The organism is Rhodosalinus sp. (assembly GCF_046542825.1).
GTDB lineage: Bacteria > Pseudomonadota > Alphaproteobacteria > Rhodobacterales > Rhodobacteraceae > Rhodosalinus.
Genome location: NZ_JBKHAQ010000011.1, coordinates 1 through 41,768, shown reverse-complemented (window position 1 = coordinate 41,768; position 41,768 = coordinate 1). Strand labels below are relative to the sequence as shown.

Annotated in this window: 35 protein-coding genes and 1 pseudogene; 19 read left to right on the top strand and 17 right to left on the bottom strand. The window is 67.3% G+C overall.

Going from position 1 to position 41,768, the window contains the following annotated elements:
- Window positions 1–159: 159 nt before the first annotated feature.
- From ACLFOB_RS02980 to ACLFOB_RS02960, 5 genes are all read left to right on the top strand, one after another.
- Window positions 160–414 carry a hypothetical protein gene (locus ACLFOB_RS02980; RefSeq protein WP_410924804.1) on the top strand — a complete coding sequence of 85 codons (255 nt, stop codon included), beginning with the start codon at window positions 160–162 and terminating at the stop codon, window positions 412–414.
- A gap of 239 nt (window positions 415–653) precedes the next feature.
- Window positions 654–1,904: a sarcosine oxidase subunit beta family protein gene (locus ACLFOB_RS02975; protein ID WP_410924803.1), complete on the top strand. Its 1,251-nt coding sequence runs from the start codon at window positions 654–656 to the stop codon at window positions 1,902–1,904.
- Between the two features lie 12 nt (window positions 1,905–1,916).
- Window positions 1,917–2,204, top strand: coding sequence for a sarcosine oxidase subunit delta (locus ACLFOB_RS02970; RefSeq protein ID WP_410924801.1), 288 nt, complete (start codon window positions 1,917–1,919; stop codon window positions 2,202–2,204).
- 56 nt (window positions 2,205–2,260) lie between these two features.
- Window positions 2,261–5,233 (top strand): sarcosine oxidase subunit alpha family protein, encoded by a 2,973-nt coding sequence (locus ACLFOB_RS02965; protein ID WP_410924805.1) that lies wholly within the window; start codon window positions 2,261–2,263, stop codon window positions 5,231–5,233.
- Between the two features lie 58 nt (window positions 5,234–5,291).
- Window positions 5,292–5,786 carry a sarcosine oxidase subunit gamma gene (locus ACLFOB_RS02960; RefSeq protein ID WP_410924800.1) on the top strand — a complete coding sequence of 165 codons (495 nt, stop codon included), beginning with the start codon at window positions 5,292–5,294 and terminating at the stop codon, window positions 5,784–5,786.
- Here ACLFOB_RS02960 and ACLFOB_RS02955 read toward each other — a convergent pair whose 3' ends face one another.
- Window positions 5,787–6,776, bottom strand: coding sequence for a GlxA family transcriptional regulator (locus ACLFOB_RS02955; protein WP_410924799.1), 990 nt, complete (start codon window positions 6,774–6,776; stop codon window positions 5,787–5,789).
- Window positions 6,777–6,906: 130 nt separating this feature from the next.
- Between ACLFOB_RS02955 and ACLFOB_RS02950 the strand changes: the two genes are divergently transcribed.
- Entirely contained in the window at window positions 6,907–7,557 is a 651-nt protein-coding gene (locus tag ACLFOB_RS02950) for a helix-turn-helix domain-containing protein (RefSeq protein WP_410924797.1), read from the top strand.
- A gap of 34 nt (window positions 7,558–7,591) precedes the next feature.
- On the opposite strand, the gene ACLFOB_RS02945 is transcribed toward ACLFOB_RS02950, so the two are convergent.
- From ACLFOB_RS02945 to ACLFOB_RS02930, 4 genes are all read right to left on the bottom strand, one after another.
- Window positions 7,592–8,659, bottom strand: a complete 1,068-nt coding sequence (locus ACLFOB_RS02945; protein ID WP_410924796.1) for a heme-dependent oxidative N-demethylase family protein — start codon at window positions 8,657–8,659, stop codon at window positions 7,592–7,594.
- Window positions 8,660–8,670: 11 nt separating this feature from the next.
- Window positions 8,671–9,657, bottom strand: a complete 987-nt coding sequence (locus ACLFOB_RS02940; protein ID WP_410924794.1) for a PDR/VanB family oxidoreductase — start codon at window positions 9,655–9,657, stop codon at window positions 8,671–8,673.
- Window positions 9,654–10,262 carry a dimethylamine monooxygenase subunit DmmA gene (gene dmmA / locus ACLFOB_RS02935; protein ID WP_410924792.1) on the bottom strand — a complete coding sequence of 203 codons (609 nt, stop codon included), beginning with the start codon at window positions 10,260–10,262 and terminating at the stop codon, window positions 9,654–9,656. The genes ACLFOB_RS02940 and dmmA overlap by 4 nt, the downstream gene beginning before the upstream one ends.
- Before the next feature lie 71 nt (window positions 10,263–10,333).
- Window positions 10,334–11,479, bottom strand: coding sequence for an aminomethyltransferase family protein (locus ACLFOB_RS02930; protein WP_410924791.1), 1,146 nt, complete (start codon window positions 11,477–11,479; stop codon window positions 10,334–10,336).
- Between the two features lie 1,063 nt (window positions 11,480–12,542).
- Between ACLFOB_RS02930 and ACLFOB_RS02925 the strand changes: the two genes are divergently transcribed.
- The 4 genes from ACLFOB_RS02925 (at window position 12,543) to glnT (ending at window position 16,940) form a co-directional block, all read left to right on the top strand.
- Entirely contained in the window at window positions 12,543–13,472 is a 930-nt protein-coding gene (locus tag ACLFOB_RS02925; protein WP_410924790.1) for a class II glutamine amidotransferase, read from the top strand.
- Window positions 13,473–14,150 carry a protein GlxC gene (locus ACLFOB_RS02920; protein WP_410924788.1) on the top strand — a complete coding sequence of 226 codons (678 nt, stop codon included), beginning with the start codon at window positions 13,473–13,475 and terminating at the stop codon, window positions 14,148–14,150. It begins immediately after the preceding gene.
- Window positions 14,151–14,161: 11 nt separating this feature from the next.
- The gene (locus ACLFOB_RS02915) at window positions 14,162–15,508 is read left to right on the top strand and encodes an FMN-binding glutamate synthase family protein (protein WP_410924786.1); all 1,347 of its coding nucleotides are present in this window, start codon (window positions 14,162–14,164) and stop codon (window positions 15,506–15,508) included.
- A gap of 103 nt (window positions 15,509–15,611) precedes the next feature.
- Window positions 15,612–16,940, top strand: coding sequence for a type III glutamate--ammonia ligase (gene glnT, locus ACLFOB_RS02910; protein ID WP_410924785.1), 1,329 nt, complete (start codon window positions 15,612–15,614; stop codon window positions 16,938–16,940).
- 301 nt (window positions 16,941–17,241) lie between these two features.
- On the opposite strand, the gene ACLFOB_RS02905 is transcribed toward glnT, so the two are convergent.
- From ACLFOB_RS02905 to ACLFOB_RS02880, 6 genes are all read right to left on the bottom strand, one after another.
- Window positions 17,242–17,532 (bottom strand): hypothetical protein, encoded by a 291-nt coding sequence (locus ACLFOB_RS02905; protein ID WP_410924783.1) that lies wholly within the window; start codon window positions 17,530–17,532, stop codon window positions 17,242–17,244.
- Between the two features lie 44 nt (window positions 17,533–17,576).
- Window positions 17,577–19,946, bottom strand: coding sequence for a trimethylamine-oxide aldolase Tdm (gene tdm, locus ACLFOB_RS02900; RefSeq protein WP_410924781.1), 2,370 nt, complete (start codon window positions 19,944–19,946; stop codon window positions 17,577–17,579).
- 132 nt (window positions 19,947–20,078) lie between these two features.
- Entirely contained in the window at window positions 20,079–20,963 is an 885-nt protein-coding gene (locus tag ACLFOB_RS02895; RefSeq protein ID WP_410924779.1) for a bifunctional 5,10-methylenetetrahydrofolate dehydrogenase/5,10-methenyltetrahydrofolate cyclohydrolase, read from the bottom strand.
- Window positions 20,960–21,862 (bottom strand): bifunctional methylenetetrahydrofolate dehydrogenase/methenyltetrahydrofolate cyclohydrolase FolD, encoded by a 903-nt coding sequence (folD, locus tag ACLFOB_RS02890; protein WP_410924777.1) that lies wholly within the window; start codon window positions 21,860–21,862, stop codon window positions 20,960–20,962. The genes ACLFOB_RS02895 and folD overlap by 4 nt, the downstream gene beginning before the upstream one ends.
- Window positions 21,863–21,971: 109 nt before the next feature.
- Window positions 21,972–23,648: a formate--tetrahydrofolate ligase gene (locus tag ACLFOB_RS02885; RefSeq protein WP_410924775.1), complete on the bottom strand. Its 1,677-nt coding sequence runs from the start codon at window positions 23,646–23,648 to the stop codon at window positions 21,972–21,974.
- A gap of 39 nt (window positions 23,649–23,687) precedes the next feature.
- Window positions 23,688–23,840 carry a hypothetical protein gene (locus tag ACLFOB_RS02880; protein ID WP_410924773.1) on the bottom strand — a complete coding sequence of 51 codons (153 nt, stop codon included), beginning with the start codon at window positions 23,838–23,840 and terminating at the stop codon, window positions 23,688–23,690.
- A gap of 860 nt (window positions 23,841–24,700) precedes the next feature.
- Between ACLFOB_RS02880 and ACLFOB_RS02875 the strand changes: the two genes are divergently transcribed.
- Window positions 24,701–26,131: an ammonium transporter gene (locus ACLFOB_RS02875; protein ID WP_410924771.1), complete on the top strand. Its 1,431-nt coding sequence runs from the start codon at window positions 24,701–24,703 to the stop codon at window positions 26,129–26,131.
- Window positions 26,132–26,258: 127 nt separating this feature from the next.
- Window positions 26,259–26,978 (top strand): FadR/GntR family transcriptional regulator, encoded by a 720-nt coding sequence (locus tag ACLFOB_RS02870; RefSeq protein WP_410924770.1) that lies wholly within the window; start codon window positions 26,259–26,261, stop codon window positions 26,976–26,978.
- Between the two features lie 6 nt (window positions 26,979–26,984).
- On the opposite strand, the gene ACLFOB_RS02865 is transcribed toward ACLFOB_RS02870, so the two are convergent.
- Window positions 26,985–28,286 carry an ABC transporter substrate-binding protein gene (locus ACLFOB_RS02865; protein ID WP_410924768.1) on the bottom strand — a complete coding sequence of 434 codons (1,302 nt, stop codon included), beginning with the start codon at window positions 28,284–28,286 and terminating at the stop codon, window positions 26,985–26,987.
- Between the two features lie 164 nt (window positions 28,287–28,450).
- On the opposite strand from ACLFOB_RS02865, the gene ACLFOB_RS02860 reads away from it, so the two are divergent.
- On the top strand, window positions 28,451–29,827 hold the full coding sequence (locus tag ACLFOB_RS02860; RefSeq protein ID WP_410924766.1) for a flavin-containing monooxygenase: 1,377 nt from the start codon (window positions 28,451–28,453) through the stop codon (window positions 29,825–29,827).
- Between the two features lie 597 nt (window positions 29,828–30,424).
- Here the strand turns inward: ACLFOB_RS02860 and ACLFOB_RS02855 are convergent.
- Window positions 30,425–31,324, bottom strand: coding sequence for a LysR family transcriptional regulator (locus ACLFOB_RS02855; RefSeq protein WP_410924764.1), 900 nt, complete (start codon window positions 31,322–31,324; stop codon window positions 30,425–30,427).
- 117 nt (window positions 31,325–31,441) lie between these two features.
- On the opposite strand from ACLFOB_RS02855, the gene ACLFOB_RS02850 reads away from it, so the two are divergent.
- Window positions 31,442–32,671: an acyl-CoA dehydrogenase gene (locus ACLFOB_RS02850; protein ID WP_410924762.1), complete on the top strand. Its 1,230-nt coding sequence runs from the start codon at window positions 31,442–31,444 to the stop codon at window positions 32,669–32,671.
- A 317-nt stretch (window positions 32,672–32,988) separates the two neighbouring features.
- Window positions 32,989–33,195 (top strand): cold-shock protein, encoded by a 207-nt coding sequence (locus ACLFOB_RS02845; RefSeq protein WP_410924760.1) that lies wholly within the window; start codon window positions 32,989–32,991, stop codon window positions 33,193–33,195.
- 70 nt (window positions 33,196–33,265) lie between these two features.
- Here the strand turns inward: ACLFOB_RS02845 and ACLFOB_RS02840 are convergent, their stop codons facing one another.
- Window positions 33,266–33,943 carry an arylesterase gene (locus ACLFOB_RS02840; protein ID WP_410924758.1) on the bottom strand — a complete coding sequence of 226 codons (678 nt, stop codon included), beginning with the start codon at window positions 33,941–33,943 and terminating at the stop codon, window positions 33,266–33,268.
- 15 nt (window positions 33,944–33,958) lie between these two features.
- On the opposite strand from ACLFOB_RS02840, the gene ACLFOB_RS02835 reads away from it, so the two are divergent.
- The 3 genes from ACLFOB_RS02835 to ACLFOB_RS02825 are packed head-to-tail and all read left to right on the top strand — an operon-like array spanning window position 33,959 to window position 38,065.
- Window positions 33,959–34,651 (top strand): ABC transporter ATP-binding protein, encoded by a 693-nt coding sequence (locus tag ACLFOB_RS02835; RefSeq protein ID WP_410924756.1) that lies wholly within the window; start codon window positions 33,959–33,961, stop codon window positions 34,649–34,651.
- Entirely contained in the window at window positions 34,648–37,176 is a 2,529-nt protein-coding gene (locus tag ACLFOB_RS02830) for an ABC transporter permease (protein WP_410924754.1), read from the top strand. The genes ACLFOB_RS02835 and ACLFOB_RS02830 overlap by 4 nt, the downstream gene beginning before the upstream one ends.
- 55 nt (window positions 37,177–37,231) lie before the next feature.
- On the top strand, window positions 37,232–38,065 hold the full coding sequence (locus tag ACLFOB_RS02825) for an inositol monophosphatase family protein (protein WP_410924753.1): 834 nt from the start codon (window positions 37,232–37,234) through the stop codon (window positions 38,063–38,065).
- 39 nt (window positions 38,066–38,104) lie between these two features.
- Here the strand turns inward: ACLFOB_RS02825 and ACLFOB_RS02820 are convergent, their stop codons facing one another.
- Window positions 38,105–38,269 carry a hypothetical protein gene (locus ACLFOB_RS02820; protein ID WP_410924751.1) on the bottom strand — a complete coding sequence of 55 codons (165 nt, stop codon included), beginning with the start codon at window positions 38,267–38,269 and terminating at the stop codon, window positions 38,105–38,107.
- Between the two features lie 696 nt (window positions 38,270–38,965).
- On the opposite strand from ACLFOB_RS02820, the gene ACLFOB_RS02815 reads away from it, so the two are divergent.
- Window positions 38,966–39,778 carry a putative rhamnosyl transferase gene (locus ACLFOB_RS02815; RefSeq protein WP_410918078.1) on the top strand — a complete coding sequence of 271 codons (813 nt, stop codon included), beginning with the start codon at window positions 38,966–38,968 and terminating at the stop codon, window positions 39,776–39,778.
- A 60-nt stretch (window positions 39,779–39,838) separates the two neighbouring features.
- On the opposite strand, the gene ACLFOB_RS02810 is transcribed toward ACLFOB_RS02815, so the two are convergent.
- Together ACLFOB_RS02810 and ACLFOB_RS02805 are read right to left on the bottom strand one after the other, a co-directional pair.
- Window positions 39,839–41,071: a PQQ-dependent sugar dehydrogenase gene (locus ACLFOB_RS02810; RefSeq protein ID WP_410924749.1), complete on the bottom strand. Its 1,233-nt coding sequence runs from the start codon at window positions 41,069–41,071 to the stop codon at window positions 39,839–39,841.
- Between the two features lie 175 nt (window positions 41,072–41,246).
- Window positions 41,247–41,768: pseudogene (locus ACLFOB_RS02805) on the bottom strand (DNA-directed RNA polymerase subunit beta'); the annotation flags it as partial.

Sequence of the window (41,768 nt, the reverse complement as noted above, 5' to 3'; positions counted from 1 at the left end):
CAATCTGCCCCACTGGCTGCACCGAGAGTGAGACAGAGCCCCGAATGAACGCCGATTGACACCCCAAAGCCGAAGGCGCAATGCTAACGGGGCGGCGGGACTCTTCGACGCGCAAGACATATCGGCGGCCTCGCGCTCGCCAACTCCAGGCACGGCGTGGTGCACGGGCTGGCCTCGGTCATCGACGGGCGCGCATGGCGCCATCCGCGACTGTCTGCTGCCGGCGATTCTGACGGTAAACCGCAAGGCCGCTACAGCGGGAAAAACCGGTCACCCGAGCGGATCGACGCGGTGTCGCGCTGGCTGGCGCGGGGCCTCGGCACCGAAGGCGCAGGAAGCGATGCATTGGCCCGTCCGCTCTCGGCCCGGGCCAGTCCGATGCTCGAGGATCTGTCCGAGGCGCCGGCAGAGTAACCGGCGATTGCCGAACGCGCGCGTTTCGCCTCCTCGATCCGGGGCAACCCCGCGGCACTCGATGTGTCCGAGATCGAAACGCTGCGCCGCCTCGCTGGGTACGAACGGCAGGCCGTGTCGCCCCGAGCGAACTCCGGCCGAACCCGATGCCATGTCCGATCCGGACAAGAGCATGTCCGAACGGAACCGCGACTCGGTTCGATTTGCCTGCGACTCTGGCGCAAAGGGAGTCGGATTCGATGGGCTATTCAGGTTTCAGGATCATCAGGGAAGCTTTGACCGGGCATCGGGGCTGGGGCCCGGCCTGGCGCGACGCGGACCCCAGGGCGCAATATGACTACGTGATCATCGGCGGCGGCGGGCATGGGCTGGCCACGGCATATTACCTCGCCAAGGAGTTCCGGCAGGCGCGGATCGCGGTGCTGGAGAAGGGCTGGATCGGTGGCGGCAATGTTGGCCGCAACACGACCATCATCCGCTCCAACTACCTGCTGGACGGCAACGAGCCGTTCTACGAATTCTCGCTGAAATTATGGGAAGGGCTGGAGCAGGAGCTGAACTACAACGCGATGGTCAGCCAGCGCGGCATCCTGAACCTGTTCCACTCGGACTCGCAGCGGGACGCCTTCATCCGCCGCGGCAATGCCATGCTTCTGAACGGCGCCGATGCAGAGCTTCTGACGACCCGCCAGATCCGGGATCGCTACCCGTTCCTGAACGTCGACAATGCCCGCTTCCCGATCAAGGGGGGGCTGGCGCAGCATCGCGGCGGCACGGTGCGGCACGACGCCGTCGCCTGGGGCTATGCCCGTGCCGCCGATCGGCGCGGGGTCGACATCGTCCAGAATTGCGAGGTCACAGGCTTCCGGATCGAGAACGGCAGGTGCAGGGGCGTGGAAACAACGCGCGGCTTCATCGGCGCCGGCAAGGTCGCGGCCTGCGTCGCTGGCTCGTCGTCGCGGCTGATGGCGAAGGCGGGGATCCGCCTGCCGATCGAAAGCCATGTGCTCCAGGCCTTCGTGTCGGAGGCGCTGAAGCCGCTGCTGCCGGGGGTCATCACCTTCGGCGCGGGTCATTTCTATTGCAGCCAGTCCGACAAGGGCGGGCTCGTCTTCGGCGGCGATATCGATGGCTACAATTCCTATGCCCAGCGGGGGAACCTGCCGGTGGTGGAGGATGTCTGCGAGGGCGGCATGGCCATCTTCCCCAATCTCGGGCGCGCGAGGCTGCTGCGCAGCTGGGGCGGGATCATGGACATGTCGATGGACGGCTCGCCCATCATCGACCGCACCCATGTCGAGGGGCTCTATTTCAACGGCGGCTGGTGCTATGGCGGCTTCAAGGCGACGCCGGCCTCGGGCTTTGCCTATGCGCATCTGCTGGCCACCGACCGGCCGCACGAAACCGCGGCCGCCTACCGGTTCGACCGTTTCGCCGCGGGGCGGATGATCGACGAGAAGGGCATGGGCAACCAGCCCAACCTGCACTGAGAGGATCCCGACATGCTGATCGACCATCCCCTTCTCGGGCCGCGCGACGCCGCTGAATTCGTCTACAAGGGCGACGCCGCGCTCATCCACCGGCCCGATTGGCAGGCCGAGGGCGCGCTGGCGCAGTTCGTCGAGTACGGATATCTGCGCGACAACCCGGCCGGCCCGCACCGCGAGCTGTGGTTCCACGAACAGGGCGACCGCTCCTGGCTCGTGGTGACGCGCGACACCACCACGCACGAGATCACATCTGTCGAGCTGGCCCGCGACGTGGCCCGCCGGGAAGGACGTTCCAGATGACCGATACCCACATCCGGAACGGCGGCGCGGGCACGCTGCACTTCGACGCGCGGGGCATGTCGGGCGTGGCCGCCGGCCCGGCCGACACGCGGCTGCGCGGCGGTCTGATCGACCGCGGTCAGGTGTTGAAATTCCGCTTCGACGGGCGCAGCTACACGGGCTATGCCGGCGATACGCTGGCCTCTGCCCTGCTGGCCAACGGCGTGCGGCTGATGGGGCGCTCCTTCAAGTATCACCGCCCGCGCGGCCCGCTGAGCGCCGGGTCGGAAGAGCCCAATGCCATCGTCGAACTGCGCAGCGGGGCTCGGCAGGAGCCGAACACCCGCGCCACCACGACAGAACTCTTCGACGGGCTCACGGCGCAGTCGCAGAACCGCTGGCCGTCACTCGCGTTCGACGCGATGGCGATCAACGACCGGCTGTCCGGCTTTCTTGCCGCAGGCTTCTACTACAAGACCTTCATGTGGCCCGCAGCCTTCTGGGAAAAGGTCTACGAGCCGCTGATCCGCAAGGCGGCCGGCCTTGGCACGCTCAGCCATCGCCCGGACCCCGATGCCTACGACAAGGGCTTCCTGCATTGCGATCTGCTGGTCATCGGGGCGGGCCCGACCGGGCTGGCGGCGGCGCTGACCGCCGGGCGCTCCGGCGCTCGGGTGATCCTGGCGGACGAGGATTTCCTGCCCGGCGGGCGGCTCAATTCCGAAACCCTCGCGCTCGGCCATGACACGGGCGCGACCTGGGCCGCGCAGGCGGCGGCGGAGCTGCGGACCCTGCCGAATGTGCGGGTGATGACCCGCAGCACGGTGATCGGCGCCTATGACCACGGCATCTACGGCGTGGTCGAGCGGGTCAGCGACCACCTTGCCCAGCCCCTGCCCGGCAAGCCGCGCCAGATCCTGTGGCGGGTCTATTCAAAGCGCGCGATCCTCGCCGCCGGCGCGACCGAGCGGCCGATCGTCTTCCAGAACAACGACCGGCCGGGGATCATGCTGGCCGGCGCGCTGCGGGCCTATGCCAACCGCTGGGCCGTCTGCCCTGCGCAGCGCGTGGCGATCTTCACCAACAACGACGACGGGCACAGGACGGCGGCCGATCTCCACGCCCGCGGCGTGACGGTCGCCGCCGTGATCGACACCCGCCCAGGTCAGCCGGACAACCCCGATTACGAGGTGCTCTCGGGCGCCGTCGTCACCGACACCGCCGGGCGGCTGGGCCTGAAGCGGATCACTGTGCGCCTCGCCACGGGCGATTTTCGCCAAATCGAGTGCGGTGCCCTCGGTGTCTCGGGCGGGTGGAACCCGAACGTGCACCTGACCTGCCACCAGCGCGGCCGGCCGGTCTGGGACGAGGCCATCGCGGCCTTCGTGCCGGGGGGCACCCTGCCCCCGGGCCTGACCCCCGCGGGCGCGGCGCAGGGCGCGTTCAGCACGCATGCGGCGCTCACCTCCGGCGCGGAGACGGCACGGCAGGCGCTGTCCGATCTCGGCATGACCGCCGCGGCCGCCGACCTGCCGCAGGCAGAGGACGCGCCGGTGCGGATCACGGCCTTCTGGCATGTCGCCGGCGCGACGCGGGCCTGGGTCGACCAGCAGAACGACGTGACCGCCAAGGACGTGGTGCTCGCGCATCAGGAGAACTTTGTCTCGGTCGAGCATCTGAAACGATACACCACGCTGGGCATGGCCACCGACCAGGGCAAGACATCCAACATGGCCGGGCTGGCCATCATGGCCGAAGTCGCCGGCAAGTCGATCCCCGGCGTGGGCACCACCATGTTCCGCCCGCCCTACACGCCCACCGCCCTGGGCGTTCTGGCCGGCCGCTCGCGCGACGAGGATTTCCGCCCCGTCCGCAAGACGCCCAGCCACAAATGGGCCGAGGAACAGGGCGCGACCTTCGTCGAGGTGGGGCTCTGGCTGCGGGCGCAGTGGTTCCCGAAGCCCGGCGAGACGCATTGGCGTCAGAGCGTCGACCGCGAGGTGCTTCAGACCCGCAACTCGGTCGGCATCTGCGACGTGACCACGCTGGGCAAGGTGGATGTGCAGGGCACCGATGCGGCGGAGTTTCTGAACCGCATCTACTGCAACGGCTTCGCAAAGCTGGCCGTCGGCAGGACCCGCTACGGGCTGATGCTGCGCGAGGACGGCATCGCCATGGATGACGGCACCGCGGCGCGGCTGGCGGAAGACCACTTCGTGGTCACCACCACGACCGCCAACGCCGTGCCGGTCTACCGTCACATGGAGTTCGTGCGTCAGTGCCTCTTCCCGGACCTCGACGTGCAGCTCATCTCCACGACCGAGGCCTGGGCGCAATTCGCCGTGGCGGGTCCCAATTCCCGCAAGCTGCTGCAGAAGATCGTGGATCCGGAGTTCGACATCTCCAACGAGGGCTTCCCCTTCATGTCCTGCGGCGAGATCACGGTCTGCGGCGGCCTGCGCGCCCGGCTCTTCCGGATTTCGTTCTCGGGCGAACTCGCCTTCGAGATCGCCGTGCCGACGCGCTACGGCGACGCGCTGATCCGACGGATGATGCAGGCGGGCGAGGAGTTCGGCGTGGTGCCCTATGGCACCGAGGCGCTTGGCGTCATGCGCATCGAGAAGGGCCATGCCGCGGGCAACGAGCTGAACGGCACGACGACCGCGCTCAACCTCGGCATGGGGCGGATGGTGTCGAAGAAGAAGGACGCTATCGGCTCCACCCTGTCGGAGCGCGAAGGGCTCAACGAGGCGGACGCGCTGAAGCTCGTGGGCTTCCGGCCGGTCGATGCAACGCACAAGGTGCCGGCCGGTGCGCATCTGATGACGAAGGGCGCGCCGGTCGATGCGGCGCATGACCAGGGCTACGTCACCTCGGCCTGCTACTCGCCCAATCTGGGCTGCCATATCGGCATCGGTTTCCTGAAATCCGGCGACGCCCGGATCGGCGAGATCGTCCGCCTCGTCAGCCCGCTGACCGGGGAGGACCACGATGTCGAAGTGGTCAGCCCTCATTTCGTCGATCCAGAGGGGGAACGTCTCCGTGCATGACCTGTCACCGATAACGCCGCTCGGTCGGGCCGAGGCGGTCCGCGAAACCCATGGTCCGGTGACCCTGACCGAGGTAACCGATCGCGCTCTGGCCTCCGTCGCGGCACGGCTCGGACGGGAAAACGAGACGGCCGCGATGCTGACCGACCTTCTGGGCGAGCCGCCCCCTGCCCCGGCCCGGCATTGCGGAGGCGCCGTCTCGGCCTTCTGGATGGGGCCCGACCAGTGGATGATGGACGCGCCATATGACGCCGATCCGGATCTGGCCGCGCAGCTGGCCGGGCGCGCCAAGGGGGTCGCCAGTGTGACCGAACAGACCGACGCCTGGTGCCGGTTCGACCTCACAGGCGACGGTCTGGCCGAGGTTCTGGAGCGTCTCTGCCCCGCCGATATCCGCAGCTACGCCGGTGGCGAGGCGGTGCGCACATCCATCGACCACCTGGGCTGTTTCCTGATCTGCCGGACGCCCAAGCACCTCTCGATCCTGGGTCCGCGGTCGGCCGCGGGGTCGCTGCACCACGCGCTGATGACCGCCATGCGGTCGGCCCATTGATCACACGGAGGGCACCGGCAGGTTGCCTTCCGTCCGGTAGAGGTTGATCCGCTTGCGGTCCTCCTGCGGGGTCAGGCCGAACGCATCGCGATACTGTCTGACGAAGGGGCGGGTATTTGCATAGCCCACCGCCGCGGCCACGTCGGCGATGCTGTCATTGGTATACATGACGATCTGCCGCGCCGCCTGCATCCGCAGATGCCGGAAATAGGCGGTGGGGTTCTGCCCGGTCGCCTGCTTGAAGCTCCGCTCCAGGTGCCGCGGCGTGATGTTGAGCCGCTCCGCGACATCGGCCACGGTCGCGGGCGCGGCCAGATCCTCGGCAAAGATCCGGATGGCGCGCGCCACCAGCGGCGACAGCTCCTTTCCGGACTCCGCCGTCTGGCGCAGCGGCAAGGTCTGGCGCACGCCGGCCTTGCGCATCATCGGGTGCTGGAACCAGCACGCCACCTCGTCCGCCACCCCCGGTCCGAGCGCGGTGTCGATCAGCCTCAGCGCGACGTCGAAAGCAGCGGCCGCGCCGGATGCGGTGATGCGGCGTTCGGAAACCTCGATCACCTCGTCGCTTCGGCGAATTTCGGGAAATTCCGCCGCGAAAGCCGCCTCGTAGCACCAATGCACCGACAGCGTCTCGCCGCGCACCACTCCGCTGCGGACAAGCGGAAAAACCCCGCCGCTGATCGCGCCCACCGTCGTACCGTGCCGGTCGAGCATGCGCAGAAGCGCGGCGGAGCGCGGATTGACGAAACGAGAACCCGGCGCGGAGAGCAGCAGCAGATAGTCGAGGTCTTCCCCGTCGCCCAACGCCGCGTCGCTCTCGAAGGCAATGCCCGCGCTCGAGAAGACCCGCCTTTCCCCTTCCGCGATCAGGCGCCATTCAAAGGACCGCGTGCCGGAAATCTCGTTCGCCGCGCGCAGGGGCTCGATGACCGAGGTCAGGCAGGCCATCGGGAAACCGGGAAACAGGAGGAAGCCTATACGTGTCGTCATGTGCCCTTTTCCCGCGCGCTCCTTGGACGCCCTTCATTGACAAGAAAAAAAAATTTATTGACAGGAATGCTGGCTGGAGTCATCGCGTTGCCGACAGAGTGCCGACGTTTCAACAGTCCGAGGATCCAATATGACAGCATCCGATGCCCCTGCAACGACCAGGCTCCGGCAGGACCCGCACAGGACCAAGGAGGACCGCGAGAAGGTGCTCGAGGTGGCCATCGGGCGGGAGATCCGCGCCTTCCGCAAGCAGCAGGGCATCACGGTGGCCGAACTGTCGAAACTGACGGAGCTATCCATCGGCATGCTGTCCAAGATCGAGAACGGCAACACCTCGCCGTCTCTGACCACGCTGCAGACGCTGGCCAACGCGCTGTCGGTTCCCCTGACCGCGTTCTTCCGAGGCTACGAGGAGAACCGCGAGGCGATCCTGACCAAGGCCGGCCAGGGCGTGGAGATCGAACGCGAAGGCACGCGGGCCGGCCATCAATACAACCTGCTGGGCCATATCGGATCCAATTCCAGCGGCGTGATCGTGGAGCCCTACCTTCTGACTCTGACCAGCGAGTCCGACACTTTCAAGACCTTCCAGCATGGCGGGATCGAGATGATCTACATGCTGGAAGGCAAGGTCGACTACCTGCACGGCAAGACGATCTATCCGCTGGAACCGGGCGACACGCTGTTTTTCGACGCCGACGCCCCGCACGGGCCTGAGCGGTTGGTGGAACTGCCGATCCGGTACCTCTCGATCATCTGCTATCCGCAGCATAAGGCCTGATTGTGACGGACCGCGACCGGCGCGGTCCGATCCTTCATTTCTGCAGCGGCGGTTCGGTGTCGAGATCCGGCCACACACCAGGCGAGGTGGGCAGACCGTCGTCATGCCGGGCGAGATAGTCCAGCATCAACGGCCGGTTGGCGATGAACCCCTTGTAGGTCGCCAGTTCATCCGGCAGGTCGCGGATCACCCGATGCAGGCGGCGGCCCCATTTCGGCACCGTCACGATGTCTTGGAACGCGATCAGGTAGCAGCGGATCGGGAACAGCAGCGCGTTCGAGCGCGGCAGGCGGTAGAAGGTCTGCAATTCGACCCGCAGATGCTGCTTGGCGCCGATGTTCTCGGGCGTGAGCGTCGTCTTCTGGACGCCCCATTTGTGATAGTTCTCGGGGCTGGTGTCGAGCCGCGGGTTCACCGTCATCGTCCAGTTGAGCCGCCGCGCGGGCGCGCCCTGCTGGATGTTGAGCAGGAATTTCAGCGCACGCTTGAAGATGCCCATCTCGTGCGCCAGCGGCACGGGTGCGTGCCACTCGAAGAAATCCATCCCGATGTCGAAATCGAGGCTCCAGTCGGCCTGCGTCGTCACCATGCCCGCGTCCATGTAGAGCATGTCGCCCCGCTGATCGAGCACAACGTAATCGCCCTGCGCCTGCCGGGTGATGTATTCCAGCGGCCCGCAGGGCAGCGTGGTCTCGTCGAGGAAGGTGAAGCTGTGGTCGATGCCGAGCGGCTTGTTGATCCAGCGCCAGCGGTTGCCGTCGCGGTGCAGCTCGAACAGTTCCGGGTAATCCTCTGACTTGGACACCATGACGAGTTCCAGCGTGTCCCAGCCGGCCAGCGTCATGTGCGGCAGCGACTGACAGCGCAGCGGATCCTCCGCGAGCACGATGGCACGGTCCTCCATCTCCGAGACATAGTGTTCGTCCACGTCGAAGCGTTTCTCGTAGACCGACCCTTCGGGTCCGCCGCGATGCTGCTCCATGTTAACGGAATACATGTAGCTGTCTTCGTGGAACGGGAACGGGAAGCGTCTGATCGCCCAGTCCGAGTTGCGGAAGGAGTAATCGTCGCGGAACGTTTCCTTGTTGAATTGGATCGTCATGGCTTTCTCCCCTACCTGTCCAGAACGAGCGTCGGGCCGACGAAGCGGCTGACGCAGGGCATGATCTTCCGGCCGCTGGCGTGGTCTTCCTCGTCCAGCCAGTGGTCGCGATGATCGAAGCGTCCGTCGGCCTCGATCACGTCGGTCTCGCACTGCCCGCAGGCGCCGCCGCGGCAGAGGAAGGGCGCATCGACCCCGCAGCGCTCCATCGCCTCGAGAAGGCTCTCGTTTTCGCCGACCTTTATGACGATGTCGGACTTGCAGAGCCGGACCTCGAAGGGCTTGCCCGGCTGGGGCGCCAGAAACTCCTCCGAGTGCACGTTCTCGGCCGGCCAGCCATGCGCCTCCGCCGTCCGGTGCACCCATTCGATCATTCCCTTGGGTCCGCAGACATAGACATGCGTGCCGAGCGCCTGGCCATCCAGCAGATCCTCCAGCGCGATGGCCTGGCCCTCTTCGTCGTAATGGACATGCACGCGGTTGCGATGCCGGGCGACGAGATCATCCGCATAGCTGGCCAGTGCGCGGGAGCGGGCAGCATAATGCAGCTCCCACGTCCCGCCCATGTGTTCCAGCTGGGCGATCATCGCCATGAAGGGCGTGATCCCGATGCCCCCGGCGATGAAGACATGCTTGCGCGCGCGGAGATCCAGCGGGAAGAGGTTCACCGGGTAGCTCAATACCATACGGTCGCCGACCTTGACCTTGGTGTGGAGGAAAAGCGATCCTCCACGCCCTTGGTCGTCCCGGCGCACGGAAATCGCGTAACGCGACGTGTCGGCCGGATCGGACATCAGCGAATAGGGGTTCAGCCGTGTGCGGTCGCCGTCCTGCATCTCCACCACCGTATGGGCGCCTGCTGAGAAGGGCGGAAAGGGCTGGCCGTCGCTGCGCACGAATTCGAACCGGGTGACGAGTTCGTTCACGCGCACGATGGCATCGACAGTGACGTCGATCTTCTCGGCGCCGGCCTTGGCTTTCTGGGGCGCTGCGCTCATGAGTAAAGCTCCCTGGGTTCGGGGACGTTTCCGGGATCCTCGGCATCGACGCACACGCCCTGGAAGGCCGCCAGCCGGCGCGAGTAGTGATCCCGCACGAAAAGGTTGAGCCCGCAATGTGCGCAGGTGAAGGGATCGGTCGTCACATCCTCCGTGATGCCCTTGCAATGCACGCATTGCATCCGGCGCGCGACGGAGCCGCGATGCTCGGTCTGGATGGCGGTATGTGGGATGCCCGCGGCCATGGCCTCGTTCTGAGCCTGGCCGATCAGCCCCTCGGTGCCGGCAAGGTAGACCTGCAGGCCCATGTGCGCATCCGACAGCACGCGGCGGATCCGGGATACCGAGGCCGGATAGCTCGGCCCCACGTGCAGCTGTGCGGGCCGGGCGGCGCGGAGCTTGTCGGCATAGGTCTCGCCCGTCCCTTTCGGGATGTAGATGACATGCGCCTTCGCGAAGAGGGCGGCATCCTGCGCGTGCAGGTCGAGCAGCGCCTCGGCCCCTTCCGCGTCGGCGATCATCAGATGCGCCTTGCCGGGCCGGGGCGCGAGCGTGCCGTAGACGGGACGGCTGCGAATGCTCTCGGGGAACTGGAATCTGGACATCGTTGCGGTCCCTCCGTTGGGTCTGAGCCGGGGATGGGAGGCGCCGCCCGTGCGGGGCGGCGCCCGAAGCGTCAGCCTTTCGCGGTGCGGATGGACTTGTCCTTGTCGTAGAACGGCATTTCCTCCGCCACGCAGGGAATCTCCGTGCCGTCCTCGTTGCGCACGGTCAGCTTCGTGCCGGGCTTGGCGCAGTCCACCGGCATCCGTGCGATGCCGACATTGTGGTCGTTGAGCTCCGAATGCATGCCGAAGGTCACGACGCCGACCGGTTCGCCGTCCTTCAGCAGCTCGGCCCCCATATCCGCCGGCGTGGTGCCCTCCAGCTTGACGCCGTAGATCTTGAACCGCTCCTTGCCCTTCAGCGCGTAATGGTTCTCCGCCCCGCGGAAACCCGTCTTGCCGGGCGAGACGGTGAAGTCGAGACCCAGCTCCCACAGCGAATCCCCTGCCGGCTGGTCCGGAAAGGGATAGGTCTCCGAATTGTCGCCGGGATAGAACAGCAGGTAGCTTTCCGTCCGCAGCAGATCCAGCGTGGAGAACTGCACCGGCCGCACGCCCATGTCCTTGCCGTCCTCCAGGATCGCATCCCACAGGTCGATCGCGTGCCGGCCCTGGCAGAAGATCTCGTAGCCCCGCTCCCCGGTATACCCGGTGCGGGAGATCATCACCGGCTTTTCGAAGAGCTTCGTCTGCACTATGCCGAAATAGGCCAGATCCCGGATGCCCGGAACGTGCCTGGCCAGCAGGTCGACGGCGACCGGGCCCTGCAGCGACATGTCGTGCAGATCGTCGTCGAAGATCATCGAGACGTTCTTGCCGTAGGCCGCCATGGCAAGGCTTTCGTGCCCCGTGCCCGTGCCATGCACCAGCAGCCAGTCGTTGACCGAGATGCGGTAGATCACGCAGTCGTCGATGAAGAGCCCGCGGTCGTCAAGCATCGTGGCATAGACGGCCCGGCCCGGCATGATCTTGTCCACGTTGCGCGTCGTGGCGCGGTCGATCACCGCCGCAGCGTGCGGACCGGCGAGGTGGATCTTCTTGAGACCGGACACGTCCATGAGACCCGCCCTTGTTCGGACCGCCTCGTAATCCGCCTTCGCCCGCTCGTCGGAATGGTCGTAGAACCAAGCGGTTCCCATGCCGTTCCAGTCCTCGAGTTCTCCGCCGATCTCGGCATGCCGCGGCGCCAGCGCCGAGGTTCTGTAGATGATCGCCATGTATGACCTCCCTCTTCGTTCTATCGGACCATTTCAGAGCATTTGGTCCCATACAGACCCAACCTCGAACGCAAATCAACATTTTCGTTCATAATTTTTTCCTACAGGGAAATTATCGGGCCGCTGCCTCGACCGGCGCCTTTCAGACGTGCAGTCGCGGCGAGGAGGCAAGAATTTTCATCACCGTGCAGATGTCGCGCCGGGCGCCCTCGCCCCATGGCGCCGCACGCCGACGCAAGACCCCGGAGGGATTCGAGATCTGCCGGCAAATCCGGCAAACCGATGTCGATATTCGAGCGGCTCAGTCCTCTGGGTGCGGACGGCGTTGAAGCACTCGTCCAGTCTTTGGGGCCGCCTGCGGGAAGGCCGCGCTTGTTCGGCGGTTAAACTACTGCTTCTATTTGGCAATTCCATACACGCGCCACTTGCGAATTGCGTTCCGCGCGGCAGGATCGCCGGACGCCTCCTGCGCGTCCCGTCTTGCGCCGCCGGGACCGGAAGATGCGCGATGCGGCCCGGCGCCTGCCGCGAGACGGCTTTCGCGCTCGTCCTGGCGAATCGCCCGACCGACCGGGCGGCCAGCCGGCCCGGCGCAACCGCGGAGGGCTGTGCCAAGGTATCGGACGCAGCGATCGAACCGGTTCCATCTTCGGTGCGTCGGGCGCACGCGGTTTTTAATTGGTTCACTCCGGTCGACCGTCAGCGCCGCCCGGATCCGGCGCTGTCGCAGATGGATAGCCCGGGCTCTTCCGTCTCGATGCGGGCGGGCCGCGCGTGTTTCCCGTTGGCGCCGGAGGTTGCGCCTGCCTCGGTCTGAGGCCGGGGCCTCCGCCGGGCAAACCGGGCCCGGCGGGACGGAGCCGCGCTCCGCGCAGCCCCGGGCGCAGCGCACGGTCGCGCTCATGCCGTGTGCCACCGAAGCGCTCCGGCCACATCGCCCCGGAATGATTCATGGGCAACATTACCTAGGAGTAAAATTATTTTCTTGTGAGTTGATATGACGCATGTCGCGTGCTAGGTGGCGGAATGAGCCACGAGGCAGAATCGGAAAGGAGCGGACGGGATGTGCGGGATCGTTGGGTTGTTCCTGAAAGACAGAGCACTGCAGCCGCGGCTGGGGGCGTTGCTGGCGGAGATGCTGGTGACGATGACGGATCGCGGGCCCGACAGCGCGGGGATCGCGATCTACGGCGCCGAGGACGCGGCGCGGGCCAGGCTCGTGGTACAGTCCGACGCGCCCGACACGGCCTTCGAGGGGCTGGAGGCGCGGCTCGGCGCGGCGCTGGGCGGGCCCGTCGCGGTGACGCGGCGCGACAGCCACGCGGTGCTGCGGGTCGCGCGCGGGCAGGAGGAGGCGGCGCGCGCGGCCCTGGCCGCGCTCGACCCCGCGCTCCGGGTGATGTCGGTGGGCGACACGCTGGAGATCTACAAGGAGGTGGGCCTGCCCGCGGACGTGGCGACGCGCTTCGACATCGCCTCCATGGCCGGCAGCCACGGCATCGGGCACACCCGCATGGCCACCGAATCCGCCGTCACGACGCTGGGCGCGCACCCGTTCAACACCGGGCCCGACCAGTGCCTCGTGCATAACGGGTCGCTCTCCAACCCCAACACCCTGCGCCGCCGCCTGCAGCGCGAGGGGCTGCGCATCGAGACGATGAACGACAGCGAGGTGGCCGCCGCCTACCTGACCTGGCAGATGCGCCGCGGCGCCACGCTGGGCGCGGCGCTGGAGCGCGCGCTCGACGATCTCGACGGGTTCTTCACCTTCGTGGTGGGCACCAAGGACGGCTTCGGCGTGGTGCGCGACCCCATCGCCTGCAAGCCCGCGGTGATGGCCGAGACCGAGCGCTACGTCGCCTTCGGTTCGGAATACCGGGCGCTGGTGAACCTGCCCGGCATCGACGAGGCGAAAGTGTGGGAGCCCGAGCCCGCCACCGTCTATTTCTGGACGCACGAGACAACCGACAGCACCGACAAGAGGGCCGCGTGAATGCAGACCTATGATCTGGAAGCCGAGGGGCTGCGGGGTCTGAACGCCGCGCTGCATGCCCAGAGCGCCGAGACCAACCAGACCCGCTGGGAAGTGATCAACCCGCGCGGCAGCCACGCCATCGCGGTCGGGCTCGACGCGCCCATCGAAGTCGCGGTGAAGGGCTCGACGGGCTATTACTGCGCCGGCATGAACAAGCAGGCGACCGTGCGCGTGATGGGCTCCGCCGGCCCCGGCGTGGCGGAGAACATGATGTCCGGCACCGTGGTGATCGAGGGCGACGCGTCGCAATACGCCGGCGCCACCGGGCGCGGCGGCACGCTTGTCATCAAGGGCAACGCCGCCTCGCGCTGCGGGATCTCGATGAAGGGCATCGACATCGTCGTGCATGGCAACGTGGGCCACATGTCGGCCTTCATGGCGCAGTCGGGCAACCTCGTGGTCTGCGGCGACGCGGGCGAGGCGCTGGGCGATTCCATTTACGAGGCGCGGCTCTTCATCCGCGGCTCGGTCAGGTCTCTCGGCGCGGACTGCATCGAGAAGGAGATGCGGCCCGAGCACCTGAAGATCCTGGGCGATCTGCTGGAGCGTGGCGGCTGCAACGCCAGGCCCGAGGAGTTCCGCCGCTACGGCTCGGCCCGGCAGCTCTACACGTTCAAAGTCGACAACGCCTATTGAGGACCCAAGCGATGAAAGATCTCGAGGAGAACGGCCCCCCGCAGACGGTCCCGATCCAGTCGGCGACCTTCTCCAACCCGATCAATGCCGAGATCCGCCGCGCCGCGGCGACCGGCATCTACGACATTCGCGGCGGCGGCGCGAAGCGGCGTGTGCCGCATTTCGACGACCTGCTCTTTCTCGGCGCTTCGGTCTCGCGCTACCCGCTCGAGGGCTATCGCGAGCGCTGCAACACGAAGGTGACGCTCGGAACGCGCTTCGCGAAGAAGCCCATAGAGCTCGACATACCCATCACCATCGCCGGCATGTCCTTCGGCGCGCTCTCCGGACCCGCCAAGGAGGCGCTGGGCCGCGGCGCCTCGCTCGCCGGCACCTCCACCACCACCGGCGACGGCGGCATGACCCCCGAGGAGCGCGGCCATTCCACCAAGCTCGTCTACCAGTACCTGCCCTCGCGCTATGGCATGAACCCCGACGACCTGCGCCGCGCCGACGCCGTCGAGATCGTCGTGGGCCAGGGCGCCAAGCCCGGCGGCGGCGGCATGCTGCTGGGCCAGAAGATCTCCGACCGCGTCGCCGAGATGCGCACCCTGCCCAAGGGGATCGACCAGCGCTCCGCCTGCCGGCACCCGGACTGGACCGGGCCGGACGACCTGGAGATCAAGATCCTGGAGCTGCGCGAGATCACCGGCTGGGAGAAGCCGATCTACGTCAAGCTGGGCGGCACGCGGCCCTATTACGACGTGGCGCTGGCGGTGAAGGCGGGCGCCGACGTGGTCGTGCTCGACGGGATGCAGGGCGGTACCGCGGCGACGCAGGAGGTCTTCATCGAGCATGTGGGCCTGCCGACGCTCGCCTGCATCCGCCCCGCCGTGCAGGCGCTGCAGGATCTGGGGATGCACCGGGAGGTCCAGCTCATCGTCTCGGGCGGCATCCGCAGCGGCGCCGACGTGGCCAAGGCGCTGGCGCTCGGCGCCGACGCGGTGGCCATCGGCACCGCGGCGCTGGTGGCGCTCGGCGACAACGACCCGCGCTGGGAAGAGGAGTACCGCAAGCTCGGCACCACCGCCGGCGCCTATGACGACTGGCACGAGGGGCGGGATCCGGCGGGCATCACCACCCAGGACCCGGAACTCGCCGCGCGGCTCGACCCGGTCGATGCCGGCCGGCGGCTGCGCAACTATCTCAACGTGATGACGCTGGAGGCGCAGACCATCGCGCGGGCCTGCGGCCACAACGACCTGCGCAACCTCGAACCGGAGGATCTCTGCGCACTGACCATGGAGGCGGCGGCCATGGCGCAGGTGCCGCTCGCCGGCACCGACTGGTGGCCGGGCAAGACCGGCGCCGCGTTCTGACGGGCAAGCGGGGCGCGGCCGGGAGAGGTCCGCGCCCCTTCCGTTTGCGACACGACACAACAAGGGAACAGACATCATGCAGATGCACAACAGGGAACAGGACATGACGATCGACCTCGCGGAATTCGCCCGCGCGCGCGACGTGAAGTATTTCATGATCTCCTTCACCGACCTCTTCGGCGGCCAGCGCGCCAAGCTGGTCCCGGCCCAGGCCATTGCCGACATGCAAGCCGACGGCGCGGGCTTCGCCGGCTTCGCCACCTGGCTCGACATGACGCCCGCGCATCCCGACATGCTGGCGGTGCCCGACCCGGCCTCGGTCACCCAGCTGCCCTGGAAACCCGAGGTCGCCTGGGTCGCCGCCAATTGCGTCATGGAGGGTCGCGACGTCGAACAGGCCCCGCGCAACGTGCTGCGCCGCCTGATCGCCGAGGCCGCCGCCGAGGGGCTGCATGTCAAGACCGGGATCGAGGCGGAGTTCTTCCTGCTCACCCTCGAGGGCGACCGGATCTCCGATCCCTACGACACCGCCGCCAAGCCCTGCTACGACCAGCAGGCAGTGATGCGCCGCTACGACGTGGTCGCCGAGATCTGCGACTACATGCAGGAGATGGGCTGGAACCCCTATCAGACCGACCACGAGGACGCCAACGGCCAGTTCGAGATGAACTGGGATTTCGACGACGTGCTGCGCACCGCCGACAAGCATTCCTTCTTCAAGTTCATGGTCAAGTCGGTGGCCGAGAAGCACGGGCTGCGCGCCACCTTCATGCCCAAGCCCGTCGAGGGGCTGACCGGTAACGGCTGCCACGCCCACGTCTCGGTCTGGGACGCGCCGGGCACCGCCGCCACCACCAACGTCTTCGCCGGCGCGGGCGACGGCCCCACCGGCGAGGTCGGCCTCTCGGAACGCGGAAAGCATTTCCTCGGCGGCATCATGAAGCATGCCAGCGCGCTCGCCGCCATCACCAACCCCACCGTCAACAGCTACAAGCGTATCAACGCGCCGCGCACCCTGTCGGGCGCCACATGGGCCCCCAACTCCGTGACCTGGACGGGCAACAACCGCACCCACATGGTCCGCGTGCCGGGCCCCGGCCGGTTCGAGCTGCGCCTGCCCGACGGCGCCGCCAACCCCTATCTGCTGCAGGCCGTCATCATCGCCGCGGGCCTCTCCGGCATCCGCTCCAAGGCCGATCCCGGCAAGCGCCACGACATCGACATGTATGCCGAGGGCGACAAGGTCCGGGGCGCGCCGAAGCTGCCTCTCAACATGCTCGACGCGCTCCGTGAATACGACCGGGACAAGGCCCTCAAGGCGGTCATGGGCGAGGCGTTCTCTGCCTCCTACATCAAGATGAAGATGCAGGAATGGAACTCCTTCGTCACGCATTTCAGCCACTGGGAACGCGAACACACCCTCGACATCTGAACCGGACGCAGGGCCGTCAAGCGGCTTCGAAGCCGCTTGAGCCCGCCCGTGCGACCGGCGGCTATCCCGCCTCCCTGCTGGACCGCAATGAACGCAATGCGGCGCTGCGGCTTGCCGGCGACCCCTTCGGCACCGCCGCGACGGGCACCAAATGTCGCGGATATCCACGTCCCGCTGCCGGGCCAGGCGCCGCCTCACGGCGCCTGGCCCCGCATGTCATCGACCAGCATGAGGGCAGCGCGCCGCAAGATCGCGCGGACCTTGTCGACCGCGTCGCCCTGCAGGCCGCACGCGTCCACCGTCACGTCGAACGTGTCGAGCCGGAGCAGCGCGTCTGCCTCCCGAAACGGCGCATGGCCGTGGATTTCGTGCGGGTCATCTGGCCGGCGCGTTCCCGGTAATGGGCCCGCCCGCCAAGGAATCCGGACAGGAACTCGAACTGCGCCTGCCATGAGTGGTCCGGCCCATGGCCGCGGAAATGGAGCCGGTGCAGGGGACAGCCCTTCGGAGCGGTCTCTATCCGGTCATGGAAGGCATCGACAAGGTCGCGGAGCATGGCCTCGCCGCCGATGGCGGCCAGCGCGGATTGCATGCCCTAGGCTTTCCGGACCGGGTGGTGCGGGGCCTTGACGGGGATCAAGACCGCGGCCGCGTCTTCTGGGGGTCGTAATGCGACAGCGGCACGATGGTGGCCGGCAGTCGCTTCTGGTGGCCGTCGAGCTTGCCGATTTCCACCTGCGTACCGACCTCGTGATGGGCGACGTCCACCCGCGCCAACGCGATGTTCCTGCCGAGGATGGGCGAGCGCATGGAGGACGTCACCTCTCCGATCTGCGCGCGGCCGATATGCACGCAATCGCCGTGGCCCACCGCGACCTTGCTGTCGATATCCAGCCCCACCATCTTTCGCGCCGGATGCTCCTTGCGCCGGATCAGCGCCTCGCGACCGATGAAGTCGTCCATCTTCGATTTGAGCGGCACGGTGAAGCCGATGCCGGCCTCGAAAGGATCCGTCTGGTCGGAAAAATCGTAGCCCGCAAAGATCAGCCCCGCCTCGATCCGCACCATGTCGAGCGCCTCGAGCCCCATGGGGGTCAGCCCGTGATCCTTGCCGGCCTCCCATACGGCGTCGAAAACCTCGCCCGCGTGCTTGGGATGGCAGAAGATCTCGTAACCGAGTTCTCCGGTATAGCCGGTGCGGCTGACCACCACCGGAATGCCCTGATCGTCCCCGATCCGCGCAGGCGTGAAGCGGAACCAGACGAGGTCCTCGAAATTCGGCTGGTGCGGCGCGGTCCAGATGATCTTCTTCAGCAGGTCCCGGCTCTCCGGTCCCTGCACGGCAATGTTGTGCTGCATGTCGGTGGAGGAGCGCACGAGCACCTTGAGGCCCAGCTCCTCGGCCTTTTCCCGGATCCATTCGCCGCCGTAGTCGGAGCCGCCGATCCAGCGGAAATTGTCCTGACCGAGCCGGAAGACGGTTCCGTCGTCGATCATGCCGCCATGCGGATAGCACATCGCGGTATAGACCACGCCGCCGACCGGCAGCGTCTTCATGTTGCGGGTGAAGACGTACTGGCAGAGCGCCTCGCTGTCCGGGCCGGTGATCTCGAACTTGCGCAGCGCACTCAGGTCGAGCACGACGCATTTCTCGCGGCAGGCATGGTATTCCTGGATCGGCCCGGCCGTCGCCATGGAACCGGCCAGCCAGAAGCCGTTATACTCCACGAAATTCTCGGTGAACCGGGCGAACCGGTCGTGAAAGCCTGTTTCCTTGGTCATCTTCGCTTCCGCGTCGGGGGTGGGCCGGTATGCGACCGCCCGTGAAAACTTTTCCTGTCCGCTGTATGTGCGCACGTGAATGTCGGTGGGGTTCCAGCCATTGGCGGCCGTCGTGTCGTCCGGGCAGGCGGAACTGACGCAGACCAGATCGGTCAGCGCGCGCAGGAGGACGTAGTCTCCGGGCCGCGACCACGGTTCGTCGGAATACATCACGCCATGCTCGTCGAGCCCGGTGTTGAAGAAGAAGTTGATGGCCATCCAGCCCTTGCGCCCCGTAACCCCGTGCGGCGCCAGCGCGGCGTTGAAGTTGTCCGAGCAGTTCACGTGGCCGGGATAGCCGATATCGTCGTAATACTTCGCCGAACAGGCCAGGGCGAAGGCATCGTGCCGCCCGCAGGTATCCTGAATGACCTCGACCAGCGGCAGCATGTCCTGGTCGTAGTATTTCGCGTGCAGCCCCGGCATCGGGTAGGCGCGTTCCATGAGCGTGCGCGTGGTGGTCACGTCGAGCGCATGCTCGATCCCCTGGTCGAGCTTGCGCGCGGCGAAGCACTGGAAATCCGTGCATTGCCGGCCATCGACATCGAGGATCTGGATATAGTCGCCGGCCTTGACGAAATAGGCCTCCGCCGTTGCCGAATGCACCCGGATATCCGCCACCGGATCGGCCAGCGGATCGGGCAGCTCGAACCGCGCGACGTTCCGGATCGTCGCGCGGCGGACATGAACGGTCAGCGGTGTCGCGGTGTCCTGGGTCTCGAAATCCATGATCCCGCCGGGGGCGGCGATGATGGCGACACCCTCGCGCGTGACGGTGAAGCTTTCCGAGGTTCTGGCGGGGGTTTCGCGGCCGAAGAGATGCACCGCCCGGGCTTTCGACAGGTCCAGACCGCGTGCCTCGAGCCCCATGCGCAAGCTGCGCAGCGACCGGTCGTCCGAGGTCAGAAGCGCCTGAAGGCCGGTCGGCGCCCCCTGCTCCGTCGCACCGATCAGGCCGGGATCGAAGTGCCCGGCGGTATCGGCGCAGACGATCTCGCACGGCTGGCCGCCTTCGGTGTTCTCGACCTCAAGCCGGTCGCCTGCCTCCAGCCGGACAAGGATTGCGCCCGCGCCTTCGACGACATACCGCTCCGTTCCGGGCGGCAAGGAGAAGAGCCGCGGCTGCACGATCGTGCTCGGTTTCGGCGGACCCGGCACCACGTCCGGGTATCGTGTTTCCAGCATGCATCCCCTCCGGCATTTGAATTTCAGGAATTTTTATTTATTTTAAAGAATATCCCTGACCGATATCCCGCGCAAGATCGGTGTTGCACAGAAGGTGCCGGAACACGCGCGCTCTGCCGCCCTGCTCCGCCATCAGCCGATCCAGCCCGCCGCCTGCTGACGTTCATGGGCGCGCATGGCATTGCGGAAAAGGATCGCCACCGTGACAGGCCCGACCCCGCCCGGCACCGGCGTGATCCAGCCCGCGACCTCCCTGACGGCGTCGGTGTCGACATCTCCCACGATGTCGATCTTTCCATCCGCCGCGGTGACCTGGTTGATCCCGATATCGACCACCACCGCGCCCGGCTTGACCATGTCCGCGCCGATGAGATGCGGCTTGCCCACCGCCACGATCACCACGTCCGCGCGCCGCGAATGCATCGCGACCGAGCGCGTCATGTGATGGCAGACGGTCACGGTCGCGCCCTCGGCCATCAGCATGTTGGCGGCAGGTTTGCCCACGATCTCGGAATGCCCGACCATGACGACCTCCAGCCCCTGCATCGCGAGGCCGGTGGACCGGATCAGCTCGACCGCCGCCGCGGCCGTGCAGGGCGCCATGGCCACGTCGTTGTAGACGATATTGCCGATCGAGGCGGGATTCATGCCCTCCACGTCCTTGAGGGGATGGATGGCGGATTGCAGCGAGCGCACGTTGATATGCCCCGGCACAGGGCGCTGCAGGATGATGCCCAGGACGTCCGGATCGTCGTTCATCTCGTGGATCAGCGCCTTGCACGCGTCCTGCGTGATGTCCGGGCTCCAGAGTTGCTGGTCGAAGGGCAGCCCGACTGCGGCCGCAGCCCGCGCCTGGTTGCGTACATAGACCATGATCTCGGGCACGTTGCCGATCGAGATCGAAACCAGCCTGCCGATCCGTCCGGCCCGGTTCACATAGGCCGACACCTCGGACAGGATCCGCTCGCGGACCGGCTTGCCCAGAAGAAGGCGCGGATCGTGCAGCGCCACGTTCACGGGATCATCCCTTCGGGCTCGGGCAGGGCGTTTGCGCGGCAGCAGGCGGTGAGTGTGTTGGCAAGCAGACAGGCGATGGTCATCGGGCCGACGCCGCCCGGCACGGGCGTGATGGCGCCCGCGACCGCGGCGCAGCTCTCATAATGGCAATCGCCGACGAGCCGGGTCCTGCCCTCGCCCTTCTCGGGCGCCGCCACGCGGTTGATGCCCACGTCGATCACCGTGGCGCCCGGCTTGATCCAGTCGCCCGGAACCATCTCGGGCCGGCCCACCGCCGCCACCAGGATATCGGCGCGGCGCACCACCTCCGAAAGATCCCGCGTGCGCGAATGCGCGGTCGTCACGGTGCAACTCTCGCCCAGCAGCAGTTGCGCCATCGGCTTGCCGACGATGTTGGACCGTCCGATCACCACCGCCTCCTTCCCCGTCAGAGACCCGTGATGGTCCCGCAGCATCATCAGGCAGCCCAGCGGCGTGCAGGGCACCATGCCTTTCTGCCCCGTGCCCAGCAGCCCCACATTCGAGACGTGGAACCCGTCCACGTCCTTGGCCGGGTCGATCGCGTTGATCACCAGGTCCGGATCAAGATGTTCCGGCAGCGGCAGCTGCACGAGGATCCCATGCACCGCCGGATCCGCGTTCAGCCGGTCGATCAGCCCCAGCAACTCCTGCTCGGAGCTGTCCTCCGCCAGCCGGTGCTCGAAGGAGGCCATGCCGACCTCCAACGTCATCTTCCCCTTGGAGGTCACGTAGACCTGGCTCGCCGGGTCCTTGCCCACCAGAACGACCGCAAGGCCCGGGGTGATCCCCTTCTCCTCCGTCAGCCGCGCGACATGGGCCGCCACACTGTCCCGCACCCGGGCCGCGAAGGCCTTTCCGTCGAGGATCGTCGCTGTCATGTCCGTCTCCCTGCGCCTGCCCTGCACGGGCCGCGCCCGTCTTCGTTTTCCGTTGCCGCCCGGCGCGCGAACGCGGCTGGCCGCGTCCGCGCGCCGCGGCGAGACCACCCTAGAACAGGCCCTCGATCTGGCCTTCCGAGTTAAGGCGGATGTTCTGCGCCGCCGGCGCCTTCGGCAGTCCGGGCATGGTCATGATCTCGCCGCAGATCGCGACGACGAAGCCCGCACCCGCGGAGATCCGCACCTCCCGCACCGGGATGTCGAAGCCTTCCGGCGCGCCGCGCCGGTGCGGATCGGTGGTGAAGGAATACTGCGTCTTGGCCATGCAGACCGGCAGGCTGCCATAGCCCTGCGCCTCCCAGGCCTTCAGCTGCGCGCGAATCGGCGCCGGGATGGTCACCGTCTCGGCGCGGTAGATGCGTCTGGCGATGGTCTCGATCTTCTCGGCGAGCCCCATCTCGTCGGAATAGAGCGTCCGGAACTCAGCCTCGCCCTTCTCGGCCACCTCGACCACCTTGCGGGCCAGATCCGCCGAGCCTTCCGAGCCCAGCTCCCAGTGCCGCGACAGCACGGCCTCGGCGCCCTTCGATGCGACGAAATCCTTGATGGCCGCAACCTCAGCATCGGTATCGGTCACGAAATGGTTGATCGCCACCACGACCGGCACGCCGAAGCCCTTCACGTTCTCGATGTGGCGGCCGAGATTGGCGCAGCCCGCCTTCACCGCCTCTACGTTCTCCGCGCCCAGATCGGCCTTGGCCACGCCGCCGTTCATCTTCATCGCCCGCACGGTCGCCACCACAACCACCACAGACGGCGCGAGCCCCGCCTTGCGGCACTTGATGTTCATGAACTTCTCGGCACCAAGGTCGGCGCCGAAGCCCGCCTCCGTCACCACGTAGTCGCAGAGCTTGAGTGCCGTGGTCGTCGCGATGACCGAGTTGCAGCCATGCGCGATGTTGGCGAAGGGGCCGCCGTGCACGAAGGCGGGGTTGTTCTCCAGCGTCTGCACGAGGTTGGGCTGCATCGCGTCTTTCAGCAGCACCGTCATCGCGCCCTCGGCCCCGATATCGCGGCAATAGACCGGGGACTTGTCGCGCCGGTAGGCCACGATCATGGCGCCCAGCCGCTCCTCGAGATCCCTGAGGGTCTTCGCCAGGCACAGGATCGCCATGACCTCCGAGGCCACGGTGATGTCGAAGCCTCCCTCGCGCGGGAAGCCGTTGGCCACACCGCCCAGCGACAGCGTCACCTGCCGCAGCGCACGGTCGTTCATGTCCACGACGCGCCGCCAGGCCACGCGGCGGATGTCGATGTCGAGCTCGTTGCCCCAGTAGATGTGGTTGTCGATCATCGCCGCCAGCAGGCTGTGCGCGGCGGTTATGGCGTGGAAATCGCCGGTGAAATGCAGGTTCATGTCCTCCATCGGCACCACCTGCGCGCGCCCGCCTCCGGCCGCGCCGCCCTTCATCCCGAAATTGGGCCCCAGCGAGGCCTCGCGGATACAGACCATCGCGTTCTTGCCGATCGCGTTCAGCCCGTCGCCCAGACCCACCGTCGTCGTCGTCTTGCCCTCGCCCGCCGGCGTCGGGTTGATCGCCGTCACCAGCACCAGCCGGCCGTTGGGCCGGTCCTGCACACCGTCGATGAACGCCTGGCTCACCTTCGCCTTGTCATGCCCGTAGGGCAGCAGATGCTCTGCCGGGATCCCCAGACGGTTCCCGATCTCCTGGATCGGCTTCTTTTGCGCCTCCCGCGCTATCTCGATGTCGCTCTTGTAGGCCATCACTGTCTCTCCTGTCGTGTGTGTGTGTTTGTGTCGCGGTCATCCCGCGGGGGTCTGGTGGGCCGCCCTGACGCGGGCGGCGGAGTGTTTGAACCCGGGGATCTTTCCGAAAGGGCCGAGGTCGGGGTTGATGAGGATGTTGGCGGCGGCCTCGACATAGGCGAAGGGCAGGAAGACCGCACCGGCGGCCACCGCCGATCACGATGGCGGGGTCGGCATTCTCGATCTCGTTGAAGGTATCCCATGCGGGGCGTGCGCAGCACGCGGAACTTCGCGCGATCGTGACCGTTCTCCAGCGCCTTCAGCAGCGCCTCGGATCTGGCGCGTTCGCGGGAGAGCGATCCGCAGACCCGGTCCTTGGGATCGGGCGGCGACGCCTCGTCCCCGCGGACCGGATAGAAACCGGCGTAGAAGGTGGCAAGCGCCCGCAGATGCGCCGCCGGGATATGCCCCTTCGCGTCCTGGATCAGGTGCAGATACTCGATCAGCAGATCCCGCCGCCGCGGCCTGTCTGCCGGAAGCGCCCGAACCGCGGCTTGGACCCGCCTCCGCCAGCTGAGGTCCCTCCGGCGTCTTCCGGCCCTCCCCTTCAGACCGCCCCGCAGACCAGATGCCTGTATCGTCCAGTGACATGCGCGATTCCCCTTCCGACAAACGAGTTTGCCCGAAATCTATTCCCGATAATCAATTTTTATTCCTGTCAGTCAAGGCCAAAATCCTGCGCGACGCTGCCGGGCCAACTTCGCCCAACGAAGCGGCACGCTTGGTGCACCCTCAAAGCAAACCCCTTATTGTCAGACGCTTAGGATGACATCCTTGCCAAGGCGTAACCGCCTCGTCGTGGCGCATTTTCGCTCGAAAGACGTTCTGCTGCCTGAAATCTGAGAAACAAAGTTTCTCATGGGTAAAAAACTTGTTTCCACAGCACCAATTTTTCTCCAACATCATACCACGGTGCCGCAACAGGCCCGAAAAGGTCGGATTGGTCCGGGGAGGTCACGCGCCATGTCGGGCGGATCTGCAAGCAAAAAACGGAAACAAGGGAGAAGACCATGTCACCTGAAGAGACCGCCTTCTACGCGGAACAAGTCACGCTCAACTCACTGGTTCAGAACCTGCTCTATGGTTCAGGCACGGTGGGCGCCATCCTCGTGGTGGTCGGACTGCTGCTGATCGACGCCGGAACCGCACGGCGGAGGAATCTGTTCAACTCGACGATCGAGAAGACGCTCGGCTTCTTCCTCGGCTTCGCGACCTACTACGTGATCGGCTTCGGCCTCTGGGCGGCACAGTATTATGTCATGGTCGACGCGACGATCATGGATTCGGTGCGCGACTGGTGGCTGGGCGGCGGCATGACCAACGCGCTCGCGCAGGAGGTCGACCCGGCGGTCTTCCCCGGGCTGAACACCTTCCAGATCTTCGTGTTCTTCCTCGCGGTCTTCGCGGGCATCATCAACGTCCTTCTGCACTTCTCGGTCTCCGAGCGGATGACGGCGCCGGCCTATTACGTGACCTGCGTGGTGGCGACGGTCGTGTCCTCCTATCTCAGCTTCGCGACCTGGGGCTCGGTCGGGCCGCTGACGAATGCCGGCTTCCACGACTTCTTCGGCGTAGGCTTTGTCTATCTCTTCCCCGCCGGCATGGCGCTGGTCTTCACGCTGCGCCTCGGCGCGCGTCCGGGCATGATGTCGGCGCATCCGCGCGTGACGGCCTATCTCGCCCCCAGCATCGGCCTTTGCGCACCGGGCCTGCTGATGATCTTCGCGGGCCTGCCGATGGTCATCCTGTCCTGCCTGTTCTTCTTCGATCCCGAAGCGCTCGCGGTCAGCGTCACGATGGCGGATACCAGCGTCGGCGTCGCGATCAACAACTACGCGCTGACCTGGGCCGGCGGCGCGATCACCGGGCTGATCCTCGCCTACCGGTCGGGGAACCACGCCTATACGCTGCTGGGACCGCTCGCGGGCTATGTCGCCGGCGCCTCGGGCTTCGATGTCTGGATGCCCTGGCAGGCCTTCCTTCTCGGCCTTGCGGCGCCCTTTGCGGCCTTCCTCGTCTACGAGTTCACGCTCAAGCGCGGCATCGACGAGCACAAGCTCTTCCCGCTCTTCCTGGGCAGCGGCATCTTCGGGATGGTCGTTCTGGGCATCGTCAAGGCCGGCACACCGCGCGGCGGCTACCTTGGCGTCGAGGAAGGCGCCTATGCGTTTCAGCACGGCGCGATCTCGCTCGGCATGCAGCTTGTCGGCGTGGCGGCTTGCGTCGGCGCCGGTGTCGTGACCGCGGCGGTGCTGTCGCTGATCCTCGAGAACACGATCGGCATGCGCGTCAGCGAAGACGACCAGATCGACGGGCTGGATCGGAAGGTCTGGGACCTCGAGGCGGATGTGCTTACTCATGCGGACAACATGCCGGTGACGGCACCTGCGGCCCTCACGCCCGAGCGCGGTCCGATCCCGGCCGGCGGCGCCGCCACCTGAGCACAGCGCATGCCGCAACGGGCCCCGGCTTCGGCCGGGGCCTTCGGCATGCCTCGCTCGAACTTGCGGCGGCGCGGCTTCTCGCCCATATACGCCGCATTGCAGCGAAAGCGGGGCCCACACCCGAATGGCCAAGACATCGAATGCCGATCTTCCGGTCGGCCAGAGCCTGGGCGAAACCGTGCGGATCGTCGTCGATACCCTGACCGCGCGGATCCAGGCCGGCAACTACCCCACGGATTCGCGCCTGCCCAGCGAACGCGCCCTGGCGGCCGAACTCGGCGTGTCCCGGAACACGCTGCGCGATGCCCTGGACGTTCTTGAACAACGCAAGATGGTGCGGCGCCGGCAGGGCAGCGGCAGTTTCGTGATCTTCCAGTCCGACCACCTCGATGCACCGCTGCCGGGTTCGGTCGGCGAACGCACAAGCCCTCTCGACCACCTCATCGTGCGCTCGATCATCGAACCGGAGATGGTCCGCCTTGCCGTCATGAACATGACACCCAAGGAACTCGACGCCCTGGCTTGCATCGTGGCCCGCATCGAGGCCGTGCGCACGGATCTCAACGAATTCACCCGCTGCGAGGAAGAATTCTATCGCTGCGTGGCCAGGGCCACCCGCAATCCGTTGCTCGAATCCTGTTACGAGCTGACCATCGAGGTCTGCCGGCAGAGCTTTCGCACCGCGCTGATGCGCAAGCACCTGACCCCCGGCCGTATCCAGGACTATCAGACGCGGTTCAACTCGCTGTTCAACGCGATCGCCACGCGCGATGTCGAAGCCGCGGTCGAGATCATCAAGCTGCACCTTGTGGAAGAACAGAAGCTCTTCCTGCACCACGACTGATCCGGGTCACTCCGCAAGCGCGCGGCTGGTCAGATCGATAGGACGGCCGCCGGCCTCGACGCGCTGCTGCCAGAGCTGACCGACGCGCTGCATGTGCCGGCGCAACAGGTCCTCGTGCCGCTCCAACCAGCCGGGAATCGACTCGAACGCCTGGATGCGCGCCTTGCCGTCCTGCAGCGCCACCACCGGCCAGTCCCCGATCAGCGCGTTGTCGATGCCGAAGATCGACTCCCCCCACCAGCGGGCCGGGCCGAACGCGTGGGTCACATGCTCCATCTGCTTCATCGTGGCCAGCACCGAGACGGGATGCACCGAGCTGACCTTTTCGACTGCAGCCTGCCAGATATCGAGGATCGCGACGTATTCCCAGCTCACCGCGCTCCAGGTGCCGGGATAGCGGGCGTTATATTCCTTGAAGAACGTGCTTGGACGGCTGAAGAAGAACGCTTTGCGCGCGAGCTTGGGATCGTCGAAATCGGGAAACTGGAAGACCGTGCCTTCCAGGAAGTCCGGCGAGGTGCGTGCCACCAACCGCTGGTAGTTGTCCAGCGTGCAGGACAGGATCTGTCCGGCAAATCCCTTTCGGTGCGCGTATTCCGTCATCGCATGCACCATCGGCGTGTAGCTGGTGCACCAGCACAGGATATCGGGCTTGGCGTCCAGCATGGGCTGCACGATCGCCGCGACGTCGGACAAGCCCGGCGCGTATTGCAGGTCCTTGACGACGGCCAGTCCCGCCGCCTCGCAGGCGGCGCGATACGTGGCGATGGACGGCAGCCCCAGTGCATCCTTCTGGCTGCACAACGCCACGCGACGCAGTTCGGGCCGGCTGCGAGCGAGCCACTCCACGCCGGTCACGTTGAAGATGGGATGCACTTCGGAGGGCGCGATCAGGTAGCGGGTGTCGGGCGACAGGTCGCTGGGCAGGAGCGTCGAGGTCAGGATCCTGTTTTCGGACAGGAACCCGCGCAGGGGGGTGAAGGAATCCCCGCCCAGCATCATCAGGAAGCGCACCTGCTCGGTGAGCACGAGATGCCGCGCGCCCTCGACGGCACGGTCGGGATCGTATCCGCAGTCGAAAGGAATGATCCGGACGGGGTAGCGTCGCCCCCCAATCAGCAGACCGCCAGCCGCGTTGACCCAGTCTTCCCACAACCGGCATCCGTTAAGACCAGGCAGACCCCACGAGCTGACCGGGCCGGTCAGTGGTGCGAGAAATCCGATCTTCACGGCTTCCTGCATTCCGACACGGTCGCTCGGAAACAGGGAGGTGACGGCCATGCGATGGGCGAAGCTGGAACTGAGCATGCCAATGCCTATCACCCCTTTGACCGCAAAAAAAGCGAGACGAATTTCATTGCAGGAGAAAATTTATCCCTGTTGTGAAAATATGTTGACAGGACAAGTTGGCCGAACAAGTTTGGTTCATACCAAAAGCACCAATCGCGACAACAAGCCAGGGAGATTCGAACATGGTTGCAAGACGCGTGGCGATCATCGGGGCGGGGCCGTCGGGGCTGGCCCAGCTTCGCGCGTTCCAGTCCGCCAGAGAGCAGGGCGAGGAGATCCCCGAGATCGTCTGCTTCGAGAAGCAGAAGAACTGGGGCGGTCTGTGGAACTACACCTGGCGGACCGGTCTGGACGAGAACGGCGAACCGGTGCACTGCTCCATGTATCGCTATCTGTGGTCGAACGGCCCGAAGGAAGGCCTGGAGTTCGCCGACTATTCCTTCGAAGAGCATTTCGGCAAGCAGATCGCGTCCTACCCCCCGAGGGCAGTGCTCTTCGACTACATCGAGGGACGTGTAAAAAAGGCCGGCGTGCGCGACATGATCCGCTTCAACACCGCCGTGCGCTGGGTGAGTTATGACGACGCGTCCGGCCTGTTCACCGTGACGGTTCATGACCACACGCAGGATACCACCTACTCCGAAGAGTTCGATCACGTCGTTTGCGCATCGGGCCATTTCTCGACGCCGAACGTGCCCTATTACGAAGGCTTCGAATCCTTCAACGGCCGCCTCGTGCACGCGCATGATTTCCGTGACGCACGCGAGTTCGCCGGCAAGGACATCCTCGTCGTCGGCTCGTCCTACTCGGCCGAGGACATCGGCTCCCAGTGCTGGAAGTATGGCGCCAGGTCGATCACCTCCTGCTACCGGTCGGCTCCGATGGGCTTCAAGTGGCCGGACAACTGGGAGGAGAAGCCCGCGATGCTCCGCGTCGACGGGAACACGGTGCATTTCTCGGACGGCTCCTGCCGCGAGGTCGATGCGATCATCCTGTGCACCGGCTACAAGCACTATTTCAGCTTCCTGCCCGACGACCTGCGGCTCAAGACCGCGAACCGGCTGGCGACCGCCGATCTTTACAAGGGCGTGGTCTTTGTCCACAACCCGAAGATGTTCTACCTGGGCATGCAGGACCAGTGGTTCACCTTCAACATGTTCGATGCGCAGGCCTGGTGGGTCCGCGACGCGATCATGGGCAGGATCGACCTGTCGAAGGTCTCCAAGGAAGACATGCTGGCCGATGTCAAGGAGCGCGAAGAGCGGGAAGAGGCCGGCGACGACGCCAAGTACGCGATCCGCTATCAGGGCGACTACATCAAGGAACTGATTGCCGAGACGGACTACCCGAGCTTCGACGTGGATGGCGCCTGCGAGGCCTTCTACCAATGGAAGAAGCACAAGGCCGACGACATCATGGCCTTCCGCAACAACAGCTACAGGTCGGTCATCACCGGCACCATGGCACCGCTGCACCACACGCCGTGGAAGGATGCGCTGGACGACAGTCTCGAGGCCTATCTCCAGGAAAGCGTCGTCCGCGAGCCCGAAAGCGCCTGACGCGGTGCCGCCGTTCCGGCGCGAGTAGGCCCGCGCGACGATCGGCCAGTGGTCCGGCAGTCTTCTTGCCGGGCCAGTGGCCTTCTTGCCGGGCCAGTGGCGTGTGAACCGGTGCAAGATCGCCGAACAGCGAACAGGTCCAAGGCTCACCAAGTCGCAAACCCGCAAACTGTTGCACCGCGGGCGGCCGCTCGCGCCCGAGGCGCGCAGCCGGCTGGGCGGTCCGCAGCAGACGCGGCCGCAAACGCGTCCGTGGCAGCGGTTGCCCAGCCCGCTCCCTGAAGCGTTGTCCTTTCTGAAGCAGGCTTTCGAGCCAGATGGAGGACGAAGGAATACCGCAGAAGAAGCACAAGCCCGATCGGGTCGGCCTTCTGGGACGCCTCGACCCGTGCGGTCGCCGCGTCGATCTTCTCCCGCGTCTCGCATTCTTCGGCGCGGCCTGCGCTCGCGGAATCTATGACAACATGAAGTTCACCGGTCCTCACGACCGGCCCACGACCGCCAAACCAGCAGCTCAGACCTATTCGGTGAATACTGCGGGCTCAATGGTCCCCAAATACCCTGATCCGGCGCGATGCAGTGCGGGCGGAACAGGGATCAGGGGCCGGCCCCGAGGCTCTGCTGCGCCATCCATTGCCGGAAGGCCCGGAGCGGCGGGTAGTCGGCCCTCGCCCGGGGCCAGACGAGCCAGTAGGCGCCCCGGCCGCTCACCGGCTCGCCCCATGCGCGGGTGAGGCGGCCGTCGGCGAATTCCGCATCGGCCAGGAACTCGGGCAGCAGCGCGACACCGACCCCCGCGATGGCCGCCTGCGTCATGGTGGCGAACTGGTCGAAGATCATGCCCTGCGGGCCCGCCCGCTCGATCCCGTGATGGGCGAACCAGCGTTCCCAGGCGCGGGGGCGAGTCTCCAGCTGGAGCAGCGGCAGGTGCAAGAGATCCTGCGGGCGCTCAACGGGATGCGCCTTGAGAAACGCGGGCGCGCAGGCGGCGACCAGCGGCTCGTCGCCGAGCTTGAGGTGGTCGCAGCCCGGACGGTCGGCGGCGCCGAAATGGATCGCCGCGTCGAAGCCTTCGGCTTCGAAATCCACGGCGCGCAGGCGTGTGGCGAGGTTGATCGTCACGCCCGGGTGCCGCGACAGGAAGGCCGGCAGTCGCGGCGCGAGCCAGCGGGTGCCGAGCGCCGGCAGGATGGCGAGCGACAGCGTGCCGCCGCCGGGATTCGCGGTCAGTTCCATCGAGGCGCGGCCGATGAGGTCGAGCGCCTGCGCCACGCTGCGGCCATAGTTGCGCGCGGCCTGCGTGGGGACGAGCGCGCGCCGCTCGCGCAGGAAAAGCTCCGTGCCCAGCTGCGCCTCGAGGCTCTGGATGTGGCGGCTGACCGCGCCCTGGGTCATGCCGAGTTCGTCCGCCGCGGCGGTGGTCGAGCCCGTGCGCAGAACAGCCTCGAAGGCACGCAGCAGGGCGAGCGAGGGAAGGTAACGGCGCGACCAGGGCATGACATATGTCTAAAGCACATGCTTCGATGCCGGAAAGACGTTTTTTCCGGCGCGCGTGAAATAGTATAAGGGCGGCGAAGGTTTCAGTTCCGGACCATCCCGGAGGAAGGAAAGCCCATGACCCTCGACAACCCCGTGCCCTCGCTCAAGGCAAAGGACAGGCCGGATCTCGGCCGCTTCGACTGGGCGGATGCGTTCCGCCTTGACACCCAGCTCGCGGAAGACGAGCGCATGATCCGCGACAGCGCACGCGCCTATGCGCAGGAAAAACTGCAGCCCAGGGTCATCGAGGCCTTCAACGAGGAGCAGACCGACCCGGCGATCTTCCGCGAGATGGGCGAGATGGGCCTTCTGGGCGTGACGATCCCCGAGCAGTACGGCGGGCTGGGTGCGGGCTATGTGAGCTACGGCCTCGTCGCGCGCGAGATCGAGCGCGTCGATTCGGGCTACCGCTCGATGATGTCGGTGCAGTCGAGCCTGGTGATGTATCCGATCTACGCATATGGCTCGGAAGAGCAGAGGCAGAAGTACCTGCCGAAGCTCGCTTCGGGCGAGTGGATCGGCTGCTTCGGCCTGACGGAGCCCGATGCAGGCTCCGACCCCGGCGGGATGAAGACCCGCGCCGAGAAGACCGCGGGCGGTTACCGCCTGACGGGCTCCAAGATGTGGATCTCGAACTCGCCCATCGCCGACGTCTTCGTGGTCTGGGCGAAGTCCGACGCGCACGGCGGCAAGATCCGCGGCTTCGTGCTGGAAAAGGGGATGACGGGCCTCTCCGCGCCCAAGGTGGGCAACAAGCTGTCCCTGCGCGCCTCGATCACCGGCGAGATCGTGATGGACGGCGTCGAGGTAGGCGAGGAGGCGCTGCTGCCCCATGTCGAGGGGCTGAAGGGGCCCTTCGGCTGCCTCAACCGGGCGCGCTATGGCATTTCCTGGGGCGTACTGGGTTCGGCGGAGTTCTGCCTGCATGCCGCGCGGCAGTACGGCCTCGACCGCAAGCAGTTCGGCAAGCCGATCGCGCAGACGCAGCTTTTCCAGAAAAAGCTGGCAGACATGATGACGGAGATCGCGCTGGGGCTGCAGGGCTCGCTGCAGGTGGGCCGCTTGCTCGATCGGGCGGAAGCCGCGCCCGAGATGATCTCTCTCGTCAAGCGCAACAACTGCGGCAAGGCGCTGGAGATCGCGCGCCACGCACGCGACATGCACGGCGGCAACGGCATCTCGGCCGAGTTCCAGGTGATCCGCCACATGCTGAATCTGGAGACCGTCAACACCTACGAGGGCACGCATGACGTGCATGCGCTGATCCTGGGGCGCGCGATCACCGGGCTGCAGGCCTTCATGTGAAGCATCGCCGGAGGGGGGCTGTCTGCCCCCCTCTGCCGCGTGCCGCGGCATTCACCCCCCGAGGGTATTTCCGGCAAGAGGAAGGCACCGGGCGCGCGCAGGAACGGTCCGGTCTGCGGGGCGAAGACCGGCACGAAACCGCCAAGCGCAGGGCCGAGGATATTGACAGAACGTCGCGGATGCGCCATTTGACGCAGCGCGACGTTACGGCTATCGACTACTGCTGCTCCTATCGGCTCAGTTTCTCGATCCTGCACTGACCGAGCCACGCTGCCGCAATTCCGCGGGCAGCACACGACACGACTGGGAGACAGACGATGGCCAATGGCACCGTCAAATGGTTCAACACCACCAAAGGCTACGGCTTCATCGCGCCCGAGAGCGGCGGCAAGGATGTGTTCGTGCACATCTCGGCCGTCGAGCGTTCGGGGCTGACCGGCCTTGCCGACAACCAGAAGGTTACCTTCGACCTGGAGACCGGCCGCGACGGCCGGCAGTCGGCGGTGAACATCGCGCTCGCCTGAGCCGGGTTCACATACTGTCTGGCGGGCCGCTCCCTGGGGGCGGCCCGTTTTCGTTTCACCCCGTTTCCTGCTAGCTGTCCCCCGCGCGGGCGGCCTGCGCGAGGTCCAGGACGCGCGGGCCCAGCGCCTCGACGATGCGTGCAACGCCCTTTGCGTTCGGGTGGATGCCGTCCGCCTGCAAAAAGCGGCGCGCGGTGGCCGGTTCTCCATCCTCTGCCAGCGGCGCGAGGAAGTTTTCCGCGTAGAGCGTGTCGAACTCCGCGGCGAGGTCGGGATACATCGCGTCGAAGGCGTCCTTGTAGTCGGGGCCGTAGTTGCCGGTGGCCTCTAGCCCCACCAGCAGCACGGGCAGGTCGCGGCCTTCCGCCGCCTCGAGGATGCCGCGCAGGTTCGTGCGGCTGACGGCGGGGTCGATGCCGCGCAACAGGTCGTTGCCGCCCAGCGCCACGATCATGCCGTCCACCTCGTCGGTCAGCGACCACTCGACGCGGGCAAGGCCGCCTGCGGTGGTGTCGCCCGAGACGCCGGCGTTGACGAGGCTCACCTCGGCGTCCTGCGCATCGAGCCAGTCCTGCATCTGCGCGACGAAGCCTTCGTCCTCCGGCAGGCCGTAGCCCTGCGTCAGGCTGTCGCCCAGCGCGACCAGCGTGACCTCCTGCGCGGTGGCCGGCGTGGCGAGCAGGAAGAGCGCGGCGGCAAGCGCCTTGGCTTCGCGCAGCCGCGGCCCATATGAGAGGTTCGTCAGCATCACCCGGACCCTTTCATGACCGATCCCGTTCTGACTCTCGAAGATGTCACCCTGACGCTTGCTGGCAATGCCGGGCCGGTGGAAATCCTGCATGGCATCTCGCTGGACATCGCGCGCGGCGAGACGGTGGGGCTTGTGGGGCCCTCGGGCTCGGGCAAATCCTCGCTGCTGATGCTGATGGGCGGGCTGGAGCGCGCCACCAGCGGATCGGTCGAAGCCCTTGGCCGCGACCTGACCACGATGGGCGAGGACGCGCTGGCGCGCTTCCGTCGCGATCACATGGGCGTGGTCTTTCAGTCCTTCCACCTGATCCCCACGATGACGGCGCTGGAGAACGTGGCGACGCCGCTGGAGCTGGCCGGCCACCGCGATGCCTTCGACCGGGCGCAGGCCGAGCTCGAGGCGATGGGGCTGGGCCACCGGGCGGACCATTACCCCTCGCAGATGTCGGGGGGCGAGCAGCAGCGCGTGGCGCTGGCGCGGGCCGCCGCGCCGCGGCCCGCGATCCTGCTGGCAGACGAGCCCACCGGCAACCTGGACAGCGCGACGGGCGAGGCGATCGTCGATCTGCTCTTCGGCCTGCGTGACCGGCACGGCGCGACGCTGGTGCTGGTGACCCACGCGCGCGAACTGGCCGCGCGCTGCGACCGGGTCGTGCCGCTGGCCGACGGACGGATCGCGGAGGACGCGCGCGAGGCCGCGGAATGAGCTGGCCCGCCGCGGCCCGCATCGCGCGGCGCGAGTTGCGCGGGGGCCTGCGGGGCTTTCGCATCTTCCTGGCCTGCCTTGCGCTGGGCGTCGCGGCCATCGCGGGCGTGGGCAGCATCCGCGCGGCGATCGAGGGCGGGCTGGCCGCCGAGGGCGCCGTCCTGCTGGGCGGGGACGCGGAGGCTGAATTCACCTATCGATTCGCCACGGAACAGGAGCGCGCGTTCTTCGAGGACGCGGCGAACGCGGTCTCGGAGGTGGTCGATTTCCGCTCGATGGCCGTGGTCGAGCGGGGGGAAGAGACCGAGCGCGCGCTGACGCAGGTCAAGGCGGTGGATGACGCCTATCCGCTGGTGGGCGAGGTGGTGCTGGAGCCCGAGATGGGGCTGGAGACCGCCTTCGCCGGTGAGGGCGACCTGCCCGGCGGGGTGATGGAGCGGGTGCTGGCCGACCGGCTGGGCCTCTCCCCGGGCGACCGCTTCCGCCTTGGCACGCAGGACTTCGTGTTGACCGCACTCCTCGCGCGCGAGCCCGACGCGGCGGGCGACGGGTTCGGTCTGGGCCCCCGGACGCTGGTGCCCACCGCGGCCCTGGCCGATTCGGGGCTGATCGCGCCGGGCACGCTCTTTTCCACGAAATACCGGCTCGACCTGCCGGCGGACACGGATCTCGACGCGCTGCGCGCCGAGGCGCTCGACCGCTTCGAGGAATCGGGGCTGCGCTGGCGCGATGCGCGCAACGGCGCGCCGGGGATCGCGGAGTTCGTGGACAGGCTGGGCGCCTTTCTGGTGCTGGTGGGGCTGTCGGGCCTTGCCGTTGGGGGCATCGGCGTGTCGGCCGCCGTGCGCGCCTACCTGGCCGAAAAGACCGGCGTGATCGCCACGCTGCGCACGCTGGGCGCGGACCGGGCGACGGTATTTCGCACCTACTTCATCCAGATCGGGGCGCTGGCGGCACTGGGCATCTTCATCGGGCTGCTGCTGGGGGCGCTGGTGCCGCTGGCCTTCGCGCCGCTGATCGAGGCGCGGCTGCCGGTGCCTGCACGCTTCGGCCTTTACCCCGGACCGCTTGTCGAGGCCGCGCTTTACGGCGTGCTCACCGCGCTGATCTTCACGCTCTGGCCGCTTGCGCGAACGGAAGAGGTGCGCGCGGCAACCCTTTTCCGCGACGCGCTGGAGGGCGCGCGCGCCCTGCCCGCGGCGCGTTTCGTCGTGGCGACGGTCGCGCTGATCGCGGCGCTCCTGGGCCTCGCGGTCTGGTTCTCGGGCAATGCGGAACTGACGCTCTGGACGGCGGGCGGGATCGCGGCGGCGCTGGTGCTGCTCGCGCTCGCGGCGGAGGGGCTGCGCTGGCTCGCACGACGCGGCGTCCGGGCGGCGCGGGGCCGGGCGGCGCTGCGTTGGGCGCTCGACGCGATCGGCGCGCGGCGGGGCGCCGTGGCGCCGGTGATGCTGTCGCTGGGCCTGGGCCTGTCGGTGCTGGCGGCGATCGGGCAGATCGACGGCAACCTGCGCGCCGCCATCGACCGCGATCTGCCGGACGTGGCGCCCAGCTACTTCTTCGTGGACATCCAGAAGGACCAGATGCCGGGCTTCCGCGAGCGGCTGATGGAGGATCCGGCGGTGTCGCAAGTGGACAGCGCGCCGATGCTGCGCGGCGTCATCACCCGGATCAACGGGCAGCCGGCATCGGAGGTCGCGGGCGGCCACTGGGTGATCCAGGGCGACCGCGGCGTGACCTATTCCGCCGCCCCGCCCGAGGACACGGTCATCACCGAGGGCGACTGGTGGCCCGAGGACTACGACGGACCGCCGCTGGTGAGCTTCGCCGCCGAGGAGGCCGCCGAGATCGGGCTGCAACTGGGCGACACGCTGACCGTCAACATCCTTGGCCGCGAGATCACGGCGGAGGTCGCCAATTTCCGCGTCGTGGACTTCTCGACCGCCGGCATCGGCTTCATCATGGCGATGAATCCCTCTGCGCTGGAGGCCGCGCCGCACAGCTTCATCGCCACCGTCTATGCCGACGATTCGTCAGAGGCGGCGATCCTGCGCGACCTTGCCTCGGCCTATCCGAACATCACGGCGATCCGGGTGCGCGACGCGATCGACCGGGTCTCCGACCTGCTGGCAGGCATCGCCTCTGCCACCGCCTGGGGCGCTTCCGCGACCCTTCTGGTGGGCTTTCTGGTGCTGATCGGCGCCGCCGCGGCCGGCGAGGGCGCGCGCACCTACGAGGCCGCGGTGCTCAAGACGCTGGGCGCGGCGCGGGCGCGGATCCTCATGAGTTTCGCGTTGCGCGCGGCGCTGATCGGCGCGGGTGCGGCGGCGGTGGCCCTGGCCGCCGGCATCGGCGGCGGCTGGGCGGTCACGCATTTCGTGATGGAGACGGATTTTGCCGTGATCTGGTCCTCCGCGCTTGTCATCGTCGCCGGCGGTGTCCTGGCCACGCTGGGGGCCACGCTCGCCTTCGCCTGGCGGCCGCTGGCGGCGCGACCTGCACAGGTGCTGCGCGCCCGCGAATAGACTTGCCGCTCTGCTGCGTGGCTGGCACATGCGGCCCGCAGCCAGGGAGCCGCCGATGCCCTTCACCCCCGCCCGCGAGGCGCAGATCGTCAACCTGATCCGCCGCGCCGCGCGGACCGAGATCCTGCCGCGTTTCCGCGCCCTGTCAGAGGCGGAGGTCACCGCGAAATCCGGCCCCGACGACCTTGTCACCCAGGCCGACACCGCCGCCGAGGCGATGATCGCGCGCGGGCTGGGGGCGCTCTTTCCCGAGGCGCTGATCGTGGGCGAGGAGGCGGCAGAGGCCGACCGGTCCCTGCCCGACCGCATCGCGGAGGCAGAACTGTCCTTCATCGTCGATCCGGTGGACGGAACCTGGAACTTCGCCCGCGGCCTGCCGCTCTTCGGCGTGATCCTCGCCGCCTGCCGGTTTGGCGAGCCGGTCTGGGCGATGATCCACGATCCCGTCTGCGACGACTGGATCAGCGCGGCAGAGGACCGGCCCACGCGGCTGGAACGGCCTGGCCGACCCCACCGCCCGCTGCGCATGGGGCCCGCGCGCGAGATCGCGGAGATGTCCGGCTTCGTGCCCCTGTCGCTCGTGCCGGAGGACCGGCGCCCGGCCGTCGCGGCCCTGTTCCCCGAGTTCCGCCGCGCCACCTCGCTGCGCTGCTCGGCGCATGAATACAGGCTGCTCGCGCAGGGGCACGCCGACTTCTGCCTCGGCGTCGATCCGAAGCCCTGGGACCATGCGGCTGGCGTCCTGCTCTGCCGGCAGGCGGGCGGCTACGCCGCCTTCCTCGACGGCGCGCCCTATACCGCCGCGCGGCGCGAGGGCTACCTGCTGACCGCCGCCTCGCCCGACTGCTGGGCGCGGCTGGCGGAACGATTCGGTCCCGTCGCCGTCTGAGCTGGCCGGCCACACGCTGCAAGGGCGCTGTCGCGTCTGTCACTCCCGCCTATGGGTGGTCGCCGTCAACGCCGCACGGTCGTAAAGCCCCGAAAGCAGGTCCAGAACCTGCGCCGCCTCGCCAAAGCCCTTCCCGTGGTCTTCCAGCCGCGCCGCCAGCCTGACCAGCAACTCGCGCTGCGCGCGGGCGTAGCGATCCGTCACTCGCGCCCCGTCTCGGTCACCGCGGCTGCGCAGTGACCGTGAAGGACCGGAGCGGCACGGACATGCTCGACGCGCTGCGCTGGTGCTCGGCGGTCAAGCGGTTCCTGCCTGTGCCGCCAAGGGTCTCGACTTGCCCGATGGAGAGCTTGGAGACCCGCGCCCACGACGGGATGCAGGGGCTGGGGGCCAAGGGCGTTTGGGCAGTGGCCGCCGTCACCCTCGGCCGCCACGCCGAGGAGGATCCGGAGGCAGCGCAGCCGAAGGGGCGTCTGCCGGCTTCGCACCTGATCCTGCGCCGCCGAGCATCAAGCATTGACCCCGCGTGCGACGACCATCGAGGGGACCTTCGATCCGCAGAATGCGCGCGCCGCGGCGGGAACTGTCGTCGGACAGTCGTGGATCGAATTGGCCTTCCTCTCCCGAACGACACGGTATGCCGAAAGTGGGGCAGCGCACGGCGCAGATGCTTCGCCGCTGCAAGCCCGCGCCCTGTCGCGCCGGAACACGGATCAGCTCATAGCCGACGCTTATGCCCCGGTGCCGGGTCCGCGAACCGATACCGGGGCGGGTTCGCGACAGCGCGCAACGCAATCCTGGCATGGCCGGGGCACTGCACGATCCTCCCCGCGCTTGCCTCGCCGCGTGCGACGCGGCAAGGTCCCGCCGGTCTGGCAGCAAGGGAAACCCTGGCGGATGGTGCAGGTCATCGGCTTCTGCCGCTTCTCCTATCCGGCCGAGGGCGGTTTTCAGGTCGAGCACGGCTCGGTTGCCGAACGCATCGCCTATCTCTATGCGCCCGCGCGCATCGAGGAGCGATTCCGCCATTTCGAGACGATCTGCCTGCCGGGGCTGAAGGCGCAGACCGACCCCGACTTCACCTTCCTCATCCTCGTGGGCGAGGCGATGCCCCGATACCTGCGCGCACGGCTGAAATCCCTTGTCGCGGATTTCCCCCAGGCCCGCATCGTTGCGCGTCCGCCGGGGCCCCACCGGCAGGTCTGCCAGGAGGTGATCAACGATGCGCGGGACGGACGCCCCTGTCTGATGTTCCGCCATGACGACGACGACGCGGTCGCGGTGACCTTCGTCGAGACGCTCCGCGCGGCCGCCGCCGACTGCGCCGCGCTGACCAGAGCGCATCGCATGGTGGGCTTCGACTGGAACCGCGGCTGGCTGGCGCGGCCGACGGCGCAGGGGGTGCGCGCCGAACCCACGGTGACCCCCTACTGGGGCGTGGCGCAGGCCGCGGCGGTTCAGCCGGGCGTGAAGCTGACGTTGATGAACTTCGCCCACAACCGGATCAACCAGTTCATGCCGACGGTCACCTTCACGCATGAGGCGATGTATGTCCGTGGGCACAACGATCACAACGACTCGCGACAGAAGAAGCATGTGAAGCCGGTCGACCTGCCGCTGCTCGATGCCGCGGGCGAGGCGGAGCTTCGCGCGCGCTTTGCGATCGACGCGGATCGGGTGCGCGCGGTCTTCGGAGCAAGCGAAGGGCCTTGAAAGGCCCTTCAGCCGCGCAGGCGCGGCTTGAAGCGGTTTGCAAACCGCTTCGCCGCCGCGTCAGCCGTCGCGCTCCGTCACGCGCACGATGCGCCCGTCCGCATAGTCCGTGGCGAAGACGAAGCTGCCGTCGGCAAGCATCTCGATGTCACGCACCCGGCCGAAGTCGGTCAGGATCCGCTCCTCTTCCGTCACCATCGGGCCGTTCAGCGCAAGCCGCACGATCCCGCTGGCCACCAGCCCGGCAATCAGCAGATCGCCGTTCCAGTTCTCGAACTGCGCTCCCGCGTGCACCGTCATGTCGCCCGGCGCGATCACCGGATCCCAGAAATAGATCGGCTCCTCGAACCCCGGCTGTCGCGGCTCGCCCGAGCCGACGGCGCCGCCGGAATACTGCACGCCGTAGCTCACCTCCGGCCAGCCGTAGTTTCGTGCCGGCAGCACGAGATTCAACTCGTCGCCTCCCGCGGGGCCGTGTTCAACCACCCAGAGCTGCTCGCCGATCATCGCGGCGCCCTGCACGTTGCGATGGCCGTAGGACCAGATCGCGTCGCGCGCGTCGTCCTGGCCGGCGAAGGGATTCGTGTCAGGGATGTCGCCATCGAGTTCGATGCGGATCACCTTGCCGTGTCCGGTATCCAGATCCTGCGCAAGCTCGCGCTCGTCCTGGGTGAAATGCTCGCCGGTCGTGACGAAGGCATGCCCCGCCCCGTCAAAGACGATCCGGCTGCCATAGTGCATCCGCACGGACGAGGCGGGTTCCTGCACCCAGATGTCCTCGACATCCTCGAGCCGCGTCATGTCTTCGGACAGCCGCCCGCGCGCGGCGGCCGTGGCCGACTGGCCGTCGCCCACCGGTTTCGCGTAGGTCAGGTAGACCATCCGCGACGTGGCGAAATCCGGGCCCGGCTTGACGTCCATCAGGCCGGCCTGCGGCGTGCCGCCCGATCGCTGCGGGCGGTTCTCGACCTCCGGCACGCCGGCGACCGGATCGGACAGCGTGCCGTCCGAAGCGAGGTGACGCAGCCGCCCGGGCCGTTCGGTGACCAGGAAACCGTCGTCCTCCGGCAGGGCGGCGATCGCCCAGGGATGTTCGAGATCGTCTGCCAGAACCTCCGTTTCGGGCGTGACCTCCGAGACGACCAGCGGCGCGCGAAACTGCGCGTCGTAGAGCGGCGCGTGGTCCGAATTGCGCGCGCCCCACTCGTGTCGCTCCTGTGCGATGAGCGGTGTGGCCCCGGCGCTGGCGGCGACACAGGCGGCAAGGATCGGGAAATCGCGGTTGCGGAACATCATTGGCCCTCCTTCCGGATCGGAACGCCATGGCCCCCGTGCCGTTCCATCACGAGCGCGGGAGACCCCGTCACGCGCGTGGCAGACGGGCCGAGACGAAAAAGCGGCGGCGATCACCCGGATCACCGCCGCCTGCCTTGCGCTCAGAACGTCCGCGAACGTCGGTCGCCGGCGCTCACTCCTCGCGGCTTTCCGGCGTTTCGACGAAGAAATCCGCGTCGGCCGCCCCGTCGCCGGGCGCCGCCAGGGCCGCGGCGGCCTCGGCCTGTTCCCGCCGCGCCTCGATGACGACGTTGTCGCGCTCCTGCGCGATGCGGCGCACCCGCTGCGTTGCCCCGCCCGTGCCGGCAGGGATAAGCCGCCCGACGATCACGTTCTCCTTCAGGCCCACGAGCTTGTCGCGCTTGCCCTGCACCGCCGCCTCGGTCAGCACCCGCGTCGTTTCCTGGAACGACGCCGCGGAGATGAAGCTGCGGGTCTGCAGCGAGGCCTTGGTGATGCCCAGCAGGATCGGCTCGGCCTGCGCGGGGCGGCCGCCCTTTGCCTCTGCCTTGGCGTTCGCCGCCTCCAGTTCGGCCTTGTCGACATGCTCGCCCTTGAGCAGCGTGGTCTCGCCGGAGTCGAGGATCTCCCACTTCTGCAGCATCTGGCGGACGATCACCTCGATGTGCTTGTCGTTGATCTTCACGCCCTGCAG

Coding starts and splice junctions, on each gene's coding strand:
- ACLFOB_RS02975 (WP_410924803.1), top strand. CDS start 654: ATGGGCTATTCAGGTTTCAGGATCATCAGGGAAGCTTTGACCGGGCAT.
- ACLFOB_RS02970 (WP_410924801.1), top strand. CDS start 1,917: ATGCTGATCGACCATCCCCTTCTCGGGCCGCGCGACGCCGCTGAATTC.
- ACLFOB_RS02965 (WP_410924805.1), top strand. CDS start 2,261: ATGTCGGGCGTGGCCGCCGGCCCGGCCGACACGCGGCTGCGCGGCGGT.
- ACLFOB_RS02955 (WP_410924799.1), bottom strand. CDS start 6,776: ATGACGACACGTATAGGCTTCCTCCTGTTTCCCGGTTTCCCGATGGCC.
- ACLFOB_RS02950 (WP_410924797.1), top strand. CDS start 6,907: ATGACAGCATCCGATGCCCCTGCAACGACCAGGCTCCGGCAGGACCCG.
- ACLFOB_RS02945 (WP_410924796.1), bottom strand. CDS start 8,659: ATGACGATCCAATTCAACAAGGAAACGTTCCGCGACGATTACTCCTTC.
- ACLFOB_RS02940 (WP_410924794.1), bottom strand. CDS start 9,657: ATGAGCGCAGCGCCCCAGAAAGCCAAGGCCGGCGCCGAGAAGATCGAC.
- dmmA (WP_410924792.1), bottom strand. CDS start 10,262: ATGTCCAGATTCCAGTTCCCCGAGAGCATTCGCAGCCGTCCCGTCTAC.
- ACLFOB_RS02930 (WP_410924791.1), bottom strand. CDS start 11,479: ATGGCGATCATCTACAGAACCTCGGCGCTGGCGCCGCGGCATGCCGAG.
- ACLFOB_RS02925 (WP_410924790.1), top strand. CDS start 12,543: ATGTGCGGGATCGTTGGGTTGTTCCTGAAAGACAGAGCACTGCAGCCG.
- ACLFOB_RS02920 (WP_410924788.1), top strand. CDS start 13,473: ATGCAGACCTATGATCTGGAAGCCGAGGGGCTGCGGGGTCTGAACGCC.
- ACLFOB_RS02915 (WP_410924786.1), top strand. CDS start 14,162: ATGAAAGATCTCGAGGAGAACGGCCCCCCGCAGACGGTCCCGATCCAG.
- glnT (WP_410924785.1), top strand. CDS start 15,612: ATGACGATCGACCTCGCGGAATTCGCCCGCGCGCGCGACGTGAAGTAT.
- ACLFOB_RS02905 (WP_410924783.1), bottom strand. CDS start 17,532: ATGCAATCCGCGCTGGCCGCCATCGGCGGCGAGGCCATGCTCCGCGAC.
- tdm (WP_410924781.1), bottom strand. CDS start 19,946: ATGCTGGAAACACGATACCCGGACGTGGTGCCGGGTCCGCCGAAACCG.
- folD (WP_410924777.1), bottom strand. CDS start 21,862: ATGACAGCGACGATCCTCGACGGAAAGGCCTTCGCGGCCCGGGTGCGG.
- ACLFOB_RS02885 (WP_410924775.1), bottom strand. CDS start 23,648: ATGGCCTACAAGAGCGACATCGAGATAGCGCGGGAGGCGCAAAAGAAG.
- ACLFOB_RS02875 (WP_410924771.1), top strand. CDS start 24,701: ATGTCACCTGAAGAGACCGCCTTCTACGCGGAACAAGTCACGCTCAAC.
- ACLFOB_RS02870 (WP_410924770.1), top strand. CDS start 26,259: ATGGCCAAGACATCGAATGCCGATCTTCCGGTCGGCCAGAGCCTGGGC.
- ACLFOB_RS02865 (WP_410924768.1), bottom strand. CDS start 28,286: ATGCTCAGTTCCAGCTTCGCCCATCGCATGGCCGTCACCTCCCTGTTT.
- ACLFOB_RS02860 (WP_410924766.1), top strand. CDS start 28,451: ATGGTTGCAAGACGCGTGGCGATCATCGGGGCGGGGCCGTCGGGGCTG.
- ACLFOB_RS02855 (WP_410924764.1), bottom strand. CDS start 31,324: ATGCCCTGGTCGCGCCGTTACCTTCCCTCGCTCGCCCTGCTGCGTGCC.
- ACLFOB_RS02850 (WP_410924762.1), top strand. CDS start 31,442: ATGACCCTCGACAACCCCGTGCCCTCGCTCAAGGCAAAGGACAGGCCG.
- ACLFOB_RS02845 (WP_410924760.1), top strand. CDS start 32,989: ATGGCCAATGGCACCGTCAAATGGTTCAACACCACCAAAGGCTACGGC.
- ACLFOB_RS02840 (WP_410924758.1), bottom strand. CDS start 33,943: ATGCTGACGAACCTCTCATATGGGCCGCGGCTGCGCGAAGCCAAGGCG.
- ACLFOB_RS02835 (WP_410924756.1), top strand. CDS start 33,959: ATGACCGATCCCGTTCTGACTCTCGAAGATGTCACCCTGACGCTTGCT.
- ACLFOB_RS02830 (WP_410924754.1), top strand. CDS start 34,648: ATGAGCTGGCCCGCCGCGGCCCGCATCGCGCGGCGCGAGTTGCGCGGG.
- ACLFOB_RS02825 (WP_410924753.1), top strand. CDS start 37,232: ATGCCCTTCACCCCCGCCCGCGAGGCGCAGATCGTCAACCTGATCCGC.
- ACLFOB_RS02810 (WP_410924749.1), bottom strand. CDS start 41,071: ATGTTCCGCAACCGCGATTTCCCGATCCTTGCCGCCTGTGTCGCCGCC.